Below are 54,640 nucleotides of genomic sequence, written 5' to 3'. Positions count from 1 at the left end.
CTCCATCCGCCGGTAGCCGCCGGCCGCGTCGGCGGGGGTGGTGAAGTACAGGACCGTACCGTCCTCGTGCGGGTTGTAGCCGCCGCCGTCGGGACGTGCTCCGTGACGGGCGAGGGTGGCGCACAGGCCGCGCAGGACCAGCGGGTCGGGGCTCTCGATGTCGAAGGCGAGGTGGGTCTCGTGCCGGCGGGTCCGTTCGTAGGAGGCGATGTGCTCCAGGGCGGAGTGCGGGGGCACGATCATGGCGAACACCTCGACGGCGCGGGGTTCCCCGGAGCTTGCGTGCACCCGGGGGCGCAGGATCCGGACGTCGAGCTCGGCCGGGTCACGCCGATGGCGCCGGGCGAGGCGTTCCCTGACGACCACGCTGGGGTGGGAGGGGGTGTCCGCGGCCAGCCCGCACGCCTGCAGCTGGGCCCGCAGGCTCTGCGCGTCCGGTGGGAAGAGCAGCAGCCCGGCGTGGGCGAAGCGGCAGCGCTCGGCCAGCGACCGCAGGTCCGGACCGTCGAGGCCCGGCAGGAGGAGGGGCAGCAGGCTGGTGCTGTCGTGCTCCCGGACGAACGCGGCGGCCGCGCGCAGGCGCGCCGTGTCGTCCTGGAGCATCGTTTCGTCGGGCAGCATCGTTTCGTCGGCGAGCGTCGTCATCGTCGTCGTCATCGTGGGCATGTCCTCGGTGCCGGTACTGATCGGGGCGGGGCAGGGTCGTGCGGGGCAGGGCCGTGCAGGCCTGGGCCCGGCAGAGCGGGGGGAGGGCCGGGCCGGGGCGCGGCGGGGATCACACGCCGACGTAGTTCTCGGCGAACCAGTCCTGGTGGATGCGCGAGGTGCGCAGCGAGGCGATCCGGGACCGCCGTAGTGCGGCCTGGAAGAACGATCCGGCATCCGGGGCGCCGTCGGGTGCCGCGTGCAGCAGCCGGGTCATCCAGCCGGTGAACTCCTGGGCCCTCCAGATGTGCGCCAGGCACCGGGCCGAGTACGCGTCCAGTCCCCTGGTGTCACCCCGGGTGAGGGCGTCGATGAGGGCCTCGGCGAGGATTTCGGCCTCCAGGACCGCCAGGTTGGCGCCTTTCGCGGCCGCCGGGGCCGGGACGCTGGCCGCGTCGCCGGCCAGGAACAGCGAGCCGTGGCGCAGCGGTTCGACGACGTCGCAGCTCAGGTCGAAGAGCGCGCGCTCCAGTAGGGCGCCGCGGTTGAGCGGGCCGTACTCCGCGGCGCGCATGCGGGTGTCGAGCTCGTCCCAGATCCGTTGCTCGGTCCAGGCGCCGACGGCGGCGCCGCGGTGCCACTGGAGGTAGTAGCGGGTCACCTCCGCGGTGCGGGCCATGTGTCCGGCGAAGCCGCGGTCGTGGATCGCGTAGCCGACGGCGTCGAGGCTCGGCGGGGCCTGGGCGAGCAGGCCGAGCCAGGTGACGCCGTGGTCGTGGCGGTGGACGGCGTCCGGTGGCAGGGCGCGGCGGGCCGCGCCGTGGCGCCCGTCGCACCCGGCGACGTAGCGCGCCGTCCAGCGGGCGGCAGGGCCGTCGGGCTCGCGCGTCGTGAGCGAGGGCCGGGTGCCGTGGGTGTCGTGGACGGCGAGCGCCTCGGTCTCGAAGTGGATGCGTCCGCCGCGGTCGAGGTAGTGCCCCAGGAGGTCCGTGACGAGGTTCTGCTGCGGGTAGACGTGGTGTCGTACGCCCTGGCCGAGGGCCCCGTAGTCGAGGCGGAACCGCCCGTCCTGGGTGCGGAATTCGCACGTGCCGTGCGGGCGGCCGTGCTGGTGCAGGCCGTCGGCGAGGCCGTGACGGTCCAGGATCCGCACGGTGTTCGGGGCGAGGAACCCGGCGCGGGCGCGGGTCCGGACGCGGGAAGAGGTGGTGCGTTCCAGGATGACGCAATCGATCCCGGCGGCGAGCAGGAGGTTTCCGAGGACGAGCCCGGCCGGACCGGCACCGAGGACGACCACGTCGGCAGAGGCGCGTAACGCGCGGTGTGTGTGACTGTCCGTCATAGCGGGTGAAGCATAAGCACTCCAAGTTCAGTGAACCTACGCGATCCACCCCTTAGCGGGAATAGAGTGACAATCGCCCTTTGGGTGTTCGCCCTGTGCTGATGGGCCGGAAGCGCGCGCCGCGAGCCCTGTCGGTGGTGCGCGCCGGGCGTGCGGGAGCGGGAACACGCGCTCGCGTACGCCCCGCCCGCCCGACAGAGGAAGGCTACGAGCCGGCCGTGACGGCGCGGCCGTGGGCGCGCCGTCGCCGCGACTTCGGACATTACGCAGATCGGTGATCGCCCAGGCCTCGCAGCGGGCTACGGTGGCGGCCACCCCGTACCAACCACCCTTGATGAAAGGCAACTTGTGAGCATGCGTGACGATTCGCAACCGGTGCCGACCCCGCGGTCCGAAGACCTGGAGCAGCTGCTGGTCACAGCCGCGGATCTGGCCGGCGCAGGCCTCGGCGACTTCACTGAGCTGGCATCGCCCTCGTCCGATGAGGACCCGCCGCCGATGACCGCTTCGGCCCCCGAGCTCACGGCGCTGCTGAACAGGGCGTTCGGCGACAAGGCCGCGAGGGAGGTCAGGACCTCGTTCATGAACTCCGACTCCTCGATCGTCGTCGACGAGGGAGTCTCGGAGCGGGCAGCGGGCGCGGCCGGGGCCTGGATGGCCGACATGCGGCAGGTGTACGCCCAGTGCGCCGCCTGGACGATGAGCGTCGGCGATCAGGAGATCACGGTCCAGGTGGTGGATCCGGCCGGTGATCCGAGCGAGCCGCTCAAGGTGGAGCAGAGGTTCGGCGACGAGGCCCTGATGCGCACGATGCTCGCCGGTGCCGCCGGGCAGCAGGCGCAGATCACCACTCTTCTGGTGCGCCACGGCGACCGGGCGCTGGAGCTGACGTTCCGCAGCCTGGCGGGCGAGCCCGGTGGGCCCGGGGCGGCCCGCCTCGCCGCCGGGATGTCGAAGTTCCTGGAGCTGGCACCGGCGAAGTTCCTGGGCCCGCCGCGCGGCTAGGTTCCACGGCTGGAGCGCGCGTCGGGCGGATGCCGCCGCCCGACGCGCGGGGCGGTCAGCCGGTGCGGAGCGTGGTGGTGTACACGTCCGTGCGGTTCTGCGGCGCGTCGGAGTGGGTCTCGGTCAGGACCGCCCGGACTCCCTTCCCGTCTGCCACGAGGCCCTGGTAGTCGCCGAGGAAGTAGCCCCCGGCGAACGGCGCCTGCAGCCAGTCGAAGACCCGGGAGATCCGCCGTTCGGTCCGGTGCTGCGGATCTCCGTGCGGCAGCGTGGCCAGCTGGTAGGCGGTGGGCAGGGTCGCGGTGTCGCCCGGCTTGAGGAAGCGCAGGTCGTAGTAGGAGAGCGCGACCGTGCCCCGTTCGTCGACCGCGATGGACGGGGAGAAGGCCGGGACGTCCTCGGGGCTGATCAGCTCCGGGGTCCCCCAGGTGCGTCCGCCGTCGGTGGAGCGCACCAGCTGGATGGAGTCGAACCTGCCGCCGGAGAAGTCCGCGCCCTCGTAGGCCATGTAGAGCGTGCCCGTCTTCGGGTCGATGGCCGGGCTGGGCAGGGTGGACCCGGCGCGCAGCGGCTTCTCCGGGTCGTTCGGGTCGACTTCGGGTACGGAGCTGTCCCGGGCCACGGTGACCGGGGCGCTCCAGGTCTTCCCGGCGTCCGTGGAGGTGACCACCTGGTAGTGGGCTTCGGTGACGGTGGCCAGGTCGTCGGCGTAGGTGATCCGGTCGAAGAAGTCGTACAGGGTGCCGGTGCGCCGGTCGACGACGACCTGATGGCCGATGGTCTGTGTGTTGGGCACGTCGCTGGTGTCGACGAACTCCCGGGCCGTGCTCCAGGTGCGGCCGCCGTCGCGGGTGAGGGAGATGTAGCCCGGTCCGTTGAGGGAGCTCGGGCCGGGCGGGTCGTTGTCGAGGCGGTTCCAGACCTGGTAGGCGGTGCCCTTGCGGACGGGGTCGGCGGTGAGCGAGGGCTTGTCGTTGAAGAACGGCAACTCGTCGACGTGGGTGGTGGTCGGGTTCTGCCAGGTGCGGCCGCCGTCGCGGGAGGTGGCGGCCAGGAGGCCGGTGCGCGTGCTCTTGACGAAGTCGACTCCTTCCCCGCCGGCGTAGACGGTGCCGTCCGGTCCGGTGCTGACCCAGGGGTCGGTGGCCCGCTCGAAGTCCGCGCCGCCCGGGGCGCAGAGGCTGAAGGGGAGGGTGCTCCGGTGGAAGGTCCGGCCGTCCGTGCTCCAGGAGGCGACCAGGCCGCGGGCCCCGCCGTCGTTCCAGCGGTCCTGCTGGAACACGGTGACCACGCGTTTCGGGTCGCGGGGATCGACGGACAGGTACGGCTCGACCTCGGTGCCGGGGTAGACCACGCTGTCGGGGGAGACCGCGCCGATGGCGCAGTCCGCGTACGGGTCGCCGTGGGACACCCTGACCAGTGGCGCGCCGCCGGGGCTCCCGTCCGGGTCCGCCGCGGCGCGGGTCGCGCCGGTGACCGTGGTCAGCAGGAGCGCGGCGGTGGCGGCAAGGGTCAGGGGCACGAACGGGCGCATGCGGGATCTCCTCCGGGCCTGGGCGGCGTGGGGCACGGAAGGGAAACTCCGCTCGATCCTTTTCGGCGTGCCGGCCGGTGCGCTTGATGGGCCGGAAGGCGTAGTCGTCCGGGGTGGGACCTCTCCCCGCCCCGAACGAGCAGGTCAGGGGCGGTCCGGTCGTGGCGGGAGCGCCCCGGTCGTACGGTGGAAGCAGCAGGAGGAGCCGCCCCGCAGCCCCCTGCGAGCGGTGGCCGCCCGACCGGTCACGACGGCTCGGACGGCTCAGCAGATAAGCCCTCGCCGGGCCGGTCCGACGGCCCGGCGCCGTTCCCGCGCGGGTCCGGCAGCGCCAGGCTCCGGACCGCGTGACGATCCCGCAGAGGCAGGTACGCCCATGCGCACGTCCACCCGCGTCCTCCGGACCCGGATCGCCGGTGTCCTCACCGGCCTGACCCTCGCCCTCGGCGGCGCCGCCCTCATGGCACCCTCCGCGCACGCGGACGTCACGGCATGCATCAACCAGGTCGAGCGCGAGCTGCGTGGCGGCGAGGCCCCGGAGTCCGTCCGGATGGCCTGTCACGCCGGTCAGACCGGCAACCACGACCAGTGCGTGTCGAGCCTGACCAAGGGCAGCGGAGTCACCAACGGGACCGCGGTGAGCGCCTGCCGCCTGGCTCCCTAGTAGACAGCGGCCGCAGGAAGCAGGTGTCTGCCATGCGTACGTCGACCCTCATCACCGGTGTCCTCACCGGCCTGACCCTCTCGCTCGGCGGTGCGGCGCTCGCCGCCCCGGCCGCGCGGGCTGACATCCCCGCATGCGTGAACATGGCGGCGCAGGCGGGTGCCGGCGCCACCGAGGCCGTCACGGCGGCCTGTACCCGCGGGGTCCACGGGGACCTCCCGGGCTGTGTGGACGGGCTGACCCAGGCCGGAGTGCCGGGTGGCGCGGCGAGCGGGGCATGCCGGCTCGCGGCGACCGAGCCGAGGTAGCCGGACCCCTCGGCGCGACGGCGGAGCGACGGCCGGGTCCCCTGCCCGCAGTGCGGGCAGGGGACCCGGCCGTCGCTCCGGTCCGCCGGTTCGTCAGGTGACCGTCTGCCTGCTCCCGTCGGGCAGCGTGCAGACGGTGCCGCCGTAGGGGATCTGCGTGACCTGTCCGCCTGCGGCGGTGCATTCGTCCCTGGTGATGTCCGGGGACGCGGCGGCCTGGGCGCTGACGGCACCCATGGCGCTGACACCCGCAAGGATTGCCGCGGCCAGAGCGAGACCCAGCTTTCGCGCACGCATGTCTCTCCTCCGATCAGGCGCCGGTTCCGGCCTCCTGGAAGGACAAGGACATCTCACGCCGACGGCGCCTACCACCAGCATGGGCGACCCGCAGGGGCCCCGCGAGGCGGGATCTCGGTCCTCCCGCCGGCGTCATGCCGGTCCGCCGCGTCCGCGCCCGGCTCCCGGTGCGGCGGGGCGCGCGCCGGTCATGAGCGCGGTGTAGAGCAGCAGGGACGCGGCCAGCCCCACCGCCCAGCCGTAGTCGGCGAGGGGCTTGAGGACGGGGATGAGGCCCTCCTCGGGGAACGGGCCCTTGCCGGGGGCCGAGTGGGAGCCGCCGATGGCCAGTACCCCGCCGACCGCGAAGGCCGCCAGTGCCCGGAGGTTCCAGCCGCCCGTGTACCAGTACGGGCCTCCCTCCCGGTAGAGGTCCGGCAGCGAGAGCCGGGTGCGGCGCACGATCCAGTAGTCCGCGATGAGGACGCCGGCGACCGTGCCGAGGAGCCCGCCGACCAGGCCCAGCCAGGTGAAGATGTACAGCTCGGGGGTGGAGGTCAGTTTCCACGGCATGATCAGCACGCCGACCACTCCGGTGATGAGCGCGCCCCGGCGGAAGTCGATCAGGCGGGGGGCCAGGTTGGCGAGGTCGTAGGCCGGGGAGACCACGTTGGCCGCGATGTTCACCGAGATCGTCGCGATCAGTACGGTGACCAGGGCGAACAGCAGCCCGAAGACGTTGTCGGTCTTGGCGACGAGCTCCACCGGGTCCCAGATCGGGGCGCCGTACACCGCCTCGGAGCCGGAGGTGACGAACACCGACAGCAGCGCGAAGAGCGTCATCGTCGTGGGGAGCCCGAGGGTCTGTCCCAGAATCTGGGAGCGCTGGCCGGCGCCGAAGCGCGTGAAGTCGGGGATGTTGAGGGACAGGGTGGACCAGAAGGCGATCATCCCCATGAGCGAGGGGAAGAAGACCGGCCAGAAGTCCTCGCCCCATCCGAGGCGGGACGGCTGGTCGAGCAGTTCGCCGAAGCCTCCCGCCTTCAGCCCGATCCACACCAGCAGGGTCAGCGCGCCGACGATGACGAAGGGCGCGGCCCAGTTCTCGAAGCGCCGCAGGGCCTCCATCCCCCGGTAGATGATGGCGAGTTCGAGGGCCCAGAAGACGATGAAGCACAGCCACAGCGTCCACGGCTCGCCGCCGATCTCGGCGGCCCCCGCCCAGCCGCCGAAGATCTTGCCGAGCAGGACGAAGATTCCGGACCCGCCGATCCAGGTCTGGATCCCGAACCAGCAGCAGGCGACGGCCGCCCTGATGAGCGCGGCCATGTTGGCTCCCCGCACCCCGAACGAGGCCCGGGCCAGCACCGGGAACGGGATGCCGTACTTGGGGCCGGCGTGGCCGGTGAGGAGCATCGGCACGAGCACGACGAGGTTGGCGAGCGCGATCGTGAAGACGGCCTGCTTCCAGTCCATCCCCAGGGCCACCAGCCCCGAGGCGAGCAGCCAGGAGGGGATGTTGTGCGCCATGCCGACCCACAGGGCCGTGAAGTTGTACGTGGTCCAGCGCCTGGCCCCGACCGGTACGGGGAGGAGGTCGGGGTTGGCGAAACGGCCGTCGGAGGGGACTTCGCCGGGGGCGAGTTCGACGCGGTCCCCGCTCTCGGCGGTCGGGTGGTGGTCGGGCATGTGCGCACGCCCCTTCGGGTCGGTCGGAGGCCTCGGGCGGAGATCTCGGTCAGGGCTGGACACCGGTTCGCGGTCCATCGTGTCCTCCCGGGGCGCTCCGGGGCGAGAGGGACACCACCTCCTTTTCACTGCGCGCGCGGTGCGGCGCCCCTGCTCAGAGCCAGCCGTGGCGCTGTGCCTGGAGGGCCATCTGGAAGCGGTTCTCGGCGCCCAGGCGGGCCATCAGGATCTGGAGCCGGCGGAAGAAGGTGCGGCGGCTGATGCCCAGTTCGCGGGCGATGACCTCGTCGCCCGCTCCGCCCGCGAGGAGGCGGAGCAGGCGGCGGTCGGCCGGCGGCAGGCCGGCCGGGCGGGTGGCGCGGCCGTGGAAGGGCAGGGCTTGCTGCCAGGTCTGCTCGAACAGGGCGAGGAGGGCGGAGAGCAGGCCGCACGGCTGTACCACCAGCATCGTGTTGTGGACGTCCGCCTCCCTGATCGAGAGGGACACCAGCGCGTACGCCTCGTCGATGATCACCAGCTTGACCGGTACCGCCGGCGCCACCCGGGCCTGCTCACCGGCCTCGATGCACGGCTCGATGGCCGTCTCCAGCTGCCCGGGCATCTCCAGTGACGCCTTCGAGTAGACGACCCGCTGCGTCACGCCCCGGGCGAGGGTCGCCAGCGCGTCGTCGAGGGCGCCCGCCAGCGGGAAGTAGGGCGGCGAGTCGAGCTGGCGGATCTGCGCGCGGGCGCTGGTCCAGGCCTGGCGCATCCTCGGGCCGATGGCGTCGCCGGTCACCACCTCGACGAGGTCGTCGTTGTACGCCGCGAGCCGCTGGCGGCGGAACGATTCGAACGCGCCGCCCACGGTGACGCGCGACCCTTCGAGTTCCGCCGCCCGGTGCCTGGCGAGGATCTCCAGGCCCGCCGCGGGAGGCACCGGCGCCACCACGTCCGCGCCCTTGGCGGCGGCGCTGGCCAGCCCCGCGTCGACCAGTTCCCCGTACGCCGCGGCGAACTCGGCCGCGTCCAGCCCCGCCGCCTCCCCGATCTCGGTGAGCGGGGCGGGGGCCAGTTCGAGGAGGGACAGGTACACGCGGCCCGCCGCGGGGCCGATCCCCAGCATCCGCAGGGCCTCGTCGAGTTTGGGGTTCGCCATGCACCGCATTATCGACGACCGCCGGGCCGCGGTGGCCGATCGGTGCCACTGGCACCACCGGTCCTCCCGAGCGTGCCGTCCCGCAGTACCGTCCGGGAACCGCCGGGAACTCTCGGCAGCCGAACCCATCCGGAAGAAGGTGCACGACGTGGCGAAGGCTCGCAAGAACGGCCTCTACTCGGGGGTTTCCGAGGAACTGTCCGCTCTGATGAGGACGGGCTGGGCGGACACCGAACGGCACGGCCTCCCGCTCGACGAGCAGGCCCCGTACGCGGCCGGACGTCGCGCCGCGCTCTCCGCGCTCTTCCCCGGCGAGCGGCTGGTGATCCCGTCCGGCAACCTCAAGACCCGCTCGAACGACGACACCTATCCGTTCCGCCCGTACTCCGGCTACGTGCACATGACCGGGGACCAGGCGCGCGACTGCGCGCTCGTCCTGGAACCGCGCCCGGACGGCGGCCACGACGCGTACTGCTACCAGCTGCCGCGCGACGGCCGGGACACCGACGAGTTCTGGCTGGGCTACACCGCCGAGCTGTGGATGGGCCGTCGCCGCTCCCTCGCCGAGTCGGAGGACGTCCTCGGGCTGCCCTGTCGCGACGTCCGGACCGCGGTGGACGACCTGGCCGCCGCGCCCGCCGTGCCCACCCGCATCGTCCGCGGCGTCGACCCGGCGCTGGAGGCCGCGGTCACCACCGATGCCGGGCGCGACGGTGAACTGGAGGAAGCGCTGAGCGGGCTGCGCCTGGTCAAGGACGCCTGGGAGATCGGCGAGATGCGCAAGGCGGTGGACTCCACCGTGCGCGGGTTCACCGACTGCGTCGGTGAACTCTCGCGGGCGGTCGCGTCCTCCGAGCGGTGGATCGAGGGCACCTTCTTCCGCAGGGCACGGCTGGAGGGCAACTCCGTCGGCTACGGCTCGATCTGCGCGGCGGGCGAGCACGCCACGATCATGCACTGGACCGACAACGACGGGCGGGTGCGCCCCGGCGACCTGCTCCTGCTCGACGCCGGCGTGGAGACGCACACCCTCTACACCGCCGACGTCACCCGCACCCTGCCGGTCAGCGGCACGTTCACGCCCGTGCAGCGCAAGGTGTACGACGCGGTGTACGAGGCCCAGGAGGCGGGCATCGCCGCCGTGAAGCCGGGGGCCTCGTACCGTGACTTCCACGTGGCGGCACAGCGGTACCTGGCGGAGAAGCTCGTCGAGTGGGGCTTCATCGAGGGCCCGGCGGACCGCGCCCACGAGCTCGGCCTGCAGCGCCGCTTCACGATGGCCGGCACCGGCCACATGCTCGGACTGGACGTCCACGACTGCGCCCAGGCCCGCAACGAGGAGTACGTCGACGGCGTGCTGGAGCCGGGCATGGTGCTCACGGTCGAGCCCGGCCTGTACTTCCAGCCGGACGACCTCACGGTTCCCGAGGAGTGGCGCGGCATCGGGGTCCGGATCGAGGACGATCTGCTGGTGACCGCCGACGGCAGCGAGAACCTCTCGGCGGGGCTGCCGCGCTCGGCGGACGAGGTCGAGGCGTGGATGGCCCGCGTCGCGGGCTGACGGAAACCGGCGCCCCGCCGTCCGCGGGGCGCCGGGCCGGCCCCCTCCGGGCCGCCTGCCGGCGAGCTCGTCACGACGGGCGGTGCCACGTGATGCGGGTGGCGCACAGGGTCACGAGGAGGGAGGACGCGGCGACCGCCGCCATGCCCCGGACGAGGTCGCCCGCACTCGCGATGAAGCCGATCAGGGCCGGTCCGGCCAGCAGGCCGGTGGTTCCCATGGCGGCGACCAGGGCGAGTGCGTCGGGGCCGTGCCCCGCGGCGGCCACGTATACGCAGGGGGTCACGGCGGCCGCTCCGAGGCCGACGCAGGCGAAGCCGATCAGGGTCGGCACGAGTCCGCCCGTCAGCAACGCGAGCGCCAGCCCCGTCCCGGCGAGGGCGCTGCCGGCGCGGACGACCCGCCCGTCGCCCCAGCGGCTGCGCAGGCCGTCCGCGAAGAGGCGCGCGGTCACCATCGTCACGGAGACGACGGCGATGCCGAGCGGCGCGATCTGCTCGGAGGCTCCGACCACCGTGTCCAGGTAGAGCGCCGACCAGTCGTTCATGGCGCCCTCGGTCACGGTCGCGAAGGCCATCGCGGATCCCATCCACAGGGCCGCGGCGGATACGACGGTCCGCGGCCTGCGGGTCTTCTCCCCGCCGCGGTGGGATTCGTCCGGCAGCAGCCGGGGCCGGGCCCAGGCCAGCGACAGCAGCAGGAGGACGCAGGCCAGCCCGAAGTGGGCCGGCAGGCTCGGGGTCAGGGTGGTGACGCCGGAGGCGAGGAGCGCCGCGCCCAGGGCTCCGGCGCTGAACGCCGCGTGCAGCCGTGCCATGGCGGTGCGGCCGTGGGCCGCCTCCAGGGCGGCTCCCTGCGCGTTCATGGCGACGTTCAGACAGCCCACCGCGATGCCGTCGCAGCAGATGACCACCAGTGCGGCCGGGTAGTTCGGGGCCAGTGCGAGGGCGGGCAGGAGCAGCGCCAGGACCGGGGCCGAGAGCAGCAGGAGGCGGCGGGAGCCGAGCCGTCGCATCAGGGCGGTCACGAGCGGGAAGGAGGCTGCCGCGCTCGCACCGCAGGCCATGAGCAGGAGGCCGAGTCGCGCCTCGGACAGGTCGAGCCGCGTGCTGAGGGCCGGGAGCCTGGACGCCCAGGTGGCGTACTGGAATCCGAGGAGGCAGAACACCGACGCGATGGCCAGCTGGGCGCGGGGGAAGGGGATCAGGGCAGGGGTGGCTGTCATGTGGGGCGGTCGGCTTCCCGGATCGGCCTGGACATGTAGACGGCGTTCCCGCCGTAGTGCTGTGGTGGTGTGACCTCGTCCTGGGGGCGGTAGCCGCGGGCGGCCCAGAAGGTCTCCATGCCGGAGACGGCGACGAGGGAGATCCTCCGGTACCCCGCCGCCCGCGCGGTGGCCGAGAGGTGGTGCAGGAGGGCCTTGCCGTAGCCCCTGCCGCGGAGGTCCTCGGCGACGACGATGTCGTGCAGGTGCAGGTTGTCCGAGCGGTGCAGGGTGCGTTCCGGCCGGAGGAGGTCGGGGCAGCGGCTCGCCGGGTAGGGGAAGGCGAGCACGTATCCGGCGAGCCGGCGTTCGTGGTGGAGGCCGAAGCAGGTGGCCGGCGAGGCCTTGCCCCTCGATTCCAGGGCGGTCCGGCCTTCCGAGAGTCCCCGGGGTCCGTACTCCGCGCCCTCCAGTGCCGCTATGGCGTCCCAGTCGGCCGTGGAGATGCCGCGTATCCGTGTCCCGGCAGCCATGGGCTACGCCTCCCGGTGGTGGGGCGGGCGGAGCGGTGTGGTCCGGCACGCGTGCACCATCTCCGCCCACGAGTCGACGAGGTGCGCGAAGTCCGCCATGTCCGCGCGCGCCTCGCCGAGGAGGCGCGGGCCCCGCAGGCGCAGGCCTTCGGCGAACTCCGCGTACGCTCCGCCGAGGGTGCGGTAGGAGCGGGTGAGGGTGTCCAGGCGCCCGACGTTCTCCGCGTCGTCGAGGCCGGTGCTCTGCCGGACGAGTGCGGCCACCCGGTCCGCCCGGAGGCGGTGGTGCCCGTCGAGGAGAGAGGCGCCCGCCAGCGCCATGCGCTCGTGGAGGAACCGGAAGTGGAGCATGGACAGCAGGAACTTGGTGTACCGGGTCTGGTAGGCGGTGAAGCCCGCCCCGGTCTTGCGTTCGTGGGTGTGGAAGTTCACGATGTGCCGGTTGTGCAGGACGCCGGGCAGGCCCGCGTGGTGCACCAAGTGGAAGAGGAAGTAGTCGCTTCCGATGGTGTCGGTCGCCGGGGGCAGCGGGACCCGCTCGTGGACCTCGTGGTGGAAGGCGATGTTGCACATGTCGACCCGCATGGGGTCGACGAGGCCGAGCACCGTGTGGTCGTGGGTGAACGGCTCGGTGCCGGCGCCCTTGAACGACTCGGCGACCAGGTCCGCCCGCTCCTGGTCGGACCAGGTGGCGGGCGCCCACAGGCCGACGACCTCGCGGTGGACGTCGGGTGCCCGGCGCTGGAGGTCGGCGAGGTCGACGGACGGTTCGCCCACGAAGGAGGCCCCGGCCATGACCACCGGCCGGTCCGCGTGGTCGGCGGCGAGCGTGTTCTCGGTGACGGAGGCGGCCGCGTCGCCCGCCGTCTTCCCCAGGTGGGCCAGTTCGTGCTGGATGGGGAAGACGGGCTCGCCGTCCCGCTCCTGGTACCGGCTGTCGGAGTCCCGGCGGTGGACCGAACGGCAGCCGAGGGCGGCGGCGATGAGGAAGGCTCGGTTGGTGCACGCACCGTAGGAGACCGCGGACGGCAGCATGAGGCCGAGCGTCCGGTCGGGGTCGGCGAGGCCGGCCCGTTCGATCGCCGCGCGCAGGAAGGCCCCTTGCTCCGCCTCGTCAAGGTGGTGTGCGATCACGCCCGGTGCGAGCCCGGCCGCCCGGACGGCGCGTGCGTGTCGTGCGTACGCGGGCCGGTCGGCGGAGTCGAGGACCAGCAGGTGGACCTCGGCCCCGAAGTGGCGTGCGGCGTGGGCGGCCTCGCGGCCGACGGCCTCGATCGTGTCGGTGCAGGGCCGGTTCGTGGGGAGGGTCAGGCAGATCTTGTCCACGTCGTTTCTCCTGTTCACTGCGCCGGCGCGGGTGCGGTGCTCCAGGACCGGAGCCCCAGCAGCCTGCTGCCGAGGTCGTTCAGGGCGGCCCTGTCGTACCGGAGGGATTCGTGCCGTGTGGCGTCGCCGACGAGGGTCCCGTTCCAGTCGGGGGTGGCGAGCCGGCGCCAGGATTCGATGCGGGAGCGCCGCAGCCGGGTGTGTTCCTCCAGGGCGGGCATCATGGAGAGGTACTGGACGGCCCTGACCCGGTGTGCGGAGGTGTTGGGTGCGACGCCGTGTGCCAGGTGTCCGTTGAAGATGAGCAGGTCGCCGGCGGCGAGTTCGGGCCGGATCACGGGGAACTCCGCGCGGTCGATCGCGGGCCTGATCGGATCGCGGTCGGCGGGCTGGGCCGCCTTCCACTGGTCGAACCGCCGGAACAGCTCCGGCGCGCACTGGAAGCCTCCCGTCTCCGGGTGCGTGTCGTCGAGCGCGATGATTCCCTGGACCCGCTGCGGCGGCACGCCGAGCGTGCTGTCCACGTCCCAGTGGAGGTCGATGTCGAAGCCCCGGTCGGTCGGTTCGATGAGGGCGCGGTCGCGGTTGCCGACGTTGGGCGGGTTGAGGTTGAGGCGGTCGAGGGTCACCCACAGCTCCTCGCAGTCCCAGACGTCGACGAACGCGTCGTAGACGCGCCGGGTCTGGCGGCTGTCCCAGATGAGCTGGTGGTGATAGGCCTCGACGAATCCGTAGATGTGGAGGTGCCGGTCCAGTTCGGAACGGAACTCGCGTTCCGCGTACCATCCGTCCGGCCGGTCGGGGTCCAGGCCCTGGAACTCCCACGCGAACTCCAGGAGGCGCCGGGCGGCGTCGGAGGATATGGCGTTCCGGACGATCACGTAGCCGTCGGTCTGCCACGCGGCGAAGTCCTGTTCGGACAGCACGCGTAAGGGGCGGGTCTTGCGCAGGTCCCGCAGCCGGACGGGCGAGAGGTAGGTCTCGCCGTCGGCGCTGAAGTAGGGGAGGTCCGAGGCGGCGCGGTACAGGTGGCCGGGACGTTCGGGATGTTCGGGGTTCTCAGGGTGCACGGGGTGCTCAGGGTGTTCGAGGGCGTCGAGGGTCGGCATGCCACGCTCCATGGTTCACAGCGCCCGGGGTGAGCGGACGGGCCGCTCCCCCGGGGTCCTCGTGTCGTTGTCGGTCGCTTCTCGCGGTTCGGTTCAGACGGCGCCGAGCAGCACTTCTGCCGCGGCGATTCCGCTGACGCGCGTGGCGCCGTGCGTGTTCAGGTGGACGGCCGCGGGTGCGGCGCCCGACGGGACGCCCATCTCGACGACCACCGCGTCGGGGCGGCTCCGCACCAGGCCGTCCAGGGCCCGCTCCATCCAGGAGTGCCGGGCCGCGTCGCGTACCACGACGACCAGGGCGCGTCCCTCGGCGGGGGCCAGCGCCGCCCGGTCGAGGGTGTCGCGCTGTGCCAGGTCCGATTCGCCGAGCCGTACGGAGGTGGTGTCCGGGCGCAGTGCGCGCAGCGGGTCGGCCACGCCCCAGGGAGTGCCGCCGTCGATGGCGAGGTGGGTCGCGGGTGCCAGCTCGACGACGTGGGGCGCGCCCGCCAGGGGCAGGGACGTGGGGGCGTCCGGCCGGCGGAGCACGCGGACCGCGCGCCGGGCTGCCGCGAGGCCGGTGTCCCGGCCGGCGTCCCGGTCCGGTTCGGCCTGCGGGAGCCGGCTCGACCAGCCGGCGAACTCGGTGACGCGGCCGGAGGCTTCGATCAGCCGCTCCTCGGGCAGTTCGCCGTCGAGCACGGCGCGGGCCAGGGCCTCGGCCAGTGCGACGGTGGTGGCTTCGTCGGCGCTCTCGCCTCCGACGCACACCGCGTCCGCGCCGGCGGCGACGGCCTTGACCGTCGCGCCGGTGATTCCGTAGAGGCCGGATACGGCGCCCATCTCGATGCCGTCCGTGATGACCAGGCCGGTGAACCCGAGTTCGTCGCGGAGGAGGCCTTCCACGATCCGGGGGCTGAGCGTGGCCGGCAGCGCGTCGTCGTAGGCCGGGATGAGCATGTGGGCGGTCATCACGCTGCGCACGCCCGCCTCGACGGCCGCCCGGAACGGCGGCAGGGCGACGCGGGCGATGGTCTCGGCGTCGGCGTCGAGACTCGGCAGGCCGTGGTGGGAGTCGACGGTGGTGTCGCCGTGGCCGGGGAAGTGTTTGGCGCAGGCGGCGACGCCGGCGGACTGCAGGCCCCGGATCCAGGCGGCGGTGTGGCGGGCCACGGTCTCGGTGTGTGCGCCGAAGGAGCGGACGCCGATCACCGGGTTGAGCGGGTTGGAGTTCACGTCGGCGCTCGGGGCGTAGTTCAGGGAGACGCCGGCCGAGCGCAGTTCGATTCCGAGGTCGTGGGCCACCCGGAAGGTGAGGTCGGGGTCGTCGACGGTGCCCAGGGCGAGGTTGCCGGGCCGGGAGGATCCGGTGTGCCTCTCCAGGCGGGTGACGTCGCCGGCCTCCTCGTCGACCGCGACGATGAGGTCCGGGTTCTCGGCGCGCAACGACGCGGTGAGCGCCGCGACTTGTTCCGGGTTCTGGATGTTGCGGCCGAAGAGGACGACGGAGGTCAGGCCGCCGGCGATCCTGCGGAGCACCCAGTCGGGCGCGGTGGTGCCCACGAAGCCCGGCTGGAGCACCGAGTTGGCGAGGCGGATGAGTTCGGGGTGGCGGTGGTCGGGCATGCGGGTCCTTGCGGAGAGGGAGGCGTGGGGGTGGTCGGCGGCGCTACGGGCGGGTGCCCGCTGCGGGGGTGTTCCCGGGCGGTGTCGGGCCGGTGTTGAGGCGCTGTTCGAGCACGGTGTCGGCGCGGCGGCCGGCCGTGCGGGGGGATTCGCCCGTCAGTACGTCGGTGAGCAGGGTCTTGACGGGGTTGGGTGCGGCCTCGACGGTGGGCCAGCGGGGGTCGACCGGGGTGGTGTGCCCGTTGGCCGCGGCCTCGGCCTGGACCCGGACTCCGGGGTGGTCGATCGTCCGGGCGAGGGCGAGCCGGTTGGGGAGCACCCCGTTCGCGGTCGCCAGGCGCTCCTGGTAGGCGGGGCCGGTCAGCCTGGCGACCCAGTCGGCCGCGAGGGCGGGCTGTCGGCCGCGTTCCGCGACGGCCAGGTGCGATCCGCCGAGGAAGACGCTGCCGGGGCGGTCCTGTGTGGTCCCCGGGACGGGGAACATGCCCAGTTTGCCGCGCAGTTCGGGGTTGATGCGTTCGGCGTCGGCGAGTTCCCAGGGCAGGCCGATCATCTGGCCGACCTGTCCCTTCGCCAGCACCTCGTACTGGAAGGGGTGGGCTTCGTCCTGGTCCTTGGGGGCCTGGGAGTACGACTGGAGCGCGCGGTAGTACCTGAGGGCGTCGGCGGCGGGCCGTGTGCTCAGGCCGCCCCGCCAGCGTGTGCCGTCGTACTGCGCGATCCGTCCGCCGCGGTCGTGGAGGAGCCCGGACAGCACGTACCAGTTCTGGCCGGGGAGGTGGATCGCCTGGAACCCGGGCTCCGCCCGGTGGGCCCGTGCGAGGCGCCGGGTGGTGTACAGCCATTCCTCCTGGTCGCGCGGCTGCGTGAGTCCGGCTTCGGCGAAGAGGTCCTTGCGGTAGATCACCACGCGTGAGGCGGCGTACAGCGGGATGCCGTACTGGCGCCCCTGCCAGTTACCCGACTCGCGCAGGGAGGGGATCCATTCCCCGGCGCCGAGCCGGTCGGACTGGTCGGAGAGGTCCTTCAGGAGCCCCTTGGCGGCGAAGTACGGTGTCGTCGTGGTGCCGGTCTCGACGACGTCCGGTGCCTCGTCGGAGTTCAGGGCCGCTTCCAGCCTTTGGTCGATCCCCGGCCATCCCTGCATCCGCACGTTGACGGTGACGCCGGGGTGGGCCTGCTCGAACTCCTCGGTGAGCCGCTCCACTTCCGGCTGGGGGACGGAGCCCCACATCAGCCAGACGGTGAGCTCCCTCGCCTGTGAGGGGCCGGGTCCGGCCGCGGCGTTCGCCGCGGCCGCCGGGCTCAGCAGGAGGAGGCAGGCGAGGAGGGCCGCGGCGTGTCGCAGACGTCGTGGCATGTCGTTCCTCTCTTGGGTTCAGGCGGTCGGTTTGCGGGCTTGGAGCACGAGGTAGGTGGGGACGGCCCGGCGGGCGGTGCCGGTCCGCTGGTCGCGGAAGTTCTCCGGCCTGGGCCGGCCTTCCGACAGGGCGGTCAGCGGCAGCCCCGCCTCGCCGAGGGCCGCCACGTACGTCTCGACGGTGCGGTGGACCTTGCGCACGGAGGCGCCGAGCCACTCGCAGTCGCGCGGGCCCTCGTCGAAGTAACCGCGCACGCGCATCTCGGACGGCACGCCGTCGTGCCAGTCGCCGTCGTAGGCGCAGGTGACCACGGGGTGTTCCACCGAGACCACCAGGGTGCCGCCGGGGACGAGGCAGCGGCGGACCTCGCGGAGCAGCGAGGGCAGGTCGTCGAGGTAGTGCACGACCATGCGGGCGGTGACGACGTCCCAGGCTCCGGGTTCCGCGGAGGTCCAGGTGGTGAGGTCGGCCTTCTCCAGCGTGCCGGGGTCCAGGCGGGTGGCGGCGAGGGCGAGCATCCGGGCGCTGCCGTCGACGCCGTGGTACCGGCGTGCCCCGGCGGCCAGTGCGGCCACGCCGAACCGTCCGTCGCCGCAGCCGAGGTCCAGCACGGACCTGCCGCGCAGGTCTCCGGCGAAGCGCGTGACGTAGGGCTCCTCCAGGGTGGCGTTGCCGTCGTCGCCGGCGGCGCGGGCTTCCTGGTACCGGGGGAAGACCTGTTCGTCGTCGTAGAAGTCGGGGCCGTAGCCGTAGGTGTCGTGCGTCGTGGACACGCGTTCTCCGTGGCGGTGAGGTGGGGCGTCAGTGGGAGACGGGGTGGACACGGCCGTCGTACGAGCCGGCGAGGAAGCGGCCCGCCCCGGTGTCGTAGGTGAGGGAGGAGATGCCGGCGGTCGTGACCCGGGTCGTGGTCCAGGTGCCGAGGTCCACGTCGTACACGGCGACCAGGCCGTGGTAGGAACCGGTGGCGACGAACCGCCCGTCAGGGGTCGCGGCGACGGACTTGATCGAGTGGTCGTGCGGCGTGGTGACGACGGTGGGTTCGAAGCCGCGCCACAGCCGCAGCTTGTAGTCACGGCTGACACTGGCGAAGTCGCCGTCGGGGAGGGCCGCGCAGCCGTTGGCGATGCGGTCGTGGGCGTCGTCGACGTGGTGGAGTTCGGTGAGGGTCTCCACGGAGAACCAGGTGGCGCTGCCGTCGGCGCAGACGGAGAAGATCCGGTCGCCCGACACGGCGAGGCCCTTGACGGCGTTGCCGTGGAGCCGCAGGGTCGTCTCGTGGCGGAAGGTGCCGTCCGCCGCCACGGAGAAGACGATGCCCTCGCCCGTGTAGGCCCCGACGACCACGTGCGGGACGCCGTCGCGTTCGAAGGCCGCGCCGCAGTTGAGCGGCGAGCGGTGCTGGTGGAGCACTTCGCCGGTCATGGCGTCGAACACCTTGCCCATCTGGCCGCCGGTGACGACGCGGCCGCCGACCGGGGTGAGGAAGTTGCACAGGCTGCCGGTCTCGCTGTGCGGGGTGCCGTCGACCCAGAGCACTCCGGCGTCGCCGATGGTGAGGGTGCGGTCCGCCTCCACGTGCACCGCGTTCACGCACGGGGTGCCTTCGATGCCGTCGAGGTTCCATTCCTGTGCCGCGACGCGGTAGGTGGCGTACGTGGACCCGAAGGTGGCGAAGGCGAGGGTGTCGCTGTCGAGGAAGGCACAGGACCGCGGCCAGACCTCCGGCGGCAGGGAGGAGGTGGCCACCGGGGCGAGCCCGCCGGAGGTGTCCCACACGCGCAGGGTGCGGTCGTAGCTGAGGCTGACCAGCAGTTCCCGGTCGGCGTTGTACACGAGTCGCTTGATGCCCGCCTCGTGGGCCGGGTGGGTGGTCGTGGCGCCGTCGGCGATGGCGATGATCTCGCCCTCGTCGTTGCCCGCGTAGATGGCGCCGGAGCGGGTGATGGCGACCGTGTCGGTCTCCACGCCGTCGAGGTCGATCTCGGCGAGCATGCCGCCCGTCTCCAGGGACCACCGCTTGATGGTGCCGTCGTCGCTGGAGGAGACCAGCTCGTCCGTGCCGGTGACCCACTCGACGGATATGACGTCCGCCGTGTGGCCGGTGAAGGTGGCCTGGAGCACGCCCGCGAAGTCGAACACCCGCACGTGGTGGTCGCGTGAGGCGGTGGCGATCAGCTGCTTGGCGGGGTGGAAGACGGACATCTCGACGTCGTCCTTGTGGTCGGCGAGTACGGCGACCAGCCGGAGGTCGGGGACCGACCACAGGCGGGCCGAGTAGTCGCTGGAGGAGCTGACCAGGTGGCGGCCGTCGGGGCTGAACGCCGTCTGGTTGCTCAGGTGGTCGTGGGTGGCCCGGGCGAGGGCCCGCTTGTCGGCGGCGTCCCAGAGGATCAGCTGGTTGTCGTAGCCGGCGGTGGCGACGTACCGGGTGTTGTGGGCGGCGACGCCGCTGATGGGGCCGTAGTGGCGGATCATGTGAGTGTCTCCCTCGGTGTGCGGTACGGGGTGGAGGAGTTGGACGGGTGTCAGGCTTCGGCGGACTGTGCGCGCGGGCTGCCGAGCCGGTGGGGTGCCAGGCCGCCGGTGAACCGGTAGCCGAGGCCGCCCAGGGCCACGAGGCAGGCGAGCACCACCCACAGGAGCGCGGCCCGGCGCTCGACCAGTGCGCCGACGAGCGCGGGCCCGGTCGTCGCGGACACCGTCCAGGTGAGGTTGAACAGGGACAGGAAGCGGCCGCGGGCCCCTGGCGGGGCGAGGGTCGCGGAGAGCGCCACGATGGCCGGGGTGGCGGTCATCTGGCCGGTGGTGAAGAGGAGCACGGCGCCCAGCACGAGGGCGATCGAGACCGCTCCGCCGGTGAGCGGAACGAGGGCGAGCAGGCCCACGGTGGCGAGCATCAGCACGGCCGCCCAGGAGATCACGCGGCTGCGGGCGATGGTGCCGAGCCGGGCGGTGAGGGTGGACTGCACGGCGACGATGAGCAGCGCGTTGACGGTGAGCGCGGTCGACGGCAGCCAGGCCGGCAGGTCCTGCACCTCCACGAGGTAGACCGGGAGGATGAGGGTGGGGATCAGCCAGCCGAAGGTGAGGGCGGTCTGGGAGGCGAGGACGCAGAGCAGGATCCGGTCGGCGAAGACGGCCCTCCAGCCGGACCGGGCCGGTTCCGGCTGCGGTTCCGCCGCCCCTGCCTGCCCCTGCTCCGGTCCCTGTGGCGGTCGTGCCGCCGTCCCGCCGTCCGGGCCCGGGGGCTTCACCGGATCCGCCGGTCGTACGGGCTTCCAGAAGAGCAGGGCGGTCAGCACGCTGGTGGAGGCGTTGACGACGACGATCAGCATCCCCGCGCCGGACCAGCCGCCGGCCAGCAGCAGTCCGCCGGCGACCCCGCCGACGGCGACGCTGGCGTTCTTGCCCGCCGCCGTGAACGCGTACCAGCGGTCGAGCTCGGCGCCTTGGGCGAGGTCGGCGACGAAGGCCGGCCAGGCCGCCCAGTACATGCGGTCGGCGCACAGGACCACGAGCATGCTCGCCACCAGGGTGGGGAGCGAGTCGACCAGGAGGTAGCAGAGGTACCCCGCGGCGGCGAGCAGGTTGTTGGAGATCAGCGACGCCCTGGGGCCCCACCGGTCGACGGCCATGCCCGCGAGCGGGGTCAGGGGTATGGACAGCAGCGTCGCCACGCTGGTCCCCAGTCCCACCTGCGCCACCGTCAGGTCGGTGGTCATCAGGAAGAACAGGAAGGAGAGCGGGGTGAACATGCCCGCGCCGAAGGTGTCCAGCGCCGTGGCGGCCACGATCCTGCCCTGACCCGACAGGTCGGGGACCCCCAGGGCGCGGCGCCACCGCGCGGGCGCGTCCGGCGCGGCCGGCGTCGGCCGGGTCACGCCGGTGCCACCTCCGTCAGGGCGATCCGGTGGCCGGCGTGCAGGACCTTGGCCTCGATGTACCGCCGGTTGCCGGCGCCGAGGAAGACGCCGGTGCCGACCGAGTCGTGCACGGCGATGCCCGATGCCTTCAACTGGGCAGCCTTGTCAGGGTTGTTGGTGAGGAGTCGGATGCCTTCGACGCCGAGCGCCCGGAGCATCTGCACGGCGACCCGGTAGTCCCGTTCGTCGTCCGCGAAGCTCAGGCGGCGGTTCGCCTCGAAGGTGTCGAGCCCCTGGTCCTGGAGGACGTACGCGTCCAGCTTGTTGTAGAGGCCGATGCCCCGCCCCTCCTGCCGGAGGTACAGCAGGACGCCGCCATCGGCCAACCGGCCGGTCGCCTCCTGGAGCTGGGGCCCGCAGTCGCAGCGGCCCGAACCGAACACGTCGCCGGTGAGGCACTCCGAGTGCAGGCGCACGAGGGGCACGGGGGCGATCTCGTCGCCGAAGACGAGCGCGAGGTGTTCGCGGCCGTCGATCAGCCCGGAGAAGGTGAACATGCGGGCTGTCAGGGTACGTCCGCCCGCCTCGATCGGAACGGACACCTCCGCGCGGATCTCGCAGCGGGGGACGTCGGATGCGGGGGTTTCGTCTACGGGAAAGGCCGTGGCCATCGGTGTTCAACACCCTTCATGGGTTCGTGCCGTGGGGGTATGCGGGGGCCGGGCCGCGCCCGGGCATGGGGGCGCGGCCGGGGACCGGAGCCTGGGTCCGGTGTCGGCGCGGTCGGCTCAGGTGGAGAGGGCGAGCCCGGGGTGGCGCCAGATGTGCCGGGCCGCGGGCAGTCCGGCCAGCCGCTCGCTCGGGAGGGCGGGCACCGGCCCGTGGGTGCGCCGGTCGTCCCGGCCGGCCGTGAAGGCCTGCTCGGCGAGGTCGGTGAGGCGTGCCGCGCGTTGTTCGATCCACAGCCGGTGGCCGGGGTCGTCGGCCGTGCCGCCGAGGATCAAGCTGCGCAGGGCGACACGGATGAGGACGGGAGAGGGCGGGTGGTCGGTGGGTGGGGTGTGCAGGCCCAGCAGGTAGCCGCCGTGCCAGATCTCCTCGCACAGCCACAGCAGTTCGTCCGGTACCCGCAGGCCGGAGAGGGCTGCCCGGGCACGGGTCCACAGTTCCCGCGCGCGCCCGGCGGCGGGTGTGCCGCGCAGGTACGCATCGCGGGACAGGAACAGCGGCTCGTCGCCGGCGCCGTCCGGGGCGGTGAGGACCACGTGGGCGTGGCCGTGCGGGCGGTGGACGAGGACCCGCGGGGGTTCCGGCAGTGTGCCGGAGGTTGCCGGACGCCCGGTCTCCGCGTCCTGGACGTCGTCGGCGAAGCAGGCCGAATGGCGGGGCCCGAAGCGGTCGTTGCCCATGATGCTGGTCGATCCGACGTGTTCCACCAGGTGCGGGACCGAGATCAGCACCCGGCGGCGACGCGCGGCCAGTTCGCGGGCCACGACCACGTCGTCGGGTTCCGGCCGGGCCCCTTCCGCGGGCACCGCGGACAGCAGCGCCGTCACGTCGTGCCGGGGCAGGAGCAGCGCCAGGGTCGGCACCCACTCCCCCGGTACGGCGGGCACCCAGGAGGCCCCCTGGAGTGCGGCGGCCCTGGTCGCGGCGCCGTTCCACGAGTTCCAGTTGGCGTAGAAGGCGAGCGGCGCGTCCGGGTGCTCCCCGACCGCCTCCTCCACCCGCCGGACGAAGTCCCGGCAGAGCTCGACGTCGTCCTGGAGCACGAGGTGGTGGGTGGCCGCGGCGCCGATCCGGGACCAGGCCGCGCGGGCGGTGCGCAAGGTGGTGGGCGGCCCGTGCGGGTCGGGGTCGACGGCGATCGCGGCCTGCCAGGGCCGCAGGGCGTCCGCGAGCCGTCCGGCCTCGTCCAGACGCCGGGGATGGGCCATGATCGCTGCACTGATCACGGGCGCACGCCCGGTGGCGGGGGTCAACGGGACACCCCTTCCTCGTTCCCGGGCGCGGTCGGCGCGGCGCCCGCCACCGCGGGGTCGGCCGTCTCGCGGACGCTGTGCCAGCCCCGGTCGCCCCGTGCCCATTCCCACACGGCGCGGTACACGGCCAGGGCTCCGACCAGGTGCCACGGCACGACCAGGGTCCAGGCCAGGCCGTCGGCCCGGTCGCGGTACTCGGCGGTGCGCCGGGCGCCCAGGACGCAGGCCGCGTCCGCCGCCAACACCGCGGCGGCGGCCTTGCGGGCCCGGGGTGAGACGACGGCGGCGGCGAGGAGCGCCGGCATCGCGGCCCTGGCCGCCATGCTGCCCACCGTGACCGCCCCCAGCAGGCGTCCGCGCGGGGAGAGTTCGGGCCAGGACACGGCCACGGCCCGCAGCTGCCCCCTGGCCCACCGGGCGCGCTGGCGCAGGGCCGCTCCCGTACGGTCGGTCGAGCTGACCCGCGACGGCCGTCGCAGGAAGCCGGTGGTGGCGCCCTCGCTCATCAGCCGCAAGGACCAGTGGTAGGACTCCTCGACGTCGTCCGACACGATAGGGCGCACCCGGTCCCAGGTGGCGCTCCAGGCGTAGACCGAACTCCCGGCGACGACGTGGACGCCGGCGGCCCGGGCCAGTCCCCGCACCGAGGCGTGCCACACCGTGTCCTCGGCGGTCTTCACGCGTGAGGTCAGCCGCGTACCGGGCTCGCCGACCTCCTCGGCCTGGACGAGTGCGTAGCCGTGTTCCAGGGCCCAGACCGCTTCCGCCGGCTGGCCGGGGTCGGGTACGACGTCGGCGTCGACGATGGCGACGACTTCGCCCTCCGCGTACGGGAAGGCGTGGTTCAGGGCGGCGCCCTTGGGCCGCATGCCGGGCAGCCGCAGGATCCGCCAGTCGAGTTCGGGGCGGCCGGCGGCGGCCCGCGCGTCCTCGGCCTGCTGCGCCTCGCGTGCGTGCTCCGGGCCGTCGGCGACGAGCCACAGCACCTGGAGCAGCTCCGCGGGGTATTCCAGCTCGGCCACGGCCCGGGCCGACCGGGCGAGCGTCGCCTCGGTCTCGCGGTGGAACGGCATCAGGAGGGTGAGCCGGCGGGTGGGCCGCCAGTCGGATGGGGGCGGGGCCGCGGCGTACGGGCGCAGCGGCCAGGTGGGGACCAGGATGTCGGTCATCGGTGCCTCGACGCGGCCAGCGGAGAGGTTAAGAACCTGCGCTTCTTCGTTCTCGACCGGGACAAAGCGACTCCTCCGTGAGTGACTGTCAGGTTCCAGCTGTAGGTTGGTCCGACGGTGCACCGGATCTCATCCGGTGGAAGGTTCCGCAGAGGGCGGACACACAGATCGACGAGGCCGTCGAGACCGGTTGGCTCCAAGATCGACGGCACGCATTGGACTGTACCAATCGCCCGGCGCCAGGCCAACCCTGTTCTTCGGGCGGTGCGGTCGGCCCGTTCCGCCCTCGCGTCCACGCCCCGCTTCCGCTCAGAGGAGCCTTCCCGTGCCCCGTCCTTACGTCCTGCTCTCGGCCGCCGTCTCCCTGGACGGCTGCCTCGACACGCCTCCCGGGGAGCCGCGGCTGCTGCTCTCCAACGAGGAGGACTTCGACCGCGTCGACTCCGTGCGCGCCTCCTGCGACGCGGTCCTCCTCGGAGCCGGCACGCTGCGGGCCGACGATCCCCGGGTGCGGGTGGCCTCCGCCGCGCGGCGCGCGGCCCGCGTCGGCGCCGGACTCCCCGAACACCCCGCGAAGGCCACCGTCACGCGCAGCGGCGACCTCGACCCGGGCGGGCGGTTCTGGCACCACGGGGGCGCCAAGGTCGTCTACGCGGTGGGCCGCGCCGCCCGGGACAGGGCCGTGGCGGCCGTCGGCGACCTGGCCACGGTCCACCTGGTGACGGAGGACGACGTGTGGCCGCAGGTCCTCGACCACCTGCACGGCCTCGGCGTGCGCCGGCTGATGGTCGAAGGCGGCGGCCGGATCCACACCCAGTTCCTGCGGCAGGGGCTGGCGGACGAGCTGCAGCTCGTCATCGCCCCGGTCATCGTGGGCCGGCCGGACGCACCCCGGATGTTCGGACCGGGGGACTACCCGGGCGGGCCGGAGCACCGGCTGGCGCTCGCCGGGACGCGGACGATCGGTGACGTGACCCTGCTGCGCTACGCCGCCCACCGCCGCCCGGGAGCCGGGGAGGAGGCCACCGCCGCCGACGCGGCCTGGCTCGGGGACGCCTGCGCACTCGCGGGGGCCTGCCCGCCCTCCGCCACGGCCTTCTCCGTCGGGGCGATCGTCGTCGCCGCCGACGGCCGCGAGCTCGCGCGGGGCCACTCCCGCGAAGGGGGCGATGCGCGCGTCCACGCGGAGCAGGCCGCGCTCGCCAAGGTGCGCGGGAATCCCGACCTGGCCGGCGCCACCGTCTACAGCAGCCTGGAGCCCTGCGGACACCGCGCCTCGTACCCGCACCCGTGCGCGGAACTGATCGCCGGGGCCGGGATCCGGCGCGTGGTGACGGCCTGGCGGGAGCCCGACACCTTCGTGCCGGACGCGAACGGCACCGAACGGCTCCGGGCGCGGGGCATCACCGTGGTGGAGGCTCCCGAGTACGCGGAGGCGGGCCGGGCGCCCAACAGGCACCTGTCACCCGGGGAGTGACGTAGCGGCGTGGGCCGCCGGCGCCGCCGGCGGCCCGGCCGGGAACCCTGAACGGGCTCGCTCCTTCGTGTGGCCCCTGCGCGTCACCATGGCAACGGTCGGTCACTTTCCGTAGCGTCGACGGGACCGCGCACGCCGGCCCGTACGCACCACCCAGGAACCACGGAGGAACGGCCATGCCCGCAGGACTGTCCATCCACATCGGCATCAACGAGATCGACGAGACCAGCTACGGGACCAAGGGCGAGCTGAAGAACCCCGAGAACGACGCCCTGACCATGCGGGACCTCGCCAAGAGCAACGGGTTCGAGACCCTCGCGACCCTGCTCACCAAGGACGCCACCAGCGAGAAGGTCACCTCCGCCCTGAAGGCGGCCGCCGCACGGCTCACCGCCGGCGACCTGCTGCTGCTCACCTACGCCGGCCACGGATCCCAGGTCCCCGACAAGAACGGGGACGAACCCGACCGCCGCGACGAGACGTGGGTGCTCTACGACCGGCAGTTCATCGATGACGAGCTGTACGCCCTCTTCGCCTCCTTCGCCGAGGACGTACGCATCCTGCTGCTCTCCGACAGCTGTCACAGCGGCACCGTCTCGCGGGACGTCTCGCACTTCCTCAGCGACGCGGAGCTGGTGCGCGCCTTCGACACCAGCGAACCGTCCGCGGTCCGCGCGCGCATCCGCGCCCTGCCGCAGGACGCCCAGTTCCGCAACTACCAGCGCGATCAGGAGCTGTACGACGAGATCCAGCGTTCCGTGCCCCCGCTGGACCTGCAGGACATCGGGGCCGACGTGCTGCTGATCTCCGGCTGCCAGGACAACCAGACCTCCAGCGACGGCGTGGGGCCCAACGGCCTGTTCACCGAAACCCTGCTCAAGACCTGGAAGAACGGTGCGTTCCAGGGGAACTACGCGACCCTCCACCGCCAGGTCGTCGAGAACATGCCCTTCTACCAGACGCCCAACATGCTGCAGACGGGCAAGCGCACCCAGGCGTTCGCCGCCCAGACGCCGTTCGCCATCTGACCCTCCGGCGCTCCCCTCAACTACCCAGTGGTAGTTATATCTTGACCGGCTCGTACGCCCGAGGGGGGTGTGCGGGCCCCAACAAGGGGAACACGCTTCATGACAACGACACACCGTCGGAGCAGGCCAGTGCTCTCGACGCTTTCCGCCGGGATCGCGGCCACCGCCCTGCTCCTGGGGCTCGCCACGTCGGCGGACGCCGCTCCGCTTGCGGACGCGCCGAAGGGCGGGACCACGGCAGGGCCGGCGGCGGACGCCGTCGCCGGGCCGGCGCCCAAGTCCACGGCCTCGGCCTCGGTCTCCAGGGCGCTGAAGCCCGGACGTGAGGTACCGCCGATCCAGTACTTCGGCACCATCGACACCTTCGGGCAGAACGCCGAGCACGAACGGATCACCCGCGCGGCCCTCGCCTGCGCACCGGGCACCTCTCCCGGCGCGGCCGGCGCCTGCTTCCAGCCGGCCTCCATCCGCCAGCTGGCGGGGGCGAACGGCACGATGGGGGCCATCGGCGCACCGGACGTGGACCAGGTGCTCACCGAGGCCGCGCACTGCGACGGCGCCGACTACCTGAACGCGGCCGGCTACCCCCGGACCAGGGCGCAGGCCACCTCCGTGCTGCTGGCCTGCATCGCGCACCTCAAGGGCAACTTCAACCGCGGGGTGGAGAAGGCGGACGCGCTCGTGGACACCGCGGGCACCGTCCGCGCCCCCGACACCGACCTCGCCTCGGACTGCACCTTCGTGCTGGGCGTCCCGGGCCGCGGCAAGTGCAACGCCATCGAGGGCTTCGGCCGGGCCCTGCACGGCACCGAGGACTTCTACTCGCACAGCAACTGGGCGGACCGGGCGGACAGCAGGTCCGCCATCGGCATCGGCAACCCCCCGGGCCTGGCCCGTACCGGACCGGCGCCCTTCCTCCGGCTGGCCGCCCCGGCACCCTCCGCCTCCGACATCCCCGGCGACCTCACGACGGGCTGTTTCAGCCTCAACCCGTGGGGCTGCGGCAAGCGGATCACCCACGGCGTCCTGAACAAGGACAACGGCGTCATCGACCCCGCCACGGGGGCGGCCACCTCCCCGACCACCTCCAGGGGGCAGGTCGCCGACAACTTCAACGCCGCCGTCCGAGCGGCCGTCGCCGACACCCGTTCCCAGTGGGACGGATTCCGCAGCTCCCTCATCGCCCGCTACGGCACCGTCCGCGGACAGCGCATGGCGTGCGCGATGACCCAGGACGACCCGGCCCGCGACTGCCGCTAGCCGGTCCCGGCCCCGGGCCGGCCCGGGGCCGGCTCAGGCCAGGCGGGCGGTGATGAGCTCTTCCCAGGAGCGGATGAAGGACGGGTAGTCGGCGGCGAACTCGTCGAGCGCCTTGGCCGCGGCCGGAGTGAGGGGCGTCATGTCGTAGGTGACCGTCACCTCGCTGCCGGCCTCGGTCGCGGCCAGGGCGACGCTGACCGTTCCGGCCCGCACGCCCGGGGTGATCCGGGCGTAGGAGACCGACCGCGGGAAGTCGCGGGAGGCCACCAGCCAGGTCGTCTCCTCTTCGGGCGACGAGGTGAGCCAGACGGTTCCCGGCGCGGTGTCGTCCGGCGTCCCGACCGGGAAGACGGGTTCCCAGCCCGGCACCCAGTCCCGCTCGCCCCGGGCGGTGAAGAGCCGGAAGGCCGCTTCGGGTGGCAGCGGGACGACCAGCACGGCACTCAGGACGCGACGGTTCATTTCTCCTCCAGGGCGTGGGCGCCGGCGGCGGTCGTCGAACGATAGCGTGCCGACCCCAGGGGCCCCGGCTACCGGCCGGGGTCGGCACAGGCCTCCCGCGGCAGTTCGCGGGCGGACGGCCGCGGGACCCCCGGCGCCGGGGGCGGCAGCTCGAAGGCGTAACAGCCCGCCACCGACCGCTCGTACACGTTGATGAAGGCCCGCGGCGGTCCCTGGCCCGACAGTTCCGCGATGACGGTGACACCCCCGCCCTGCCGCGTCACGCCGACGAGTCCCCTGCCGGGTTTCGACGGAGGGAAGACCTGGGCGATCTCCGTGTCCGGCAGGCTGCCGTCCGCCGCTGCCGCGCCCAGCCGGTCGCGGAACACCTCGACCTCGTCCCGCAGGTCGGCCCGCGCCCGGGCCTCGTCCCGCGTCGGCTGTGTCTCCAGCCAGATCCACCCGCCGACGGCGGCCACGAGTACCAGGCCCAGCAGGGTCAGGCATCCGTTGAAGAGGCAGCCGCCGGCCGTACCCGCCCGCACCTGTGATCGTCTCGCCATGAGGACAGCGTGCACTACAGGTACACGACAAGTCCCCATGGGCGCAGGACAGGCGGCCCGACAACCCGGCGGGCTGAGGCATACCTGCCGTGGGAGCGGGCGAGTAGACGAGTGGACCGAACATCCGCAGACGGACCGGCTCGGACTCAGACCCGGGCCCAGACCCAGCCCCAAGGAGAATTTGATGATCATGCCGACGACGGCGCGGCTCGCAGCAACCGCAGGGCTCACGGCCGTTCTGGCGACGAGCTCGCCCCTCAGCGCCGACGCCGTCGCCCGGACGCCGGAGCCCAAGGCCCCCGGCGAGTTCGTCTCACTGAGCTCCGTCGACCCCACGATCATCCAGGAAATGCGCTACGTGTCGGCTCACAATTTCATCGGCGAGCGGATCGACGGCTACCGGCAACCGGTCTGCATCCTGACCCGACCGGCGGCCGAGGCCCTGCACCGGGCCCAGACACGCCTCCGGCCTCAGGGGTACTCGCTCAAGGTGTACGACTGCTACCGCCCGCAGCGGGCCGTCGACCAGTTCGTACGGTGGGCCAAGGACCTGGCCGACGAGAGGCGGAAGGCGGAGTTCTATCCGCGCGTGGACAAGTCTCGCCTGTTCGAGGACGGCTACATCGCCGAGAAGTCCGGCCACAGCCGCGGCAGCACCACGGACCTCACGATCGTCCCGCTCCCGGCGGTACCGGCGCCGCCGCCGAGGCCCGGACAGGAGTCCGTCCCCTGCTACGCGCCGCAGGCTGAGCGGTACCCGGACAACTCCGTCGACATGGGAACCGGCTTCGACTGCTTCGACACGCTGTCGCACACCGACGACCCGCGCGTCCAGGGGACACAGCGCACGCACCGCCAACTGCTGAAGACGACGCTGGCCGCGGAGGGCTTCGTCAACCTCCCCGAGGAATGGTGGCACTTCACGCACAAGCCCGAGCTCTTCCCCGACACCCACTTCGACTTCCCCGTCGCGCGCCGGTCGGTGGCGGGGCACCGCCCCTGACGGGTGCCATGGGCGCACGGGTCACACCGCAAGGGCCTCCCCGTTCCCGTCGCGCACGACGACGTCGGCCGGGCCGAACCAGCGGGTGAGCGTCTCGGTGTGGCCGGTGCCCCCGGCCCGGCAGACGTATCCGTCGGGGCGGACGAGTACGGCATCGGCACCGACATCCGTCTCGACCGGCATCCACTCCTGGGACAGCGAGAACGTCACCGGGAGCCGGCTGGGCTTCCGGGCGGCACTCGACGACCCGGAGCTCCACGAGCGGGAAATCTCCCTCCGCGAGCACGGAAGCCGTCCCTCCGGGCGGCCCGGCACCCTGTACCCCGGCATGCCCGTTCGGTTAGGCTTACCTTGCCTGACCTGCGAGCGTGTGGGATCAGGGGCAACCCATGGGACCGGACGGGCAGAGGCAGGCGTCGTGGACAAGATCGCACTCACGGCCGGAGCCCTGTACGCCATCGTCCTGCTCCGCGCCGGAGGGACGTTCGCCATCGGGTGGCTCGCAGGCGCCGGCGCCCGCCGCAGCAGGTTCGCCGAGCGGATCTCCTCGGCGAAGTTCCAGCGCGCCGAGCAGGCCATCCAGCGGTGGGGCGCGCCGGTGGTGGCCGTCTCCTTCCTGACCGTCGGCTTCCAGACCGCCGCCAACTTCCTCGCCGGCAGCATGCGCATGCCGTTGACGCGCTACCTCCCCGCCCTGTTCCTGGGCGGAGCGGCCTGGGCGCTGATCTACGCGACCGCGGGCCTCGGCGTACTCGAATTGCTGGGACGGCTCTTCGCCGAGCGGACGGCCCTCGGGGTGTCCGCCGTCGCCGTCCTCCTCCTGGTGGTGTGCGGGGCGGTGGCGTACCGCAGGAGAAGGGCGGCGCCGGCCCCTGCCGACACCGCGGCCGAGGGACCGTGAGCCGGGCCGCCCGCGCCTTGAGCGGCATGCAGCGATTTGCCTACAGGCTTTAGGCAGCAACATACTGCCTGTAGGCGAATCGAGAGCGGGTGGTGGTTGTGGTCAGGGCGGGACTGAGCCCGGAGCGGCTGACGCTCGCCGGAGCGGAACTCGCCGACGAGGCCGGCTTCGACCAGGTGACCCTGTCGGCGCTCGCCCGGCGCTTCGACGTGAAGGTCGCGAGCCTGTATTCGCACCTGAAGAACTCCCAGGACCTCAAGACCCGGATCGCCCTGTTCGCTCTGGAGGAACTCGCCGATCAGGTCGCCCATGCCGTGGCCGGACGTGCGGGCAGAGAAGCCCTGACCGCCTTCGCGAACGCCTACAGGGACTACGCCCGGGCGCATCCCGGCCGGTACGACGCCGCCCGGTTCCGGCTCGACCCGCAGACGGCCGCGACCAGCGCCGGCGTCCGGCACTCGCAGATGACACGGGCGATCCTGCGCGGCTACGACCTGGCGGAGCCGGACCAGACGCACGCGGTCCGCATGCTCGGCAGCGTCTTCCACGGTTTCGTCAGCCTGGAGGCGGCCGGTGGCTTCGGCCACACGGACGTCGCCGCGCAGGAGTCGTGGGCCTGGACCCTGGACTCCCTCGACGCCGCCCTGCGGAACCGTGCCGTCCGCTGATCCCCCACCCCCTGCGCCCAGAACCAGAGGCCGAGGCAATGAGCACCGAACAGAACTGGATCACCACGCCGGTCACCGCCGAGTTCCTGCGCGGACACCTCGACGTGGAGCGGACCGCGCACGGCCTGCTGCCGCACCGGCTGCCCGCCCGGGCGCGCCGGCAGATCCCCGACGAGCGCCTGGCCGTGGCCGAGGCGCAACCCTCCGGCGTCCGGCTGGCCTTCCGCACCCGCGCCACCACCGTCGAGCTGGACGCGCTGCCCACCAAGCGGGTCTACCGGGGCTTCCCGCCCCCGCCGGACGGCGTGTACGACCTCGTGGTCGACGGCCGGCTCAGCGGCCAGGCCACGGTGGCCGGCGGGAACCTCCGTACGGTCACCGACATGGTGACCCAGGCCTCGGAGTTCACCGAGGGGCCGGCGGGCACCGCCCGCTTCACCGGCCTCCCCGGGGGCGAGAAGGACATCGAGGTCTGGCTTCCGCACGCGGAGATCACCGAGGTGATCGCCCTGCGGACGGACGCTCCCGTCGAGCCCGCCCCGGCCGGCGGACGCCGCGTGTGGCTGCACCACGGCAGTTCCATCAGCCACGGCTCGAACGCCGTCCGCCCGAGCACCATCTGGCCGGCGCTGGCCGCTGCCGCGGGCGGCGTGGAACTGGTCAACCTGGGATTCGGCGGCAGTGCGCTGGTGGACCCGTTCACCGCGCGTGCGATGCGGGACGCCCCCGCCGACCTGATCAGCGTCAAGCTCGGCATCAACGTCGTCAACAGCGACGCGATGCGCCTGCGCGCCTTCGCCCCCGCCGTCCACGGCTTCCTCGACACCATCCGCGAGGGCCACCCGACGACACCCCTGCTCGTGGTGTCACCGCTGCTGTGCCCGGTCCACGAAGACACCCCCGGGCCGCTCATGCCGGACTTCGACAGCGGGACGCTCCGCTTCAAGGCCACCGGCGATCCGGCCGAAACCGCCGCCGGACGGCTGACGCTCAGGATCATCCGCGACGTACTCGCCGGCATCGTCGAGCAGCGGGCGGCCGAGGACCCGAACCTCCACCACCTCGACGGGCGCGAGCTCTACGGCGAGGGCGACCACGCCGAGTTCCCGCTCCCCGACGCGATCCACCCCGGCCCGGAAGGACACCGCCGCATCGGCGAGAACTTCGCGCGGCTCGCGTTCGCGGACAACGGCCCTTTCACCGCCCAGGCCGACTGACGGTTCGGCCGGCGGAGAGACCCAGCTCCCGTTCCATGACGGAGCGGAAGCCCCGTGCGGGGCGCCCGGTGACGCGGAGGACGGAGTCGGTGACGCGGTCTTCGGAAGGCGTACCGCGCGAGCGGCTGCGGGCCCAACTGGCGGCGTACGCGAGCAGGGTCGTGGCGGCCCGCTGGGACCAGCCGGGTCGGCACGGCGGTTCCGCGCCGTGGCGGCGCGTCAGCCGGCCTGCCCCCGCCAGATGTTGTCGAAGGCGGCCTCGTCGACGGCGCGCCGCTGCCGTTCGGAAGCGAGTTCCATCACCGCGTCGTTGACGGCGGCCAGCACGGCCGCGCTGTCGTCGTCGATGGCGTCGGGAGCGTCACCGGTCCGCTCGCCGTCGACCGCGGCGGTTTCCAGGAGGGCCGCGAGTACGGGTTCGGCCGCGGCCCGGCGGTCCCTGGCCCGGCGGCGGGCCGGCGTGTCCGCCGCCACCGGCTCGCCCGCGCGCGCGAAGAGTCCGCGGCGGGGCTCCCTGGCGAGCTGCCCGTCCGCCTCCAGCGCGGCCCGGTAGGCCTTGGCCAGGCCGCTGCCCCGGCGCCACAGCCACTCGGTGAGCGACTCGAACGGAGCCTCCCCGACGAGGGACGCGGCCGCCTCGGCCAGCAGCCGGTCCGCGGGGAGCGGTCCGCCTCCCGGCACGATCCGGTCCCCGTCCAGCCGGACGGCCCCGGCCCCGATGAGGTCGATCACCTCGGCTCCCGCGAGCGCGAGCGACAGATCGCCCTGTTCGGCGGTCCGCCCGGACCCGCCGTCCAGTGCGAGGATCAGCAGATCCCGTGCAGTCGTCATGAACCCGCCCATCCCGTGCCGTCGCCGTGTCCGCGCACCCGGGGGAATCGGGTGCTCGGGCGCCAGCCTACAAAGCGCGGGCGGGGCACGCCCTCAGTTCCGGCCCGCACCGGCCAGAATGTCCGCCAGCGGGCCAGGACGGCTGAGCGCGACGCAGTGACCCGCCCTGATCTCCTGCGGGACCACGCCCAGCCGTTCCCGCGCGAGCCGGCGCTGGAGGTCGGGAGGCAGGAACCGGTCCTCGGTGCACAGGACGTATCCGGTCGGCACCGCCGGCCAGGCCTCCAGCGGCCACGGCTGGGCCGACGCGGCCGGCGACGGGTGGGCCCGTTCCCGGCTCATCGCCTCCACCGCCAGCTCGCGGGGCACGTCGTGGCAGAAGGCGACGTAGGGGTCGTCGCTGCCGGTCAGGCCCCCGTCCCGGGCGGCCTGGCGCCGGACGGCGTCCGCGTAGCCGGTGGCACTCCACCACCGGTCCGGTGATTCGCCCGGCGCGGGGACCATTCCGGCGACCAGGACCAGCGAGGTGACGGGACGGCGTGCTGCGACCAGCGGCGCGGTGAACGCGCCGAACGACTGGCCCACGACCACGAGATCGCGCCGGTCCGCGACGGCATCGACGACGGTGTCGGCGTAGTCGTCCAGTGTCGACGCGGCGTCGTCGCCCGGGAGGTCGGGAGCCACCACGTCGTGCCCGCGCGCCCGGAGCTCCGCCGCCACCAGGTGCCAGTACCAGCCGCCGTCGCCGGCACCGTGGATCAGGACGAAGGTGCTCACGGCGGGGCTCCCGTCCGGCCGGGTCAGCCGGTGCTCTGGCGGTCCACGAGGTCGCAGTCGGTGTAGGCGGCCGGCCTCGTCATCAGCGCCGAGAGCGCCTGGGCCAGCTCGTTGGTCTCTGGCGCGTCACTGTTCGCCATGGCCGTCTCGTGGGATTCGAACTCGACCACGGCGAGATAGCGGTTGGGATGGGAGCGGTCCTTGAGCAGCGTACGGGCGACGGGCCTGCCGCTGCGGCCCTGCGAGCGGGCCCGCTCCTCGTAGGCGCGCAGGAGATCGCGCACCTCGTCGATGCGCTCGGTCTCGAAGTCGATGATCTGTGCGAACTTCATGTCTACGGTTCCTCCTGCTGCGGGGTGCCGTGGCGGGACTGCCTCCTGGACCCAGCAAACACCGTGACGGGCCGTGTCCCCGGCTCACACGCTCAGTGCACCGGCGATTCCACTCCTCGTGACCCCCGTCACTTCCCGTTACGGAAGGGGCATGTGTGGCGAGCGGCAGGGCAAGCGGGCCGAAAGCAACAGCATCGCGGGCGAGCCGCGGTGCCGGAAGCGGAGGTACAGCGCGTCGTGTCGGAGCAGAGAACCATCCACATCGCCGGGACCTGGCGGTCCTCGGTCTCGGGAGCCACCCGTGAGGTCCTGGACCCGGCGGACGGGAGCGTCCTCGCGCTCGTCGCCGAGGGTGCCGCAGCGGACGTCGACGCCGCCGTCGCCGCCGCGCGGGCCGCCTTCGACGACGGGCAGTGGCCCCGGACGCCGGTCACGGAACGTGCCGCCCTCCTGCGCCGCACCGCCGAGCTGCTCCAGCGCAACCGCGAGTGCATCGCGCTGCTGGAGAGCCGGGACACGGGCAAGACGCTGGAGGAGGGACGCGTGGACGTGGACTGCGTCAGCGACGCCTTCCGCTATTTCGCGGACCTGGTCACCGGCGAGAGCGCCGGACGCGTGGTCGACGCCGGCTCCCCCGACATCCACAGCGTCGTGGTCCACGAACCGGTCGGTGTCTGCGCGCTGATCACCCCCTGGAACTACCCCCTGCTCCAGGCCGCCTGGAAGATCGCCCCCGCCCTCGCCGCGGGCAACACCTTCGTCCTCAAGCCGAGCGAGATCACCCCGCTGACCACGGTGGAGCTCGTCCACCTGCTGGCCGAGGCGGGGCTGCCGGCCGGTGTCGCCAATCTGGTGACCGGCGCCGGCGACCCCGTGGGCGCCCGCCTGTCGGCCCACCCCGATGTCGACCTCGTCTCGTTCACCGGCGGCCTCTCCAGCGGCACGAAGGTCATGCGGGCGGCTGCCGACTCGGTCAAGAAGGTCGCCCTCGAACTCGGCGGCAAGAACCCGAACGTGGTCTTCGCCGACGCCTGCGCCACCGCCGAAGGCTTCGACACCGCCGTCGACCAGGCCCTCAACGCCGCCTTCATGCACAGCGGCCAGGTCTGCTCGGCCGGCTCCCGGCTCATCGTCGAGGAGCGCGTGGCCCAGCGCTTCGTCACCGAACTCGCCCTCCGGGCCGACCGGATCCGCCTCGGCCGCGGCACCGACCCGGGCGTCGAATGCGGGCCCCTGGTCTCCGAGGCCCAGCTGGCGCGGACGCAGGAGTACGTGGACTCGGCCCTCGCCGAGGGCGCGGTGCTGCGCTCCGGCGGCTCCCGCCCGGACGGGCCCGGGTACTTCTACCGGCCGACCGTCCTCGACCGGTGCCACCGGAAGATGCGCGTCGTGCGGGAGGAGGTCTTCGGGCCGGTGCTGACCGTCGAGACCTTCCGTACCGAACACGAGGCCGTGGCGCTCGCCAACGACACCGAGTACGGGCTCGCCGGCGCGGTGTGGACCGCCGACCAGGGCCGCGCCCGCCGGGTGGCCGGCCGGCTGCGCCACGGCACCGTCTGGATCAACGACTACCACCCCTACCTGCCGCAGGCGGAGTGGGGCGGCTTCGGGAAGTCCGGCACCGGACGCGAGCTGGGCCCGGCGGGCCTGGCCGAGTACCGCGAGACCAAGCACGTGTACCAGAACCTCGCTCCGCGCCCCGTGCGCTGGTTCGCGGGCTGAAGGAGGAGGAGAACCATCAATACGGACACGAACACGGACGTCCCCGAGTACGAGTACGACTACGTCGTCGTCGGCGGCGGGACCGCCGGCTCCGTCATCGCCTCCCGCCTGACCGAGGACCCCGGCACCACCGTCGCCGTGATCGAGGGCGGCCCCAGCGACGTGGACCGGCCCGACGTGCTCACCCTGCGCCGCTGGATGGGCCTGCTGGGCGGCGAACTCGACTACGACTACCCCACCACCGAGCAGCCGCGCGGCAACTCCCACATCCGGCACAGCCGCGCCCGCGTCCTCGGCGGCTGCTCCTCGCACAACACCCTCATCGCCTTCAAGCCGCTGCCGTCCGACTGGGACGAGTGGTCGCGGGCAGGTGCGGAGGGCTGGCACGCCGCCGCCATGGAGCCGTACTTCGACAAGCTCCTCAACAACATCGTCCCGGTGGCCGAGAAGGACCGCAACGCCATCGCCCGCGACTTCGTCGACTCCGCGCGGGCGGCCCTGGACGTCCCGCTCGTCGAGGGTTTCAACCGCAAGCCGTTCCACGAGGGAGCCGGCTTCTTCGACCTCGCCTACCACCCGGAGGACAACAAGCGCTCCTCCGCCTCGGTGGCCTACCTGCACCCCGTGATGGACGAACGCCCCAATCTCCGGCTCCTCCTGGAAACCTGGGCGTACCGCCTCGAACTCGACGGTGCCCGGGTCCGCGGGGTGCACGTCCGGTCGCAGGACGGCACGCGGTCCCTGGTCACCGCCCGCCGGGAGGTGGTGGTGTGCGCGGGCGCCGTCGACACCCCGCGCCTGCTGCTGCACTCCGGGATAGGCCCGCGCGCCGACCTGGAGGCCCTCGGCATCGCCGCCGTGCACGACCTGCCCGGGGTGGGCGAGAACCTGCTCGACCACCCGGAGTCGGTGATCGTCTGGGAGACCGACGGCCCGATCCCGGAGAACTCGGCGATGGACAGCGACGCCGGACTCTTCGTGCGGCGCGACCCGCAGTCCGAGGGCCCCGACCTGATGTTCCACTTCTACCAGGTGCCCTTCACCGACAACCCGGAGCGCATCGGCTACGAACGCCCCGCGCACGGGGTGTCGATGACCCCGAACATCCCCAAGCCCCGCAGCCGCGGCCGCCTCTACCTGACCAGCGCGGACCCCGAGGTCAAACCCGCCCTGGACTTCCGCTACTTCACGGACGACGAGGACTACGACGGCCGCACCCTGGTGGACGGCATCAGACTCGCCCGCGAGATCGCCGCGACCGAGCCGCTGTCCGGGTGGCTGAAGCGGGAGGTCTGTCCGGGGCCGGAGATCACCGACGACGAGGCGCTGAGCGCGTACGCCCGCTCGGTCGCCCACACCGTCTACCACCCGGCGGGCACCTGCAGGATGGGCGCCCCCGAGGACCCCGCCGCCGTCGTGGGACCCGACCTCAGGGTGCGCGGCCTCGACGGCATCCGGATCGCGGACGCCTCCGTCTTCCCGACGATGACCGCCGTGAACCCGATGATCGGGGTCCTGATGGTGGGCGAGAAGGCGGCGGAGCTGCTGTCGGCGGAAGGCGGTGCCCGGTGAACGCCACCCCCGCCGAAGCCCCCGTCTTCTCGGTCGAGGGCCTCTGGAAGGTCTTCGGCCCCAGGGGCGCGGCCGCGAAGGTCCCCGGTTCCGAGCACGCCGGGCTGCCGGCGGCGGAGCTGCGCGAGCGCACCGGCTGCACGGCGGCCGTCCGCGACGTCACGTTCGACGTCCGCAAGGGCGAGGTCTTCGTGGTGATGGGCCTGTCCGGCTCGGGCAAGTCGACTCTCGTACGGTGCCTGACCCGGCTGATCGAGCCGACGGCCGGGGCCCTCGCCCTCGACGGCGAGGACGTCCTCGCGATGGACGCCGGCCGGCTGCGCGAACTGCGCCGCCACCGGGCCGCCATGGTCTTCCAGCACTTCGGTCTGCTCCCTCACCGCAGCGTCCTGGACAACGTCGCCTACGGCCTGGAGATCCAGGGCGTGGGCCGCGCCGAGCGCCGGGCCAAGGCCGCCGAGGTGGTCGAGAAGGTCGGCCTCGCCGGACTCGAGGAGCGCCGTCCCGGAGAGCTGTCGGGTGGCCAGCAGCAGCGCGTCGGGCTCGCCCGGGCCCTCGCCGCCGACCCCGAAGTGCTCCTGTTCGACGAGCCGTTCAGCGCCCTCGACCCGCTCATCCGGCGCGAGATGCAGGACGAGGTCGCCCGGCTCCACCACGAGGAGGGCCGCACCATGGTCTTCATCACCCACGACCTGGCCGAGGCCCTGCGCCTGGGCGACCGCATCGCGCTGATGCGGGACGGCCGCATCGTGCAGCTCGGCACGCCCGAGGAGATCGTCGGCTCGCCGGCCGACGACTACGTACGGGACTTCGTCCGCGACGTCCCGCGCGAACAGGTCCTCACCGTACGCAGCGCGATGCGCCCCGCCGACGGCGACGACGCCGAGCAGGGCCCCGCTCTGTCCCCCGCCACGACCGTGGCCGACGCCATCGAGGCCGTCGTCCGCAGCGGCGGTCCGGTCCGGGTCGTCGACCGGGGCCGGTGCCTCGGTGTGGTCGACGAGGTGGCGCTGCTCGCGGTGGTGGCCGGGCTCCCGGCCACCACCGGGCGGGAGGCGGCGGCATGAGCGGCACCGCCCGACCCGCTGCCGCCGTACCCGGCACCGGGAGGTGGTGCGGATGACCGCGGCCACCGCCCCCGCACGCGAACCCTCCCGGCCGGGCGGCCCGCAGTCGCCCGGCCGGGCCGGGCAGCCGGGACACGCGGCGGCCGGGGCCGGAGCGCCCGGCCGCCCGCGCAGCGGCCCGTCCCTGTTCGGACGCCCCCTGGGCCGCGCGCTGCTGCTGCCCCTCGCCGTGGCCGCCGTCGTGCTGATCCCGCTCGCCGTCGCCTTTCCGGCCTCCGGCAGCTGGCCCGACGCCCTGGCCGTGGACCTGTCGGGACCCCTCGGCCGGGCCGGCGACTGGGTCGTCGACCACCGGGACAGCCACCCGCTGTTCCTCTACTTCTTCGGGCACGTCAGCAATGCCGTGGTCGTGTCCGTCCGGGCCGTCTACGTCGTCCTGCTCGCCGCGGGCTGGACCGGCGTCACCGCGCTGGCCGCCCTGGTGGCCTGGCGCCTGGCGGGCCTGCGGCTCGCCCTGACCTGCGCCGCGGCCTTCGCCGCGTGCGGGCTGCTCGGCATGTGGGTCCCGACCATGCAGACCCTCGCGCTGATGGTCGTGGCCGTCGCCGCCTCCGTCGCCGTCGGCGGGCTGCTCGGACTCGCCGCCGGGCTCTCCGCGCGGGCCGACCGCGTCCTGCGCCCCCTGCTCGACACCATGCAGATCCTGCCGGCGTTCGCGTACCTGCTGCCGATGGTGCTGGTCTTCGGCATCGGCGTGCCCGCCGCCGTGCTGGCCACGGTCGTGTACGCAGCCCCGCCGATGGCCCGCCTGACCGCGCTCGGGCTGCGCGAGGCCGACGCGGGGGTGCTGGAGGCCGCCGCCTCGCTGGGCGCGACAGGACGCCAGCGGCTGCTGACCGCCCGGCTGCCGCTCGCGCGCCGGCAGCTGCTGCTGGGCGTCAACCAGGCCGTCATGACCGGCCTGTCGATGGCCGTGATCGCCTCCGTGATCGGCGCGGGCGGCCTCGGCGACCGCGTATACCAGGCCCTCGCGTCCGTCGACGTCGGCGCCGCGCTGGCCGCGGGCATCCCGATCGTGCTGCTCGCCGTGGTCCTCGACCGCACCGCCGAGGCCGCGGGCCACCGGATCGGCGCGGCCGACTCCCCCGCGCGCGGCGCCCGGCAGCTCCTGCTCAGGGTGTTCGACGGCTGGTACGGATGGCTGCTCACCGTCCTCGTGGCGGTGGCCGTCGCCGTCGGCGGCCGGATCGCGGGCTCCTCTCTGTGGCCGGCTTCCTGGACCGTGTCCATCGCCGAGCCCGTGAACGCGGCCGTCTCCTGGATGACCGCCCACCTCTACTCCGGGGTGCCCGTCGTCGGAGGCAGTGCCGACTGGGCCGCCCGGTTCACCGGCTGGGTCCTCGACCCCCTGCGCGGCGGCCTCCAGGCCGCGCCCTGGTGGCTGCTCCTGCTGCTCGCCGCGGCGCTCGCCCTGCTCGCCGGCACCTGGCGCACCGCGCTCACCGCCGTGCTCGCCCTGGCGGGGGTCGGCGTACTCGGCGTGTGGGAGGCCTCCCTCGACACCCTGTCGCAGGTCCTCGCCGCCGTCGCCGTCACCCTCGTGCTCGGTTTCGCGATCGCGGTGGCCGCGGCCGGCAGCGCCCGCGCGCAGCGGCTGCTGCGCCCCGTGCTCGACGTCTGCCAGACGCTTCCGCAGTTCGTCTACCTCATCCCCGTGGTCGCGCTGTTCGGGGTCGGGCGGGCGCCCGCCGCGGCTGCCGCGGTCGTGTACGCACTGCCGGCGGTCATCCGGATCACCACGCAGGGCCTGCGCGAGGTGAACCCGGCGGCGCTGGAGTCAGCCCGCTCGCTGGGCGCGACCCGGTCGCAGCAGCTGTGGCAGGTGCAGCTGCCGCTGGCCCGGCCGGCGTTGCTGCTGGCCGTCAACCAGGCGGTGGTCCTGGTCCTCGCCGTCGTCATCATCGGCGGGCTGGTCGGCGGCGGCGCGCTCGGCTACGACGTCGTCCTCGGCCTGGCCCAGGGCGACCTGGCCACCGGCCTCGTGGCCGGCGCCGCGATCGTCTGCCTCGGCCTGCTGCTCGACCGCGTCACCCAGCCCGCCAAGGAGGCCTGAGATGCGAAACCGACCCTTCCACCGCAGACGCGGCGGCCGCGGCGCGGCCCTGCTCGCCGCCGCGACCGGACTCGCCGTGCTCACCGGCTGCGGAGCGGCCGACATGACCCGGCAGGCATCCCCGTACGCCGCCGCGCAGGGCGCGAAGACCGTCACCCTCTCCGTGCAGTCCTGGGTCGGCGCCCAGGCCAACACGGCCGTGGCCGGCTACCTCCTGGAACACGAGCTGGGCTACCGCGTGGACACCGTGCAGGTCGACGAGGTCCCCGCCTGGGACGCCCTCAGCCAGGGGCGGGTGGACGCGATCCTGGAGGACTGGGGCCACCCCGAGCAGGAGAAGCGGTACGTCGAGGGCAAGGGGACGATCACCCGGGGCGGCGACCTGGGGGTGACCGGCCACATCGGCTGGTTCGTCCCCACGTACTTCGCCGAGGCCCACCCGGACGTCACCGACTGGAAGAACCTCGACAAGTACGCCGACCAGCTGCGCACCCCCGAGAGCCGCGGCAAGGGCCAGCTGATGGACGGCTCCCCGTCCTACGTCACGAACGACAAGGCGCTGGTGAAGAACCTCGGCCTCGACTTCGAGGTCGTCTTCGCCGGCTCCGAGGCGGCCCAGATCACCCAGATCAAGCAGTTCGCGAAGGAGGGAAAGCCCTTCCTGACGTACTGGTACAAGCCGCAGTGGCTCTTCGAGCGGGTGCCCATGACCGAGGTGAAGCTCCCCGAGTACACCGAGGGCTGCGCCGACGTCCCGGAGAAGGTGGCCTGCGCCTACCCGCACACGCCTCTGCAGAAATACCTGAACACGCGCTTCGCCGAGTCGGGGGGCGGGGCGGCCGACTTCCTGAAGAAGTTCCGCTGGACGACGGCGGAGCAGAACGAGGTGGCCCTGATGATCGCCGAGGAGAAGCTCTCACCGCAGCAGGCGGCGAAGAGGTGGGTCGAACGCAACGAGCACGTCTGGCGGCCGTGGCTGGCCTGACTCCCGCGGGCCGGAAGGGACACGGGGCCCGTCGCCGTTCGGGGCGGGCGTCGGCCAGCGGCGGGGCGGCGCGTGGTGCTCACCGTCCGCCGGGTCCGTGGCCGAAGTCCACCGAGGCGGCGGCGCGGTCCCGTTGGCGGCGGTCGAGCAGGACCACGGAGCTGATGCCCGTGCCCGGCGGCAGGCCGTCGTGCGCGAGGCGCGCCAGCAGTTCCGCGAGTCCGCGCCGGTGGATCCAGAAGACCCGTGGTGAGGCCAGGCGTCGTCGGGCGCGCTGGCCGGACAGGGCTTCCCGGGGGCCGACGTCGAGCACGACCATGTGCAGGGGGCGCCGGCCGCGGTGGGCCGTGTGCGCGAGCCACCGGCGCATCCACGCCCTGCTGCCGCAGTCGTGTATGAGCACGGGGTGGCCCTGGCGCATTTCGGAACGTATCCACCGCATGTGGCTCAGTCGCGCCCATGGCCGGTACACCGCGTAGGGAAGCCAGCCGGGCATCCGCGCCTCGTAGGCGGTGCGGGTGGCACGGGGATCGACGACCGCGGCGGCGGAGGACCACGAGCGCAGCAGGGTGCTCTTGCCGCTGCCCGGGAGTCCGGCCACGACGACGGCCGCGTTGGGCGGATAGGACAGCCTGATGTCCTGGTCGGAGCGGCCTCGGAGGTCGACGACCCCCTGAGGGGGTATCCGGCGGCGCGGGCGCGGGCTGCCGCCCGGCTGCCGGACGGCCGTCCGGGGGCCCGGCGCCCGTTCCGTCGGGTCTTCGGCGCTGAGGGGGGTGCTCACGGGTGATGGGCCGTTCGGACGGGGTCTGGGAAGGACCCGAGGCTACCGGAGCCGGCGGGTGGGCACCGCCCGGCCCGGGCGGCGGTGGAGCAACGCGGCGGACCGCCGCCGGGTTCCGGTCCGGTCGGGGATACTGGCGCGATGCCGCAGACGCCGCCCGCCGCCGCCCCGGAGCCGATATCGGCCGACCCGCCGCACGCGGCCGAGCGCCCCCTCCTCACTCAGTCGTGGCTGGACCTGGCCTTCCTGCACTGGGCCGCCGACCCGTCCGACGTGGCCCCGCTGTTGCCGGCCGGCACCGTGCCGGACACCCTCGACGGGGTCACGTACGTCGGCCTGGTGGCGTTCCGGATGCACGGGGTCGGCTGGTTCCGCCTCCCCGGCGTTCCCTACCTCGGCTCCTTCCCGGAGACCAACGTCCGTCTCTACTCCGTCGACTCACACGGCCGCCGGGGCGTGGTGTTCCGCTCGCTCGACGCCTCCCGGCTGGTCCCCGTGGCCGTCGGACGGGCGGCGTTCCGCCTCCCGTACGTCTGGTCGCGCATGACGGTCCGCCACGGCGGCGGCACCGTCACGTACACCAGCCGCCGGCGCCTGCCCGGGCCGCGGGGAGCGCACAGCCGGATCACGGTGCGGATCGGCGAACGGGTCGCCGACCCGACCGCGCTGGAGCACTTCCTGACCGCCCGCTGGGGCATGCACACCGCGTTCCTCGGCCGGTCGCTGTACCTCCCGAACAGCCACCCGCGCTGGCCGCTGCACCGCGCCGAGCTCCTCCACTGCGAGGAGAGCCTGGTGGCCGCCGCGGGCCTGCCCGCCCCGGCGGGACCGCCTGCCAGCGTGCTCTACTCCCCGGGCGTCCCGGTGCGGTTCGGCCCGCCACCGCGCCGCCAGGACGCGCTCCCGTGGGACGTCTCCGATGGAACCGTCTCATCTAGGGTGCCCTCATGGATCACGACACTGCTGCCGGCGGGCCGGGGACGGCGGCCGACCCGCGGTTCGCGGCCGCCCGCCTGAAGGAACGCATCTACGCGACGATCACGATCGTCTCGGTGGTGATCGGGCTGCGGGCCTCCGAGCACGTGGACGCGGCGGGTGCGGCCGCGACGCTGGTCACCACCGCGGTGGGGTTGTGGCTGGCGGCGGTCGTGGCCGACCAGCAGGCGCACCGGGTGGTGCACGGGCGGCTCGCCACCGGTCGGGAGCTGCGCGGCATCCTGTCCGTCAGCAGCCCGCTCCTGCTGTCCGCCGTCGGCCCGCTGGTGCTGGTCGCCGCCGCCGCGCTGGGCGTGATGAGGGTCGACACGGCGCTGCTCGCGGCGGCGGCCGTCAGCGTCACCGGCCTGTTCGCCTGGGGCTGCTACGGCGGTGTCCGCATGGGCGGCGGCGCCCTCGCCGCCATCCTGGCCGGGGCCCTGGACGCCGCGATCGGTGTGGCCGTGGCCCTGGTGAAGGCATCCGCCGGGCACTGAACACCGGCGTGTCGCCGGAGCGGTCGCGCGTCGTTTCCGTCGCCGTTCGGGTTCCGGCAGAGTGGGCGCGGAATTGCCCCGTCCGGGGCGCACGAGGAGAAGATCACCTGCCATGAGCACCAGGTCCACGCCCTTCGACGAACTCGACCGGCAGATCGTCGCGACCCTGATGGACAACGCCCGGGCGAGTTTCGCGGAGATCGGGGCGGCGGTCGGCCTGTCGGCCACCGCCGTCAAGCGGCGGGTGGACCGGCTGCGCAAGGCCGACGTGATCACCGGGTTCAGGGCCACGGTCCGGCCGGCGGCGCTGGGCTGGCGCACCGAGGCGTACATCGAGGTGTACTGCGACAGCGCCGCACCGCCGCGGCGCCTCGCGGAGGTGGCCCGCAAGTACCCGGAGATCGCGGCGGCGATGACGGTGACCGGCGCGGCCGACGCGCTGCTGCACATCAGGGCGACCGACGTGGAGCACTTCGAGGAGGTGCTGGAGCGGATCCGCAGCGAGCCGTTCATCCGCAAGACGATCAGCTACATGGTGCTGTCGCACCTGCTGCCGGAGAGCCCGGAGGCGGGGGCCAGTGCGTCCGCACCGCCCGAGGCCGCCGCACGGGCGGCCGACGGCGCAGCAAACCTGCTCTGAGGGCCGGGAACGCGCAGGATTCCTGCGCGGGCGCGCAGCGCTTCGTTCTTGTCGCGCTGACCTGCCGCTTTCTACGGTTGGGCCACCCCCCAGTCGTCACCGCAGGAAGCGGAGGAACCTCTGTGCCCGTAGGACACAGGCCGGTCGGCCGTAGTCCGCGCCCCAGGCGCTATGTGATGTGTGAGCCTCGCTATTTCGATGTGCGCTACGCCATCAACCCGTGGATGGACGTCCGCACGCCGGTCGACCCGGTGCTGGCCGGCGAGCAGTGGCGGGCCCTGGTCGAGGCCTACCGCGCCCACGGCCACACGGTCGAGACGGTCGCCCCCGTCGACGGCCTGCCCGACATGGTGTTCGCGGCGAACGCGGCCCTCGTGTCGGGCGGCCGGGTCTTCGGGTCGTCCTTCCACGCCGCCGAGCGCCGGCCGGAGTCCGCCGAGTACGAGGCGTGGTTCAAGGCGGCCGGGTACGAGGTCCACCGCTCCCGGTCGGTCTGCGAGGGCGAGGGGGACCTCGTGCCCGCGGGCCGGTTCGTGCTGGCCGGCACCGGCTTCCGCACCCAGCGGGCCGCGCACCGCGAGGTGCAGGAGTTCCTCGGCCGGCCGGTGATCGGCCTCGAACTGGTCGACCCCCGCTTCTACCACCTGGACACCGCGCTGTTCTTCCTCGGTGAGGAGGGCGGCGAAGACGGCGGGACCGGCGGGGGCGACATCGCGTACTACCCCGAGGCGTTCTCTCCCGGCAGCCGCGAGGTGCTCCGGTGGCTCTATCCCCGCGCGGTGATCGCCACCGAGGAGGACGCCCTCGCCTTCGGCCTCAACTCCGTGTCGGACGGCCGCAACGTCTTCGTCGCTCCACAGGCCCACGGCCTCGTAGGCCGGCTCGCCGACCGTGGATACCTTCCCGTCCCCATCGACCTGTCGGAGTTCCGCAAGGCCGGTGGCGGAATCAAGTGCTGCACCCTGGAGATCCGCTCATGACCGGCCCCGCCACCACCACCGTCCCCGCGCCCCCCCGGGCGTCCGCTTCCGAGACGCGCTCGTCGGCACAGCTGATCCGCGCCGAGGCCCCGGTGCTCGCGCACAACTACCACCCGCTGCCCGTGGTCGTGGCGCGCGCGGAGGGCAGCTGGGTGGAGGACGTCGAGGGCCGCCGCTACCTCGACATGCTGGCCGGCTACTCGGCCCTGAACTTCGGGCACCGCCACCCCGCCCTCGTCGACGCCGCGCACCGCCAGCTCGACCGGGTCACGCTCACCTCGCGCGCCTTCCACAGCGACCGGCTTGCCGGCTTCGCCGAGCGCCTCGCGGAGCTGACCGGCCTCGACATGGTGCTGCCGATGAACACGGGTGCCGAGGCCGTGGAGAGCGCCGTCAAGGTGGCCCGCAAGTGGGCGTACGAGGTCAAGGGCGTCGCGGCGGACCGGGCGACGATCGTCGTGGCCGACGGCAACTTCCACGGCCGGACGACGACGATCGTGAGCTTCTCGACGGACGGGACGGCCCGCTCCGGTTTCGGCCCCTTCACCCCCGGCTTCCGCGTCGTGCCCTACAACGACCTGGCCGCGCTGGAAGCGGCCGTCGACGAGACGACGGCCGCCGTGCTGATCGAGCCGATCCAGGGCGAGGCCGGCGTCCTCATCCCCGACGACGGCTACCTCACCGGGGTCCGGGAACTGACCCGGCGCGCGGGGTGCCTGTTCATCGCCGACGAGATCCAGTCGGGCCTGGGGCGCACGGGCCGGACCCTGGCCGTCGACCACGAATCGGTCGTGCCGGACGTCCTGCTCCTGGGCAAGGCCCTGGGCGGCGGCATCGTCCCGGTCTCCGCCGTCGTCGCCCGCCGCGAGGTGCTCGGCGTACTGGGGCCCGGGGAGCACGGGTCGACGTTCGGCGGCAACCCCCTGTCGGCGGCGGTCGGTTCGGCGGTCCTGGAGCTGCTGGCCACCGGTGAGTACCAGCGGCGCGCCGCCGAGCTGGGGGCCGTGCTCGACCGCGGTCTGGCCGAGATCGCGGGCGCGGGCGGCGCCGTCACGGCCTACCGGGCCCGGGGACTGTGGGCGGGCGTGGACATCGATCCGGCGCTCGGCACGGGACGGCAGATCAGCGAAAGGCTGCTCGCCGAAGGCGTGCTGGTCAAGGACACCCACGGCTCCACGATCCGGCTGGCCCCGCCGCTGACCATCACGGAAGGGGAACTCGGCACCGCGCTCGGCGCCCTGCGGAAGGTCCTCGGCTAGCGCCACCGCGCGACATGGGTGGGCCGCCACGGCGGCACGCCCCGCATGGCCGCGCCCGGGCCGGGACCTGTGGCGGGACGGCGTCGTTCCCGGCGGCGCCGAGCACCCCGGCGAGCAGCTCCACCAAGTGGCCGCGCGCACGGACGCGCTGCTGGACCGTATTCGTCCGCTGTTGGGCGAGGGCGAGGGCGACGTCGCCGTCGTCGCGCACGGCCATCCGGCCCGGGCGCTCACCGTGCGCCGGCTCGGACTCGACGCGTCCGCGAGCCGGCTGCTCGGGCACCCGCACATCGAGGACGGACAGCCGGTCGGCTCCGCCTGGAACGTCCCGTAGCGCGAGCCCGCGGGCCGCTACCGGTAATCTTCCCCTCGCCGGTCACCGGGGCGCGACGAGCCGGCCGTCCGATCCCGCTCGTTCCCCCGAAGGAAGCAACGCACATGTTCAAGGTCAACGAATACTTCGACGGCTCGGTCACGTCGATCGCCTTCACCCAGGAGCAGGGCCCGGCGACCATCGGTGTCATGGCCCCCGGCGAGTACGAGTTCGGCACGGCCGCCCCGGAGGTCATGCACGTCGTCAGCGGCGCCCTGACCGTGAAGCTCCCCAACACCGCCGAGTGGCAGACGTTCTCCTCCGGCAGCCACTTCAAGGTCCCGGGCGACAGCAGGTTCCAGCTCGAGGTCACGGTCGAAACCGCCTACCTCTGCGAATACCGCTAGTCGCCGGCCAGGGGCGGACGCCGGCCGGTCCGCCCCTCCGGGTCGGGCCGGCCCGGACGGGAACGGCGCCGCCTGCGGCGGGGGCCGGGCTTCACTCGGTCGCGTGAATGTCTTCGCGTACGCCCGTAGCGGCCCCTCGGAGCCGCGGTTCGGGGTGCCGTGTCCGGCCTAGACTCCCCGCTCATGTCGCTATGGCTGCTCAACCATTTTCAGCACCTTCACCCTGGCCTCCGTCTCCGTCGGCGGAACCGTTCTCCTTGCTGTGGCGGGCAGCGTGCTCCTGCGCCGCAGACACCCCTCGCTGGCCCGCGGAGAGCACAACGACATGGTCGGCGTGACCCTGGGGATGTTCGGCGCCATCTACGGGATCATCCTGGCGTTCGTGATCGTCACCCTGTGGACGCAGCTGGAGGACACCCAGAACATCGTGGCCTCCGAGGCCACCAACGCGGCGCTCATCAGCCGTGACGCCGCCGCGTTCCCGGAGCCGGTCAGGACTCGGCTCGATGCGGCCATGAGCGGCTACGTCCACGCCGTCGTGGAGGACCAGTGGCCCCTGATGCGCGCGGGAAGCCCCGGTTTCGGGGCCACGGAAGCACATTTGCAGGCCGCGTTCCGAGTGCTCCAGACGTACGACCCGCAAGGCCAGGCGGAGCAGGTCTTCTACGAGCAGGCCGTCGGCCATCTCGACGACATCGCCTCCGAGCGCCGCGCCCGCCTCACCATGGCGCGCCGGGAACTGCCCCCGCTGCTCCAGGCCTTGGCCTTCGGCGGGGCGCTGGTCCTGATCCCGCTCACCTTCCTCTACGGTCTGCGCAAGCTGCTGGTGCAGGTCCTGTTCGTCGCCTCGGTCGCCGGGCTCGTCGGCTTCAGCCTGCTGCTGGTCTTCGTCCTGGACCGGCCGTTCTCCGGCGACCTCAGCGTCAGCCCCGCCCCGTACCGGGAAGGCGCCCTCGCCCACTACTGGACCCGCTGAGCCTGTGCTCCGCTCCTGCCTTCGGCGGCGACGGCCGCGGCGGAGAGCAGGGTGGCTCCGGCGAGGGTGCCCCACAGGGCGGTCGGGCCGTGGGGGGCGAGGGCGGTGATGGCGGCCGGGGAGACGGCGAGGCCGAAGCCGGTGGAGAGTTCGAAGCGGGCGAGGGTGCGTCCCAGGGCGCCGGCCGGGGCGAGGGCCGTCACGAGGGCGGTGGCGCTGCCGGCGTAGACGATTTCGCCGAGGGTGCAGACGACGGAGACGGCGGCGACGGCGGGGGCGGCCCATCCGCCCCCTTCCCCGCTGCCCGCTCCCAGGGACGTCACCGCGAGGAAGCCCGCGTACGACGCCGCCAGGACGGCGCCGGCGACGGTCAGCGCGGTGCGCCGGGCGTAGCGGGACATCATGACGGTGACCGGGACCTGGAGCGTGACCACCAGCACCGTGTTGGCCACGAAGATCGCCGCCGACCACACCGGTGAGGCGTGCAGCTGCGTGAGCAGGACCAGCGGGAGCGCGATCTCGGGGACGTTGAGGCAGAAGACGTACACCACGTTGGCGGCCAGAAGGGCGCGCATGCGGGACGGGGGTTCGCTCCGCTCCTCCGGTGCGACGGACCGGGTCGCCTCGCGTTCCGCGCGCACGCGGACCGACCACGCCAGGCCGGCGGCCACCAGGTACGCCACTCCCGTGCCGGCCGCCAGCGCCCGCAGGGCCGAGGTCCCGCCCGCCAGGCAGGCCATGGCGAGGAGCGCCCCCACGCCCAGCCCGGCGTTGCGCAGGGCGCGTCCGGCCGCGAGGGCGGTGTCGCGTTCCCTCCCGCGGGCGATGGTCGCGACGAGGGCCGCGTGGGCGGCCGGCCAGGCCTGGTTGCCGATGCCGAGGAGGAGGGCGGCGGCCGCGAACGGCCAGACGTGACCGGCCGGGGTCGCCACCAGCACGGCCACGCCCAGCACGCGTACCAGCATCGACGCGGCGACGACGGTGCTGCGGGCGCCGCGGTCCAGCCACCTCCCGACGGCGGGCGTGGACAGCAGGCCGATGACGATGCCGGCCGTCATGGCGAGGCCGGTGGCCGACGCGGACAGGCCGAGCACCGTCACTCCGTAGAGGAGGAGGAAGGGTCTCAGCAGGCCGGTGCCGAGGGCGTCGACGGCCAGGGCCACGGCGTACCGGGGGCCGCCGGAGGCGCGCAGCAGGGCGCGGGGCCGGACCTTGGGACCGGCGGGCGGGGTGGGGGTGGGTGCCGGTGTGGGGGCGCTGGTGGTGGCGGTCATGGCGTGAACGGTGGGTCCTCCGGCCCGGCCGGGCACGTCGGTTGACGGTAATCGTCAACAGTTGTCGACGCCGTCCGCCGGGGCGGTGATGATGTGCGGATGACGTTGAGGATCGACATCGGCGGCATGCCGTCCGAGGGGCTGCGGTTCGCCGCCTCCCCGTTGGCCGAGCTGACCGCGATGCTGCACGTGCTCGCCGAACCGGAGCACCATCCGGAGTTCGCCGCGTGGGCCGCCGATGTGTGGGCCGGGCTGCGGCCGGGGCTGGCCGAGCGGTTGCGGGAGGCGGAGTTCCTGTGGCACACGTCCCAGGCCGACTTCATGCTGCCGGCCCGGCCCCGGGCGACCCTCGGGGAGGAGCTGGACGACGTCGACCGGATCGACGACGAGCGGTACGTGTCCGCCGCGCTGGCCACCACGTGCGGCAACCGGATCCACTTCACCTCCCCGTCGCCCCTCACCGATGCCGCCGCACGCGACCTGGCCCTCGACCTGGCCCAGGCCCGGGGTGCACGCCAGGAGGCCTTCGCTGCGCGGCTGCTCGCGGACCCGGCGGCGGTACGGGCGCGCGTCCGCGGAACCCTGGAGGCCTGTGCCGAGGCCTTCTTCGACGCGGCGTGGGCCGACGCGGCCGTCCGGCTCGCCACGGACCTGCGTCTGAAGAACGACCTGCTGAAGCGCCAGGGCCTCGGGGCGGCCCTCGCCGCGGTCTCCGGTGCGGTGACGCTGGCTCCGGACGGCGACGGCATCCTCGTGGACAAGCTGCTGGACAAGGTGACGACCGCCCACGGCACCGGCGTGACCTTCATCCCGAGCGTCTTCGGCCGGCCGCACCTGGCGATGGTCCACGCGCCCGGTTGGCAGCCGGTGGTCCAGTACCCGGTGGACGGGCCCGGCCCGTCGGAGCCGGTCTCCCTGGAGACGGTCACGCTGCGTCTGGAGGCCCTCGCCCATCCGGCTCGGCTGCGTCTGCTCCGCACCCTGGCCCGCGGCCCGCACACCAACGGAGAACTGGCCCACGCCTGGGAGCTGACGCCCCCGGAGGTGTCCCGCCACGTGGCCCTGCTGCGGCGGGCGGGGCTCCTCACGGCCCGGCGGGAGGGGCGGTACGTACGCTACAGCCTCAACCTGTCGGACCTGACGGCGCTGGGGAGCGACCTGCTGGCGGCCGTACTGCGGTGAGGGCGGGCCGGGCGGCCTCACGGGCCCCGCCGGGCCCGTCGGCCGGGGGACGGTCAGCGGGTGCGGGGGCCGCTCGTCACCGGAGCAACCGGGGGTGGAGGTGGGTACACCCCGACCGGGGCGCCAGGTGCAGTGGCCGGGGCCCTCTGGACCGGCATCGTCGTCTGCGTGGTGATCCGGGCGACGGGAGGGACGGGCATGGCTGTGGTGGGCGGAGCGGAAGCGGCGGGGCGTGGCGGGGTGTGGGGTCCGGCGGGGGTGTTCACGGCGGTCGCCTTCGTGGCGGCCGGGGCGCTGGGGGCGGTGCAGCCGGTCAGCGGGGTGCCCGCCGAGGTGGTGCAGCTGACCCAGTTCGGGCCGGCCCTGGGGGTGGGTGCGGTCGCGCTGTACCGGTGGCGGGAGACCCGCGAGCTGCTGCGCGGGGGCAGGGGGCGCGGGGCCCGCGGGGCGGTGGCCCTCCTCGGTTCGGCCGTTGTGATCGTCGCGCTCACCGTCCTCGGGTACGGGGCGGCGGCGGGGGATCCGGATTTCACGGCGCCGGGCGCCCTGCACCACCCCTTCCTGCTGATCGCGGTGGCGCAGTTGGCGGGAGCGTGCGGGGAGGAGGTCGGCTGGCGCTGCTTCCTCCAGCCGCTGCTGCGGGCCCGGCTGGGCGTACCGGCCGCTTCGGTGCTGGTGGGGGTGGTGTGGGGGGTGTGGCACGTACCGGTCTTCGCGCAGGCCCCGGCGTACGCGGCGGGCTTCCTCCTCGCCACCGTGGCCATGTCGGTGGTGCTGGGCATCGCCCTCGACGGCACGGGCGGCGCGTACCGGCTGCTGCTCGCGGGCGGCTTCCACACCCTCGTCAACCTCGGGCTGCTGCTCTTCATGGACGAGGAGTCCGGGACCGTGCTGCCGATGGTCTGCTTCGGCCTGGCCTGTCTGCCGGTGGCCCTGGCACGGGAGGGACGGCGACGGCGGCGGGCGGGGCGGCGCGCCCCCGTGGCGGACGGGGCACCCGCGCCCACTACCCTGCACGGAACATGAGTTCGACAACCCTTGGATTCCGTGCGGCTCTCTCCCGGCAGTCGGCCGCCGTCGGCCGCTGCCACCTCAACGGTCTGCTGGCCGTGTGGGCCGTCGTCGCCGGGTCGGGCGTCGTGGGCGCGCTGCTGTTGCTGCCTGTGGGCCTCGGCCACCGGCTGCTGCCCCCGGCCGCCGGCGCGCTGCGCCGGTGCGCCGGCCGCGCGCGGCAGCGGGCCGCCCGGTGGTCCGGGGTGGGGATCGACCGGCCGGATCCCCTGCCGCGCACGGCGGGGGCGCGCGCGGTCCTCGCCGACGCGGGGTTCTCGCGGGACCTGGCCTGGGCCTGGTTGGAGCCCCTGGTCGGCGGTCTGCTGCTCGCCGTGCCTCCGTCCCTCGTCGTGTACGGGCTGTTCGGGGCGCTCGTCCAGCCCTTCGTGTGGCGGCTGCTGTCCGACGGCAACTGGTACGCCTTCGTGCCCGTGCACAGCACCGGCCTGATGTTCGCGGCGGCGGCGCTGGGCCTCGTCTTCACGGCAGGGGGCCTCCTCCTCGCACCGTCCGTCCTGCGGTTGCACGCCCACTGGGGCCGGTGGCTCCTCGCCCCGCCGGATGGTGTCGAACTCCGGCGCCGCATCGAGCGGTTGACGGAGACCCGGGCCGAGGCCCTGGACAGCCGGGCCGTGGAACTCCAGCGCATCGAGCGGGACCTGCACGACGGTGCCCAGGCCCGGCTCGTCGCCCTCGGGATGCGCCTCGACAGCGCGACCCGCCTACTCCAGGACGACGCCCCGGCCGCCCGGGCCGCTCTGCGGGAGGCGCGCGAGCTCTCCGCCCGCGCCCTCCAGGACCTGCGCGACCTGGTCCGGGGCATCCAGCCACCGGTCCTGACCGACCGGGGCCTAGGCGACGCGGTGCGCTCCCTGGCCCTGGACAGCTTCCTCGACGTGACCGTCGAGGTCCGGCTGTCCGGGCGGCTGCCGGCCGCGGTGGAGTCCGCCGCCTACTTCGCGGTCAACGAGCTGCTCGCCAACGCGGCGAAGCACTCGGGCGCCGAACGCGTCGAGGTCCACCTCGTCCACGACGGGGCGGCGGCCGACGGTCCGCGGCTGCGCATCACCGTCACCGACGACGGCCACGGCGGGGCGGACCCCGCCGGGGGGACCGGACTGCTCGGCGTACGGCGGCGGTTGGCTACCTTCGACGGGAGCCTCGCCCTGCACAGCCCGCGGGGCGGCCCGACCACTGCCACCCTGGAGATCCCGTGCGCGTCGTCCTTGCCGAAGACCTCTTCCTCCTGAGAGACGGCCTGGTCCGTACGCTCACCGAGCACGGCTTCGACGTCGTCGCCGCGGTCGACAACGGGCCCTCCCTGCTGCGCGCCCTGCTGGAGCACCAGCCGGACGTCGCGGTCGTCGACGTCCGCCTCCCTCCCTCCTTCACCGATGAGGGCCTGCAGGCCGCACTCGAAGCACGCCGCCATCACCCGGGCCTGCCGGTCCTCGTGCTGTCTCAGTACGTCGACCAGCTCTACGCCAACGAGCTCCTGGCGAGCGACGACGGCGGCGTGGGCTACCTGCTCAAGGACCGGGTCACCGACACCGGCCAGTTCGTCGACGCCGTACGCCGTGTCGCAGGCGGCGGTACCGTCCTGGATCCGCAGGTGATCGGCCGGCTGTTGTCGCGCGGCGACGCCCGGGGGACGATGTCCGCCCTCACGGCGCGGGAGCGCGACGTACTGGAGCTGATGGCGGAGGGTCGCTCCAACGCCGCCATAGCCGCCGCCCTCCACTTCAGCGAGAGCGCCGTCGCCAAGCACACGGCGAGCATCTTCGCCAAGCTCGGCATCGCGCCGTCCACCGAGGACAACCGCCGGGTCCTGGCCGTCCTCGCGTACCTGCGGCGCTGACTGTCCGGGGTTCGTGGTGTACATGCGGGAACGCCCGGCCGAGGGTCTCGGCCGGGCGTTCCCGTCATGTTCTGCTGGTGGTTTAGTACCAGTGGTTGGCCTGCCAGAAGTTCCAGGCCTCGACCGGGCTGCCGTAGCGCTCGTTCATGTAGTCCAGGCCCCACTTGA

Annotated in this window: 55 protein-coding genes (1 of these 55 cut by a window edge); 28 read left to right on the top strand and 27 right to left on the bottom strand. The window is 73.4% G+C overall.

Translation table 11 applies throughout. The annotated features are described in order from the left end of the window. Both ACZ597_RS30725 and ACZ597_RS30720 read right to left on the bottom strand, forming a co-directional pair. Positions 1-657 carry the 5' portion of a methyltransferase gene (locus ACZ597_RS30725; protein ID WP_471337015.1) on the bottom strand. The gene continues 1,098 nt to the left of window position 1, outside the view, so the window shows 657 of its 1,755 coding nt (coding positions 1-657); its start codon is at positions 655-657; its stop codon lies off the left edge, out of view. A 118-nt stretch (positions 658-775) separates the two neighbouring features. Continuing rightward, on the bottom strand, positions 776-1,987 hold the full coding sequence (locus ACZ597_RS30720; RefSeq protein ID WP_471337012.1) for a 4-hydroxybenzoate 3-monooxygenase: 1,212 nt from the start codon (positions 1,985-1,987) through the stop codon (positions 776-778). A 354-nt stretch (positions 1,988-2,341) separates the two neighbouring features. Here ACZ597_RS30720 and ACZ597_RS30715 point away from each other — a divergent pair, with 354 nt between their 5' ends. Further along, a complete protein-coding gene (locus tag ACZ597_RS30715) occupies positions 2,342-2,992 on the top strand; it encodes a hypothetical protein (RefSeq protein ID WP_471337010.1) in 651 nt (216 codons plus the stop codon). Between the two features lie 55 nt (positions 2,993-3,047). On the opposite strand, the gene ACZ597_RS30710 is transcribed toward ACZ597_RS30715, so the two are convergent. Further along, positions 3,048-4,526, bottom strand: coding sequence for a sialidase family protein (locus tag ACZ597_RS30710; RefSeq protein ID WP_471337007.1), 1,479 nt, complete (start codon positions 4,524-4,526; stop codon positions 3,048-3,050). 376 nt (positions 4,527-4,902) lie between these two features. Here ACZ597_RS30710 and ACZ597_RS30705 point away from each other — a divergent pair, with 376 nt between their 5' ends. Both ACZ597_RS30705 and ACZ597_RS30700 read left to right on the top strand, forming a co-directional pair. Further along, complete coding sequence (locus tag ACZ597_RS30705; RefSeq protein ID WP_471337004.1) at positions 4,903-5,190, top strand: hypothetical protein; 288 nt, start codon at positions 4,903-4,905, stop codon at positions 5,188-5,190. A 32-nt stretch (positions 5,191-5,222) separates the two neighbouring features. Continuing rightward, a complete protein-coding gene (locus ACZ597_RS30700) occupies positions 5,223-5,498 on the top strand; it encodes a hypothetical protein (protein WP_471337001.1) in 276 nt (91 codons plus the stop codon). Positions 5,499-5,591: 93 nt separating this feature from the next. Here the strand turns inward: ACZ597_RS30700 and ACZ597_RS30695 are convergent, their stop codons facing one another. The 3 genes from ACZ597_RS30695 to ACZ597_RS30685 form a co-directional block, all read right to left on the bottom strand. Then, the gene (locus ACZ597_RS30695) at positions 5,592-5,795 is read right to left on the bottom strand and encodes a hypothetical protein (RefSeq protein ID WP_471336998.1); all 204 of its coding nucleotides are present in this window, start codon (positions 5,793-5,795) and stop codon (positions 5,592-5,594) included. A 132-nt stretch (positions 5,796-5,927) separates the two neighbouring features. After that, entirely contained in the window at positions 5,928-7,463 is a 1,536-nt protein-coding gene (locus tag ACZ597_RS30690) for an NCS1 family nucleobase:cation symporter-1 (RefSeq protein WP_471336995.1), read from the bottom strand. A gap of 154 nt (positions 7,464-7,617) precedes the next feature. Then, positions 7,618-8,601: a LuxR family transcriptional regulator gene (locus ACZ597_RS30685; protein WP_471336992.1), complete on the bottom strand. Its 984-nt coding sequence runs from the start codon at positions 8,599-8,601 to the stop codon at positions 7,618-7,620. A gap of 148 nt (positions 8,602-8,749) precedes the next feature. Between ACZ597_RS30685 and ACZ597_RS30680 the strand changes: the two genes are divergently transcribed. Further along, positions 8,750-10,162: an aminopeptidase P family protein gene (locus ACZ597_RS30680; protein WP_471336989.1), complete on the top strand. Its 1,413-nt coding sequence runs from the start codon at positions 8,750-8,752 to the stop codon at positions 10,160-10,162. Positions 10,163-10,232: 70 nt separating this feature from the next. Here ACZ597_RS30680 and ACZ597_RS30675 read toward each other — a convergent pair whose 3' ends face one another. The 12 genes from ACZ597_RS30675 to ACZ597_RS30620 form a co-directional block, all read right to left on the bottom strand. Continuing rightward, positions 10,233-11,387 carry an MFS transporter gene (locus tag ACZ597_RS30675; RefSeq protein WP_471336986.1) on the bottom strand — a complete coding sequence of 385 codons (1,155 nt, stop codon included), beginning with the start codon at positions 11,385-11,387 and terminating at the stop codon, positions 10,233-10,235. Continuing rightward, entirely contained in the window at positions 11,384-11,899 is a 516-nt protein-coding gene (locus ACZ597_RS30670; RefSeq protein WP_471336983.1) for a GNAT family N-acetyltransferase, read from the bottom strand. The genes ACZ597_RS30675 and ACZ597_RS30670 overlap by 4 nt, the downstream gene beginning before the upstream one ends. Before the next feature lie 3 nt (positions 11,900-11,902). Further along, on the bottom strand, positions 11,903-13,225 hold the full coding sequence (locus ACZ597_RS30665; RefSeq protein WP_471336980.1) for a DUF6271 family protein: 1,323 nt from the start codon (positions 13,223-13,225) through the stop codon (positions 11,903-11,905). A 14-nt stretch (positions 13,226-13,239) separates the two neighbouring features. Further along, complete coding sequence (locus ACZ597_RS30660; RefSeq protein ID WP_471336977.1) at positions 13,240-14,334, bottom strand: phytanoyl-CoA dioxygenase family protein; 1,095 nt, start codon at positions 14,332-14,334, stop codon at positions 13,240-13,242. A gap of 93 nt (positions 14,335-14,427) precedes the next feature. After that, positions 14,428-15,939: a glycoside hydrolase family 3 protein gene (locus ACZ597_RS30655; protein WP_471336974.1), complete on the bottom strand. Its 1,512-nt coding sequence runs from the start codon at positions 15,937-15,939 to the stop codon at positions 14,428-14,430. A gap of 43 nt (positions 15,940-15,982) precedes the next feature. Then, a complete protein-coding gene (locus ACZ597_RS30650) occupies positions 15,983-17,299 on the bottom strand; it encodes an extracellular solute-binding protein (RefSeq protein WP_471336971.1) in 1,317 nt (438 codons plus the stop codon). Positions 17,300-17,317: 18 nt separating this feature from the next. Continuing rightward, positions 17,318-18,073: a class I SAM-dependent DNA methyltransferase gene (locus ACZ597_RS30645; RefSeq protein ID WP_471336968.1), complete on the bottom strand. Its 756-nt coding sequence runs from the start codon at positions 18,071-18,073 to the stop codon at positions 17,318-17,320. A gap of 28 nt (positions 18,074-18,101) precedes the next feature. After that, positions 18,102-19,778: a WD40 repeat domain-containing protein gene (locus ACZ597_RS30640; RefSeq protein ID WP_471336966.1), complete on the bottom strand. Its 1,677-nt coding sequence runs from the start codon at positions 19,776-19,778 to the stop codon at positions 18,102-18,104. 50 nt (positions 19,779-19,828) lie between these two features. Next, positions 19,829-21,184, bottom strand: coding sequence for an MFS transporter (locus ACZ597_RS30635; RefSeq protein ID WP_471336963.1), 1,356 nt, complete (start codon positions 21,182-21,184; stop codon positions 19,829-19,831). Then, complete coding sequence (locus tag ACZ597_RS30630) at positions 21,181-21,837, bottom strand: GTP cyclohydrolase II (protein ID WP_471336960.1); 657 nt, start codon at positions 21,835-21,837, stop codon at positions 21,181-21,183. Before ACZ597_RS30630 ends, ACZ597_RS30635 begins: the two co-directional genes overlap by 4 nt. Before the next feature lie 117 nt (positions 21,838-21,954). Continuing rightward, entirely contained in the window at positions 21,955-23,121 is a 1,167-nt protein-coding gene (locus tag ACZ597_RS30625) for a hypothetical protein (protein ID WP_471336957.1), read from the bottom strand. A gap of 23 nt (positions 23,122-23,144) precedes the next feature. Next, positions 23,145-24,317 (bottom strand): glycosyltransferase family 2 protein, encoded by a 1,173-nt coding sequence (locus ACZ597_RS30620; RefSeq protein ID WP_471336954.1) that lies wholly within the window; start codon positions 24,315-24,317, stop codon positions 23,145-23,147. Positions 24,318-24,642: 325 nt separating this feature from the next. Here ACZ597_RS30620 and ACZ597_RS30615 point away from each other — a divergent pair, with 325 nt between their 5' ends. The 3 genes from ACZ597_RS30615 to ACZ597_RS30605 all read left to right on the top strand — a co-directional run bounded on the left by ACZ597_RS30615 (position 24,643) and on the right by ACZ597_RS30605 (position 28,082). Next, positions 24,643-25,794, top strand: a complete 1,152-nt coding sequence (locus tag ACZ597_RS30615; protein WP_471336952.1) for a dihydrofolate reductase family protein — start codon at positions 24,643-24,645, stop codon at positions 25,792-25,794. A 176-nt stretch (positions 25,795-25,970) separates the two neighbouring features. Continuing rightward, positions 25,971-26,822, top strand: coding sequence for a caspase family protein (locus tag ACZ597_RS30610; protein WP_471336948.1), 852 nt, complete (start codon positions 25,971-25,973; stop codon positions 26,820-26,822). A gap of 129 nt (positions 26,823-26,951) precedes the next feature. Then, complete coding sequence (locus tag ACZ597_RS30605) at positions 26,952-28,082, top strand: CinY protein (protein WP_471336945.1); 1,131 nt, start codon at positions 26,952-26,954, stop codon at positions 28,080-28,082. 33 nt (positions 28,083-28,115) lie between these two features. Here the strand turns inward: ACZ597_RS30605 and ACZ597_RS30600 are convergent, their stop codons facing one another. Beyond that, positions 28,116-28,544, bottom strand: a complete 429-nt coding sequence (locus ACZ597_RS30600; RefSeq protein WP_471336942.1) for a hypothetical protein — start codon at positions 28,542-28,544, stop codon at positions 28,116-28,118. Positions 28,545-28,612: 68 nt separating this feature from the next. After that, on the bottom strand, positions 28,613-29,086 hold the full coding sequence (locus tag ACZ597_RS30595; protein ID WP_471336939.1) for a hypothetical protein: 474 nt from the start codon (positions 29,084-29,086) through the stop codon (positions 28,613-28,615). Positions 29,087-29,270: 184 nt separating this feature from the next. Between ACZ597_RS30595 and ACZ597_RS30590 the strand changes: the two genes are divergently transcribed. Beyond that, complete coding sequence (locus ACZ597_RS30590) at positions 29,271-30,089, top strand: M15 family metallopeptidase (protein ID WP_471336936.1); 819 nt, start codon at positions 29,271-29,273, stop codon at positions 30,087-30,089. Between the two features lie 21 nt (positions 30,090-30,110). Here the strand turns inward: ACZ597_RS30590 and ACZ597_RS30585 are convergent, their stop codons facing one another. Then, complete coding sequence (locus ACZ597_RS30585; RefSeq protein WP_471336934.1) at positions 30,111-30,272, bottom strand: aromatic-ring hydroxylase C-terminal domain-containing protein; 162 nt, start codon at positions 30,270-30,272, stop codon at positions 30,111-30,113. A 235-nt stretch (positions 30,273-30,507) separates the two neighbouring features. On the opposite strand from ACZ597_RS30585, the gene ACZ597_RS30580 reads away from it, so the two are divergent. The 3 genes from ACZ597_RS30580 to ACZ597_RS30570 all read left to right on the top strand — a co-directional run bounded on the left by ACZ597_RS30580 (position 30,508) and on the right by ACZ597_RS30570 (position 32,875). Continuing rightward, complete coding sequence (locus ACZ597_RS30580; protein ID WP_471337260.1) at positions 30,508-30,990, top strand: DedA family protein; 483 nt, start codon at positions 30,508-30,510, stop codon at positions 30,988-30,990. A gap of 98 nt (positions 30,991-31,088) precedes the next feature. Then, entirely contained in the window at positions 31,089-31,658 is a 570-nt protein-coding gene (locus ACZ597_RS30575) for a TetR/AcrR family transcriptional regulator (RefSeq protein ID WP_471337256.1), read from the top strand. Between the two features lie 38 nt (positions 31,659-31,696). Next, complete coding sequence (locus ACZ597_RS30570; RefSeq protein ID WP_471336931.1) at positions 31,697-32,875, top strand: GDSL-type esterase/lipase family protein; 1,179 nt, start codon at positions 31,697-31,699, stop codon at positions 32,873-32,875. Positions 32,876-33,094: 219 nt separating this feature from the next. On the opposite strand, the gene ACZ597_RS30565 is transcribed toward ACZ597_RS30570, so the two are convergent. From ACZ597_RS30565 to ACZ597_RS30555, 3 genes are all read right to left on the bottom strand, one after another. Next, a complete protein-coding gene (locus ACZ597_RS30565) occupies positions 33,095-33,706 on the bottom strand; it encodes a GOLPH3/VPS74 family protein (RefSeq protein WP_471336929.1) in 612 nt (203 codons plus the stop codon). Positions 33,707-33,799: 93 nt separating this feature from the next. Further along, positions 33,800-34,483: an alpha/beta fold hydrolase gene (locus ACZ597_RS30560; protein ID WP_471336927.1), complete on the bottom strand. Its 684-nt coding sequence runs from the start codon at positions 34,481-34,483 to the stop codon at positions 33,800-33,802. A gap of 23 nt (positions 34,484-34,506) precedes the next feature. Continuing rightward, positions 34,507-34,815, bottom strand: a complete 309-nt coding sequence (locus ACZ597_RS30555; protein ID WP_471336924.1) for a hypothetical protein — start codon at positions 34,813-34,815, stop codon at positions 34,507-34,509. 237 nt (positions 34,816-35,052) lie between these two features. Between ACZ597_RS30555 and ACZ597_RS30550 the strand changes: the two genes are divergently transcribed. From ACZ597_RS30550 to ACZ597_RS30530, 5 genes are read left to right on the top strand one after another with little or no spacing between them, the layout of a single operon-like run. Further along, positions 35,053-36,537: an aldehyde dehydrogenase family protein gene (locus ACZ597_RS30550; protein WP_471336921.1), complete on the top strand. Its 1,485-nt coding sequence runs from the start codon at positions 35,053-35,055 to the stop codon at positions 36,535-36,537. Between the two features lie 15 nt (positions 36,538-36,552). Continuing rightward, positions 36,553-38,109 (top strand): GMC family oxidoreductase, encoded by a 1,557-nt coding sequence (locus ACZ597_RS30545; RefSeq protein WP_471337253.1) that lies wholly within the window; start codon positions 36,553-36,555, stop codon positions 38,107-38,109. Next, the gene (locus ACZ597_RS30540; protein WP_471336918.1) at positions 38,106-39,176 is read left to right on the top strand and encodes a quaternary amine ABC transporter ATP-binding protein; all 1,071 of its coding nucleotides are present in this window, start codon (positions 38,106-38,108) and stop codon (positions 39,174-39,176) included. The genes ACZ597_RS30545 and ACZ597_RS30540 overlap by 4 nt, the downstream gene beginning before the upstream one ends. Before the next feature lie 52 nt (positions 39,177-39,228). Next, positions 39,229-41,289 (top strand): ABC transporter permease subunit, encoded by a 2,061-nt coding sequence (locus ACZ597_RS30535; RefSeq protein WP_471336915.1) that lies wholly within the window; start codon positions 39,229-39,231, stop codon positions 41,287-41,289. Position 41,290: 1 nt separating this feature from the next. Next, the gene (locus ACZ597_RS30530; protein ID WP_471336912.1) at positions 41,291-42,274 is read left to right on the top strand and encodes an ABC transporter substrate-binding protein; all 984 of its coding nucleotides are present in this window, start codon (positions 41,291-41,293) and stop codon (positions 42,272-42,274) included. Between the two features lie 79 nt (positions 42,275-42,353). Here the strand turns inward: ACZ597_RS30530 and ACZ597_RS30525 are convergent, their stop codons facing one another. Next, entirely contained in the window at positions 42,354-43,058 is a 705-nt protein-coding gene (locus ACZ597_RS30525) for an AAA family ATPase (RefSeq protein WP_471336909.1), read from the bottom strand. Positions 43,059-43,199: 141 nt separating this feature from the next. On the opposite strand from ACZ597_RS30525, the gene ACZ597_RS30520 reads away from it, so the two are divergent. From ACZ597_RS30520 to ACZ597_RS30485, 8 genes are all read left to right on the top strand, one after another. Beyond that, the gene (locus tag ACZ597_RS30520; protein ID WP_471336905.1) at positions 43,200-44,075 is read left to right on the top strand and encodes a YqjF family protein; all 876 of its coding nucleotides are present in this window, start codon (positions 43,200-43,202) and stop codon (positions 44,073-44,075) included. Next, complete coding sequence (locus ACZ597_RS30515; RefSeq protein WP_471336903.1) at positions 44,006-44,530, top strand: hypothetical protein; 525 nt, start codon at positions 44,006-44,008, stop codon at positions 44,528-44,530. Before ACZ597_RS30520 ends, ACZ597_RS30515 begins: the two co-directional genes overlap by 70 nt. A 112-nt stretch (positions 44,531-44,642) precedes the next feature. After that, positions 44,643-45,170 (top strand): Lrp/AsnC family transcriptional regulator, encoded by a 528-nt coding sequence (locus ACZ597_RS30510; RefSeq protein ID WP_471336900.1) that lies wholly within the window; start codon positions 44,643-44,645, stop codon positions 45,168-45,170. 176 nt (positions 45,171-45,346) lie between these two features. Beyond that, a complete protein-coding gene (gene ddaH, locus ACZ597_RS30505; RefSeq protein WP_471336897.1) occupies positions 45,347-46,150 on the top strand; it encodes a dimethylargininase in 804 nt (267 codons plus the stop codon). Then, positions 46,147-47,409: an ornithine--oxo-acid transaminase gene (gene rocD / locus ACZ597_RS30500; RefSeq protein ID WP_471336894.1), complete on the top strand. Its 1,263-nt coding sequence runs from the start codon at positions 46,147-46,149 to the stop codon at positions 47,407-47,409. Before ddaH ends, rocD begins: the two co-directional genes overlap by 4 nt. Before the next feature lie 67 nt (positions 47,410-47,476). After that, positions 47,477-47,743 (top strand): histidine phosphatase family protein, encoded by a 267-nt coding sequence (locus tag ACZ597_RS30495; protein ID WP_471337250.1) that lies wholly within the window; start codon positions 47,477-47,479, stop codon positions 47,741-47,743. 104 nt (positions 47,744-47,847) lie between these two features. Further along, on the top strand, positions 47,848-48,129 hold the full coding sequence (ppnP, locus tag ACZ597_RS30490; RefSeq protein ID WP_471336891.1) for a pyrimidine/purine nucleoside phosphorylase: 282 nt from the start codon (positions 47,848-47,850) through the stop codon (positions 48,127-48,129). A gap of 262 nt (positions 48,130-48,391) precedes the next feature. Continuing rightward, a complete protein-coding gene (locus ACZ597_RS30485; protein ID WP_471336889.1) occupies positions 48,392-49,105 on the top strand; it encodes a bestrophin-like domain in 714 nt (237 codons plus the stop codon). Here the strand turns inward: ACZ597_RS30485 and ACZ597_RS30480 are convergent. Continuing rightward, complete coding sequence (locus ACZ597_RS30480; protein ID WP_471336886.1) at positions 49,090-50,379, bottom strand: MFS transporter; 1,290 nt, start codon at positions 50,377-50,379, stop codon at positions 49,090-49,092. The genes ACZ597_RS30485 and ACZ597_RS30480 overlap by 16 nt on opposite strands. A gap of 99 nt (positions 50,380-50,478) precedes the next feature. Here ACZ597_RS30480 and ACZ597_RS30475 point away from each other — a divergent pair, with 99 nt between their 5' ends. The 4 genes from ACZ597_RS30475 (at position 50,479) to ACZ597_RS30460 (ending at position 54,472) form a co-directional block, all read left to right on the top strand. Then, the gene (locus tag ACZ597_RS30475) at positions 50,479-51,561 is read left to right on the top strand and encodes a DUF5937 family protein (protein ID WP_471336883.1); all 1,083 of its coding nucleotides are present in this window, start codon (positions 50,479-50,481) and stop codon (positions 51,559-51,561) included. Positions 51,562-51,759: 198 nt separating this feature from the next. Continuing rightward, entirely contained in the window at positions 51,760-52,587 is an 828-nt protein-coding gene (locus ACZ597_RS30470) for a CPBP family glutamic-type intramembrane protease (RefSeq protein WP_471336880.1), read from the top strand. After that, positions 52,584-53,864: a sensor histidine kinase gene (locus ACZ597_RS30465; protein ID WP_471336878.1), complete on the top strand. Its 1,281-nt coding sequence runs from the start codon at positions 52,584-52,586 to the stop codon at positions 53,862-53,864. The genes ACZ597_RS30470 and ACZ597_RS30465 overlap by 4 nt, the downstream gene beginning before the upstream one ends. Continuing rightward, positions 53,828-54,472 (top strand): response regulator transcription factor, encoded by a 645-nt coding sequence (locus ACZ597_RS30460; protein WP_471336875.1) that lies wholly within the window; start codon positions 53,828-53,830, stop codon positions 54,470-54,472. Before ACZ597_RS30465 ends, ACZ597_RS30460 begins: the two co-directional genes overlap by 37 nt. Positions 54,473-54,554: 82 nt before the next feature. On the opposite strand, the gene ACZ597_RS30455 is transcribed toward ACZ597_RS30460, so the two are convergent. Beyond that, positions 54,555-54,640 (bottom strand): aggregation-promoting factor C-terminal-like domain-containing protein (locus ACZ597_RS30455; RefSeq protein ID WP_470980786.1); only part of this gene is annotated, 86 nt, incomplete at its 5' end.

The organism is Streptomyces sp. NPDC040718, assembly GCF_055593565.1.
The sequence above is the reverse complement of the archived record's forward strand: the minus strand, read 5'-3'. Positions and strand labels throughout refer to the sequence as shown.

Bases quoted from the DNA above. Each gene is read 5' to 3' on its own strand.
- ACZ597_RS30535 (WP_471336915.1), top strand. From the start codon at position 39,229: ATGACCGCGGCCACCGCCCCCGCACGCGAACCCTCCCGGCCGGGCGGC.
- ACZ597_RS30705 (WP_471337004.1), top strand. From the start codon at position 4,903: ATGCGCACGTCCACCCGCGTCCTCCGGACCCGGATCGCCGGTGTCCTC.
- ACZ597_RS30715 (WP_471337010.1), top strand. From the start codon at position 2,342: ATGCGTGACGATTCGCAACCGGTGCCGACCCCGCGGTCCGAAGACCTG.
- ppnP (WP_471336891.1), top strand. From the start codon at position 47,848: ATGTTCAAGGTCAACGAATACTTCGACGGCTCGGTCACGTCGATCGCC.
- ACZ597_RS30675 (WP_471336986.1), bottom strand. From the start codon at position 11,387: ATGACAGCCACCCCTGCCCTGATCCCCTTCCCCCGCGCCCAGCTGGCC.
- ACZ597_RS30660 (WP_471336977.1), bottom strand. From the start codon at position 14,334: ATGCCGACCCTCGACGCCCTCGAACACCCTGAGCACCCCGTGCACCCT.
- ddaH (WP_471336897.1), top strand. From the start codon at position 45,347: ATGTGTGAGCCTCGCTATTTCGATGTGCGCTACGCCATCAACCCGTGG.
- ACZ597_RS30600 (WP_471336942.1), bottom strand. From the start codon at position 28,544: ATGAACCGTCGCGTCCTGAGTGCCGTGCTGGTCGTCCCGCTGCCACCC.
- ACZ597_RS30515 (WP_471336903.1), top strand. From the start codon at position 44,006: ATGGATCACGACACTGCTGCCGGCGGGCCGGGGACGGCGGCCGACCCG.
- ACZ597_RS30595 (WP_471336939.1), bottom strand. From the start codon at position 29,086: ATGGCGAGACGATCACAGGTGCGGGCGGGTACGGCCGGCGGCTGCCTC.
- ACZ597_RS30530 (WP_471336912.1), top strand. From the start codon at position 41,291: ATGCGAAACCGACCCTTCCACCGCAGACGCGGCGGCCGCGGCGCGGCC.
- ACZ597_RS30570 (WP_471336931.1), top strand. From the start codon at position 31,697: ATGAGCACCGAACAGAACTGGATCACCACGCCGGTCACCGCCGAGTTC.
- ACZ597_RS30685 (WP_471336992.1), bottom strand. From the start codon at position 8,601: ATGGCGAACCCCAAACTCGACGAGGCCCTGCGGATGCTGGGGATCGGC.
- ACZ597_RS30465 (WP_471336878.1), top strand. From the start codon at position 52,584: ATGAGTTCGACAACCCTTGGATTCCGTGCGGCTCTCTCCCGGCAGTCG.
- ACZ597_RS30565 (WP_471336929.1), bottom strand. From the start codon at position 33,706: ATGACGACTGCACGGGATCTGCTGATCCTCGCACTGGACGGCGGGTCC.
- ACZ597_RS30670 (WP_471336983.1), bottom strand. From the start codon at position 11,899: ATGGCTGCCGGGACACGGATACGCGGCATCTCCACGGCCGACTGGGAC.
- ACZ597_RS30630 (WP_471336960.1), bottom strand. From the start codon at position 21,837: ATGGCCACGGCCTTTCCCGTAGACGAAACCCCCGCATCCGACGTCCCC.
- ACZ597_RS30700 (WP_471337001.1), top strand. From the start codon at position 5,223: ATGCGTACGTCGACCCTCATCACCGGTGTCCTCACCGGCCTGACCCTC.
- rocD (WP_471336894.1), top strand. From the start codon at position 46,147: ATGACCGGCCCCGCCACCACCACCGTCCCCGCGCCCCCCCGGGCGTCC.
- ACZ597_RS30590 (WP_471336936.1), top strand. From the start codon at position 29,271: ATGATCATGCCGACGACGGCGCGGCTCGCAGCAACCGCAGGGCTCACG.
- ACZ597_RS30585 (WP_471336934.1), bottom strand. From the start codon at position 30,272: ATGCCGGTCGAGACGGATGTCGGTGCCGATGCCGTACTCGTCCGCCCC.
- ACZ597_RS30610 (WP_471336948.1), top strand. From the start codon at position 25,971: ATGCCCGCAGGACTGTCCATCCACATCGGCATCAACGAGATCGACGAG.
- ACZ597_RS30475 (WP_471336883.1), top strand. From the start codon at position 50,479: ATGACGTTGAGGATCGACATCGGCGGCATGCCGTCCGAGGGGCTGCGG.
- ACZ597_RS30650 (WP_471336971.1), bottom strand. From the start codon at position 17,299: ATGCCACGACGTCTGCGACACGCCGCGGCCCTCCTCGCCTGCCTCCTC.
- ACZ597_RS30695 (WP_471336998.1), bottom strand. From the start codon at position 5,795: ATGCGTGCGCGAAAGCTGGGTCTCGCTCTGGCCGCGGCAATCCTTGCG.
- ACZ597_RS30480 (WP_471336886.1), bottom strand. From the start codon at position 50,379: ATGACCGCCACCACCAGCGCCCCCACACCGGCACCCACCCCCACCCCG.
- ACZ597_RS30520 (WP_471336905.1), top strand. From the start codon at position 43,200: ATGCCGCAGACGCCGCCCGCCGCCGCCCCGGAGCCGATATCGGCCGAC.
- ACZ597_RS30655 (WP_471336974.1), bottom strand. From the start codon at position 15,939: ATGCCCGACCACCGCCACCCCGAACTCATCCGCCTCGCCAACTCGGTG.
- ACZ597_RS30470 (WP_471336880.1), top strand. From the start codon at position 51,760: ATGGCTGTGGTGGGCGGAGCGGAAGCGGCGGGGCGTGGCGGGGTGTGG.
- ACZ597_RS30640 (WP_471336966.1), bottom strand. From the start codon at position 19,778: ATGATCCGCCACTACGGCCCCATCAGCGGCGTCGCCGCCCACAACACC.
- ACZ597_RS30620 (WP_471336954.1), bottom strand. From the start codon at position 24,317: ATGACCGACATCCTGGTCCCCACCTGGCCGCTGCGCCCGTACGCCGCG.
- ACZ597_RS30510 (WP_471336900.1), top strand. From the start codon at position 44,643: ATGAGCACCAGGTCCACGCCCTTCGACGAACTCGACCGGCAGATCGTC.
- ACZ597_RS30690 (WP_471336995.1), bottom strand. From the start codon at position 7,463: ATGCCCGACCACCACCCGACCGCCGAGAGCGGGGACCGCGTCGAACTC.
- ACZ597_RS30710 (WP_471337007.1), bottom strand. From the start codon at position 4,526: ATGCGCCCGTTCGTGCCCCTGACCCTTGCCGCCACCGCCGCGCTCCTG.
- ACZ597_RS30720 (WP_471337012.1), bottom strand. From the start codon at position 1,987: ATGACGGACAGTCACACACACCGCGCGTTACGCGCCTCTGCCGACGTG.
- ACZ597_RS30555 (WP_471336924.1), bottom strand. From the start codon at position 34,815: ATGAAGTTCGCACAGATCATCGACTTCGAGACCGAGCGCATCGACGAG.